Genomic DNA, 57671 nt, shown 5'->3' on the forward strand with positions numbered 1-57671 from the left:
GGTAGCTATGTTAGGAAGGGATAAACGCTGAAAGCATCTAAGCGTGAAGCCCACCTCAAGATAAGATTTCCCATAGCGTAAGCTAGTAAGACCCCTTGAAGAACACAAGGTTGATAGGTTAGAGGTGTAAGCATGGTGACATGTTCAGCTGACTAATACTAATAGGTCGAGGGCTTGACCAAATAATTTAATCTGTGCAATTTTGAGAGATCAAATGTCTAAATGACATTTGATGGGTAATTTAGCCCATGGGAATGGGCGAGTTCAAATTACCCAGTATACAAACTTTCTAATTTCTTATGTAATGTAAGAAATAGTTGGTGATGATGATGCAAAGGTTACACCCGTTCCCATACCGAACACGAAGGTTAAGCTTTGAGATGCCGATGGTACTGCTTGGGCGACTAAGTGGCAGAGTAGGTAATCGCCAATAAATGGCTCCTTGGTCAAGCGGTTAAGACACCACCCTTTCACGGTGGTAACAGGGGTTCGATTCCCCTAGGAGTCACCATATATTATGCAGGCGTGGCGGAAATGGCAGACGCACTAGACTTAGGATCTAGCGCCTACGGCGTGGGGGTTCGACTCCCTTCGCCTGCACCAAAGTTAAGAACTTCTTGAGATTATTTTTTAAGAAGTTCTTTTCTTTATTTTAAATGAATATGCTTAATTTCTCTACGGTATGACAAGAATAAAAAAATACTTGTCAAAGAAATAGTTCTATTGTATAATATAATAGTTGCGATGTTATAACAGCGATGAAGCAAGAGGTAGCCGACTTCCGGGAAATTCTTTGCTGAGTATGCTTGGTCAAGAACTAAGCGACGGAGTTTTGTAAAGTGTTTATTGCGTTTTCTTATATGAAACACCCGGAGCAGTTTACGGAACATCCGCTGTTGTGCGTAGGAAGTAAAGCGTGCGATGAAAAGGAGGGAAAATAAAATGGCAAAACAAAAAATCAGAATCAGGTTAAAGGCTTTTGATCACAATATATTGGATCAATCAGCTGAAAAAATCGTTGAAACTGCAAAATCAACAGGAGCTAAGGTGGCTGGACCAGTTCCACTACCAACTGAAAAAGATGTTATTACAATCTTAAGAGCTCCACATAAGTACAAAGATTCAAGAGAGCAGTTCGAAATTAGAACACATAAGAGATTAATAGACATAATCAGTCCATCACCAAAGACTGTTGATGCTCTAATGAGATTAGACTTGCCAGCAGGTGTTGATATTGAAATAAAACTTTAGTCGTACATAAGATTGTACGAAATTAATTTGAACTATTATGATTGCTAGGCAATCCGCTAATATGTTTAGGAGGTGCAAAGGTTATGAAAAAAGCTATACTAGGTAAAAAGCTTGGTATGACTCAAATATTTGATGAAAACGGAAAAGTAATTCCAGTTACTGTTGTTGAAGCAGGACCATGCGTTGTAATTCAGAAGAAAACTGTTGAAAATGATGGTTATGAAGCAATACAGGTAGGTTTTGGTGAAGTAAGAGAAAGTTTAAGAAACAAGCCAATGAAGGGACACTTCACAAAGGCAGGGGTTTCCTTAAAAAGATATGTAAAGGAATTAAGACTTGAAAATTCCGCAGAATATGAGGTTGGTCAGGAAATAAAGGCTGACGTATTTGCAGCAGGAGATAAAGTTGACGTTTCAGGAATATCAAAAGGAAAAGGATTTGCTGGAGTTATAAAAAGATGGAACTTCCATAGAGGACCTGAGACTCACGGATCTAAATTCCATAGAGCTGTTGGTTCAATGGGTGCATCATCTTATCCATCAAGAACATTTAAAAATAAAAAAATGCCAGGACACATGGGTAATGTTAATACTACAGTATTAAATCTAAAAGTTGCAAAGGTAATGCCAGAAAAGAATTTAATTCTTATCAAAGGTGGAATACCTGGTCCAAATAAGGGTTTAGTAGTAATCAAAAACTCTGTTAAAGCTTAAGTTTTGGTAGAAAGGAGGATACAGAATGCCTACAGTAGGATTGTTTAATAAAGAAGGACAAAAAGTTGGAGATATCCAATTATCAGAAAACATATTTGCTGCTCCAATTAACACATATGCAATGCATCAAGTTGTTGTTGCTCAGCTTGCAAATAAAAGACAGGGAACTCAATCAGCAAAGACTAGAGCTGAAGTTTCTGGAGGTGGTATAAAGCCTTGGAGACAAAAGGGAACTGGTAGAGCTAGACAAGGTTCAACAAGATCACCACAATGGATTCATGGTGGTATTGTATTTGCACCAAAGCCAAGAGATTATAGTATGTCAATACCTAAGAAAATGAGAAGAGTTGCACTAAAAGCTGCTTTATCAACAAAGGTTGTTGACAATAACCTAATTGTTTTAGAGAGCTTAGAGTTAGCTGCCCCTAAGACTAAGGAAGTTGCTGCAATGCTTAATGCTTTTGATGTAAAGAAAACATTAATAATTACTGCAGAAGTAAATGAAAATGTTTATAAGTCAGCAAGAAATATTGAAGGTGTAGAAATTATACCAGTTAATAATATTAATGTTTATGACTTATTAAAATATGAAAAATGCATAGTTACTAAAGATGCTGTATCTAAGATTGAGGAGGTGTATGCATAATGAAGCTAACTAATTATGATATTATTAGAAGACCAGTAATAACTGAAAAAAGTATGGCTTCTATGTCAGATAAAAAATACACTTTCATAGTTGACGTACATGCAAATAAAACTATGGTAAAAAGTGCAATTGAAGATGTTTTCGGTGTAAAAGTTGATGAAGTTAAAGTTATGAACATCATGGGTAAGAACAAAAGAGTTGGTGTTCATATGGGTAAGAGACCAGATTACAAGAAAGCTATTGTTAAATTAACTGCAGATAGCAAATCAATAGAGTTCTTTGAAGGAATGTAATTAATAATGCAGGTATTGGCTGAGCGCCAGAAAAGCTAAAAGAAGGAGGGAATCACGAATGGCAGTTAAAAAGTTTAATCCTACCACACCTTCTAGAAGACAAATGACTATGCCTACTTTCGAAGAGATAACAACAGACATACCAGAAAAATCTCTTCTTGTAGCAAAAAAGAAGACTGCAGGTAGAAATAATCAAGGTAAAATAACTGTTAGACATCACGGTGGTGGTGCAAAACAAAAATATAGATTAATTGATTTCAAAAGAGATAAGGATGGTATTCCAGCAAAGGTTACTACAGTAGAATACGATCCAAATAGATCAGCATATATAGCACTTGTTACTTATGCTGATGGTGAAAAGAGATACATCATTGCTCCAGTAGGACTTAAGGTTGGAGATAAAGTTGTATCTGGTGCTGATTCTGATATAGTTGTTGGTAATACATTACCATTAAAGAATATACCAGTAGGTACTATAATTCACAACATTGAATTAACAGCTGGTAAAGGAGCACAACTAGTAAGAAGTGCAGGTGCTTCAGCACAGCTTATGGCTAAGGAAGGAAATTATGCAACTCTAAGACTTCCAAGCGGCGAAATGAGATATGTTCGTATTGAATGCAGAGCTACAATCGGTACAGTTTCAAACTTAACTCATGAAATTGTTAACCTTGGTAATGCAGGAAGAAAGAGGCACTTAGGTGTTAGACCAACTGTTAGAGGATCTGTTATGAATCCTAATGACCATCCACATGGTGGTGGAGAAGGTAAATCTCCAATAGGTCATCCAGGACCACTTACTCCATGGGGCAAACCAGCTCTTGGTTATAAGACTAGAAAGCATAAGAAGTACTCTGATAGATTAATAGTTAAGAGAAGGAATACTAAATAATTTAGAAGAGAATGTTTAATTCTCTTCCTAAATTATTGTCTAATATAAGATGGTAGAATGAAGGGAGGCAATATCTGTGAGTAGATCAGTTAAGAAAGGACCTTTTGTTCATGAGGGATTATTAAAGAAAATAAATGAAATGAACAAAGTTGGAGAAAAGAAAGTTATTAAGACATGGTCTAGAAGTTCAACTATATTTCCACAAATGATTGGTCATACAATAGCTGTACATGATGGAAGAAAGCACGTTCCTGTTTACATATCAGAAGATATGGTAGGGCACAAGTTAGGAGAATTTGTACTAACTAGAACTTATAGAGGTCATGTAGATAGAACAGAAAAGAAGACTGGAATAAAATAGTCTTGGGAAGGAGGTCACAATCAATGGAAGCTAAAGCTATTGCAAAATATATAAGAATGTCTCCAATGAAGGTTGGAATTGTTCTTGATCTAGTAAGAAATAAGAATGTTAAAGAAGCTTTTGCTATATTACAATACACTCCGAAGGATGCTGCTGTAGTAGTTAATAAACTATTAAAATCTGTTGTAGCTAATGCGGAAAATAATTTAAACTTAGACGTTAATAGACTATATGTGGCTGAAGCATATGTAGGTCAAGGACCAGTATTAAAAAGGTTTAGACCACATGCACAAGGAAGAGCTTTCAGCATAAAGAAGAGAACAAGTCACATAACTCTAGTAGTTAAAGAAAGAGCGTAAGAAGGAGGGATATCTAGTGGGACAAAAAGTACATCCACACGGACTAAGAGTTGGTGTAATAAAAGATTGGGATGCTAAATGGTATGCTAATAACAAAAACTTTTCAGATTATATTATAGAAGATAATAAAATTAGAGAATTTGTAAAAGCAAAACTATTCCAATCAGGAATATCAAAAATAGAAATAGAAAGAGCTGCTAAGAGAGTTAAACTTAACATATTTACTGCAAAACCTGGTATGGTTATTGGTAAAGGTGGCCAAGGAATTGAAGCACTAAAAAAAGAGTTAATTTCTATGGTTGGAGATAAAACACTTTTAATTAACATTGTTGAAGTGAAAAATCCTGAGACTGAAGCTCAATTAATGGCTGAGAATATTGCTCAACAATTAGAAAAAAGAATAGCTTTTAGAAGAGCAATGAAACAAACTATTCAAAGAGCAATGAAGCAAGGAGTTAAGGGAGTTAAAACTGAGTGTTCTGGAAGACTTGGCGGAGCTGAAATTGCAAGGTCTGAAAGATATCATGAAGGAACAATTCCACTACAAACTTTAAGAGCTGATATAAATTATGGATTTGCAGAAGCTGACACTACCTATGGAAAAATAGGAGTTAAGGTTTGGGTTTATAAAGGAGAAGTACTTCCAACAAAGAAAGTTAATAAGGAAGTAGCTAACGCATAAGGAAGGAGGATTACGATATGTTAATGCCTAAAAGAGTTAAACATCGTAAGGTTCAACGCGGCAATATGAGAGGAAAAGCTACAAGAGGAAACTTTATAGCTTACGGAGATTTTGCCATTCAAGCTACTGAACCAGGATGGATTACAAGTAATCAAATTGAATCTGCGAGAATTGCAATAAATAGATATGTTAAAAGAGGGGGAAAACTTTGGATAAAGATTTTCCCAGATAAACCAGTTACTGAAAAGCCAGCTGAAACTCGTATGGGTTCCGGTAAAGGTTCACCAGAATTCTGGGTAGCAGTTGTTAAACCAGGAAGAGTTTTATTTGAATTATCAGGTGTGTCTGAAGAAGTTGCTAGAGAAGCAATGAGACTTGCATCACACAAACTTCCAGTTTCAACTAAGTTTGTTACTAGAAGAGATTTTGAGGAAATGGGTGGTGAGATTAATGAAGGCTAATGAGTTAAGAGATATTAGAGAAAATACTCCTCAAGATTTATCAGAAAAATTAAATAGCCTAAAAGCTGAGTTATTTAACTTAAGATTTCAACTAGCTACTGGGCAACTTGAAAATCCAATGAGAATTAGAGAAGTTAAAAAATCCATAGCCCAAATTAAGACCATCCTTAGGGAAGCTGAATTAAGGGCATTAAGACAGTAATACTGGAAGGAGGAGTGTCCAAGTGGAAAGAGGAATAAGAAAATCAAAAATCGGTAGAGTTGTTTCAGATAAAATGGATAAGACAGTAGTTGTTGCTGTTGAAACGAAAGTACGTCATCCACTATATGGTAAGACAATGAATAGAACTACTAAGTTTAAAGTTCATGATGAGAATAATGAAGCAAAATTAAATGATAGAGTTTTAATAATGGAAACAAGACCATTATCAAAGGATAAAAGATGGAGACTTGTTGAAATAGTTGAGAAAGCTAAATAGCTTTAACACTGAAAGGAGGGTATTTACATGATACAGCAACAAACAATGTTAAAGGTAGCTGATAACACTGGTGCAAAGGAAATTATGTGCATTAGAGTTTTAGGTGGATCTTGGAGAAAGTATGGAAACATTGGTGATGTAATAGTTGCTAGCGTTAAAAGTGCAACACCAGGCGGAGTTGTTAAAAAAGGTGATGTGGTAAAGGCAGTAATTGTTAGATCTGTAAAAGGATTAAGAAGAGCTGACGGATCCTATATAAAGTTTGACGAAAATGCAGCAGTTATAATAAAAGATGATAAACAGCCAAAGGGGACTCGTATCTTTGGACCTGTTGCTAGGGAGCTAAGGGATAAAGAATATACAAAGATTCTTTCATTAGCACCTGAAGTTCTATAAGACAGGGAGGTGGCTATAATGGAAAATAATAAATTACATGTTAGAAAAAAAGATACTGTAATGGTTATATCAGGTAAGGACAAAGGCAAAGTTGGCGAAGTTCTAGCAGTATTACCTAAGACAGGTAAAGTTCTAATAAAAGGTGTTAATATAATTAGCAAGCATACAAAACCAAGCAAAACAAATATGCAGGGTGGAATTGTTAAGAAAGAAGCACCAATATTTAGTTCTAAAGTTATGTTATATTGCAATCACTGCAAGAATGTAACAAGAATAAGCCATAAGATACTTGATGATGGAACTAAAGTTAGAGTATGTAAGAAGTGCGGAGAAACATTTTAATGTTTGAAAGGAGGTATAACTAATGGTTCCTAGACTACAAGAAAAATATGAAAAAGAAGTTGTTCCAGCTTTAATGGAAAAGTTTGGATATAAAAATATAATGGAAGTTCCAAAGCTTGATAAAGTTGTTGTAAATATGGGCGTTGGAGAAGCAAAAGAAAACGCAAAGGTTCTTGAATCAGCTATGGCTGATATGCAATTAATTACTGGCCAAAAGCCAATATTAACAAGAGCTAAAAAATCAGTAGCAAACTTCAAAATAAGACAAAACATGCCAATAGGCTGTAAGGTTACTCTAAGAAAGAGCAGAATGTTTGAATTTGCTGATAAGCTTATGAATGTAGCTTTGCCAAGAGTTAGAGACTTTAGAGGAATTTCAGATAAGTCTTTTGATGGAAGAGGAAATTACTCCTTAGGTATTAAGGAACAGTTAATTTTCCCAGAAGTTGAATATGATAAAATTGACAAAGTAAGAGGTATGGATATAATATTTGTTACTACTGCGAAGACTGACGAGGAAGCAAGAGAATTATTAAGATTCCTTGGAATGCCATTTGCTCAGTAATTAAGGAGGGAAAAACGTGGCACGTAAAGCTTTGATAGAAAAGTGGAATAAAGAGCCTAAGTATTCAACTAGAGCTTACACTAGATGCAGAATTTGTGGAAGACCACATGCTGTATTAAAAAAATTTGGAATATGCCGTATTTGTTTTAGAGAGCTTGCATACAAAGGTCAAATACCTGGATGTAAGAAAGCAAGCTGGTAATAGAACTTATTGAATGAAAGGAGGCACAAATCAATGGCAATGACAGATCCTATTGCAGATTTACTAACCCGTATTAGAAATGCTAATGTGGTTAGACATGAAATGGTAGAAATTCCGTCTTCAAATATAAAGAAGGCTGTTGCAAATATAATGCTACAAGAAGGATATCTTAAAAACATAGAGGAATATAATGATGGTTCCGTACCTATGTTAAGACTTACAATGAAATATGGTGCTAATAAGCAAAGAACAATAACAGGACTTAGAAGAATTTCTAAGCCAGGACTTAGAGTTTATTGTGGAAAAGATGAGACTCCAAAGGTGCTAAATGGACTAGGAGTTGCAGTAATTTCTACTTCTAAGGGAATCCTTACTGATAGAGATGCAAGAAAATTAGGACTAGGTGGAGAAGTTATCTGCTACATCTGGTAGTTTAACAGAGGAGGTGTAATCAATGTCAAGAATAGGAAAACTTCCAGTAGCTATACCAACCGGTGTTAATGTTACAATAACACCAGATAACGTTGTTACTGTAAAAGGACCTAAAGGCCAGCTTGTTAAAGCTATGAGCACAAAAGTAAATATAGCTCTTGAAAATAATTCAATAGTTGTAACTAGAAATAATGATGAAAAAGAACAAAAGGCTCTTCACGGTTTAACTAGAGCTTTAGTTAATAACATGGTTACTGGTGTTACAACAGGATACCAGAAAACTTTAGAGTTAGTTGGTGTTGGTTATAGAGCAACACTTCAAGGTAAGAAATTAGTATTAAGCCTTGGATATTCTCATCCAGTTGAAATAAATGCAGTTAATGGAATAGATTTTGAAACCCCAGCTCCTACAAAAATTATCGTTAAAGGTATTGATAAAGAATTAGTTGGAGCTATAGCAGCAGATATTAGAACTTGGAGAAAACCTGAGCCATATAAAGGTAAGGGTATTAAGTATGATAATGAAGTTATCAGACGTAAAGAAGGTAAAACTGGTAAGAAATAAATGAGGTAATCATAAGTCAATGCGTATAAAGTAATTTAGAGTATTGACAAATAGAGAAAGGAGTGTACTTCATGATTAGAAAAGATGATAGACAAGAAGCTAGAGTTAGACGTCATTTAAGAATTCGTAAAAAGGTTTCTGGAACTGCTGAAAGACCTAGATTAGCAGTATATAGAAGTGAAAGAAACATATATGCTCAAATCATTGATGATGTTGCTCAAGTAACTTTAGCCGCAGCTTCAACATTAGATAAAGATTTTAACGGTGTTGGAAGTAATAAAGCAGCAGCTAAAGAAGTTGGTAAGCTTATTGCCATGAGAGCAGCAGAAAAAGGAATTAAGTCTGTAGTATTTGATAGAGGCGGATTTATATATCACGGAAGAATACAAGAACTTGCAGAAGGCGCAAGAGAAAATGGACTAGAATTCTAAAAAAAGGAGGGAAATAAATGAGAATTGATCCTAGCACACTAGAGCTTAAAGAAAAAGTTGTTTTTATAAATAGAGTTGCTAAGGTTGTTAAAGGTGGTAGAAATTTCAGATTCAGCGCTCTTGTAGTTGTTGGAGATGAAAATGGCCACGTTGGCGTTGGCATTGGAAAATCAATAGAAATTCCTGAAGCTATAAGAAAAGGTATTGAAGATGCAAAGAAAAATCTTGTTAATGTACCTATCGTTGGAACAACAGTTCCTCATCAAATAGCTGGAGAATTTGGTAAAGGTAAAGTTCTTATAATGCCTGCTTCCGAAGGTACTGGAGTAATTGCAGGAGGTCCTGCTAGAGCAGTTCTTGAACTTGCAGGATTAAAAGATGTTAGAGCTAAGTCTCTTGGATCTAATAATCCAAGAAACATGGTTAATGCTACTATTAATGGTTTAGCAAGTCTAAGAACAGCTGAAGATATAGCTAAGCTTAGAGGCAAGACCGTTGAAGAAATTCTAGGTTAGGAGGGTTTGACTATGGCTAAGTTACAGATTACACTAAAGAAGAGTCTAATAGGAAGATTAGACAGTCATATAGCTACAGCTAACGCTCTTGGACTAAGAACAATTGGTAAGAGCGTTGAAAAAGAGGATACTCCTCAAATAAGAGGTATGATAAATAAAATAAACTATCTTTTAGAAGTAAAAGAAGTATAATTGAGGAGGTGTAGATGATGAGACTTCAAGATTTAAAACCTGCTGAGGGCGCTAAAAAAAGTCCTAAAAGAGTTGGTAGAGGAACTGGATCAGGATTAGGTAGAAATTCCGGAAAAGGTGAAAAAGGACAATGGTCTAGATCAGGCGGCGGAGTAAGACTTGGATTCGAAGGTGGTCAGATGCCTTTATTTAGAAGACTTCCAAAGAGAGGTTTTACTAACATATTTGCAAAACAATATGCCGCTATAAATATTGATAGATTAAATATTTTTGAAGATGGTACTGTTGTAACACCAGAATTATTACTTGAAAAAAGAGTAGTAAGCAAATTATATGATGGTGTAAAAGTACTTGGAAATGGGGATTTACAGAAGAGCTTGACAGTTAAAGCAGCGAAATTTACTAAAACTGCAGCTGAGAAAATACAAGCGGCTGGGGGAAAAATTGAGGTGGTATAAATGTTATCAACCCTACGTAATGCATGGAGAACTCCCGACTTAAGGAAAAAATTATTATACACTTTATTCTTCGTTGCAATATATAGAATCGGAAATCATATTTTAGTTCCAGGAGTTGACAATACTGCACTGCAGAACATTGCTAACTCAGGAACTCTACTAGGATTTTATGATTTAATTTCAGGTGGTGCTTTCAGTAAGTTTAATATCTTTGCAATGGGTGTTATTCCGTATATTAACGCATCTATTGTTCTTCAGTTATTAACTATTGCAATACCTTATTTAGAGCAGCTTTCTAAAGAGGGTGAAGATGGAAGAAAAAAGATTCAAAATTATACTAGATATGCAGCGGTTGGATTTGCTATATTACAGTCTTTTACGACTTATGTGTTAATAGCAAATCAACATGCGCTAAAAGACACTTCAGCTTTGAGTGTATTTATTATAATGTTGACTGTTACAACAGCCTCCATATTCCTAATGTGGCTAGGTGATCAGATAACAGTTAAAGGACTTGGTAATGGTATTTCTCTTTTAGTTTTTATTAATATTATATCAAGACTTCCTTTATCAATTTATCAAGTTGCGGGACTCCAAAAGGCAGAAGAAGTTAACGTAGTACAGGTTATAATGTTTATAGCAGTTATCGCAGTCTTATTATTAGCAGTTATTGTGATGAGTATGGCTGAAAGAAGAATACCTGTTCAATATGCAGGGAAAACAGTTGGGAATAAGTCTTTTAAAGGACAATCAACTCATATACCGATAAATATGAATGCTACTGGAGTTATTGCGATTATCTTCGCAACTTCAGTTATGCAATTTCCAGCTACAATTGCACAGTTTTGGCCAAATTCAACTGTGTTTCAAGTAATAACAACCGGGAAATTTAGTCCATTTAAAACTAACTCATGGATGTATTCCATTGTGTTCTTTTTATTGATATTATTCTTTTCCTGGTTTTATGCACAAGTTACATTTAAACCTGATGAAATGGCTGAAAATATGCATAAATCCTCTGGTTTTATTCCAGGAATAAGACCAGGTGATAATACAGCAAAGTATATTGAAAAAGTTTTGACTAGAGTAGCACTAATTGGCGGAGCTTTTGCTGCAATTATTGCTGTTTTTCCAGTAATTATGCAGGGGTATACTAAATTCCAAGGTATTCAATTTGGAGGAACTAGCTTATTAATTATGGTTAGTGTCGCATTGGATACTATGAGACAAATGGAATCCCATTTAGTAATGCGTCATTATCACGGATTTTTAAAATAACTTTCTGGAGATGGTGCAATTGAAAATAGTATTATTAGGGCCTCCTGGAGCTGGGAAAGGCACTCAAGCAAAATCAATAAGCAGTAAATTTTCAATATCTCACATATCTACTGGTGATATCTTCCGGAAGAATATTTCGGAAATGACACCCCTAGGTATTGTTGCAAAGAAGGACATTGATAAAGGGCAATTAGTATCTGATGAAATCACAATCGTCTTAGTTGAGGAAAGATTAGAGCAGCCGGATTGTAGAAATGGTTACTTATTAGATGGTTTTCCACGTACAATTGTGCAGGCAAAAGCTTTTGACCAGTACTTAGAAAAGAAGAATGAAGAACTAGATTATGTTTTATTAATTGATGTCCCACATGAATTTATCATCAATCGTATGAGTGGAAGAAGAGTTTGTCTCTCTTGCGGAGCAAGTTATCACAAAACATTTAATCCTCCTATTGTAGAAGGAAAATGTGATTACTGCGGCAGTAATATTGTTCAAAGAGTAGACGATATGGAAGACACTGTAAAACGAAGACTTGAGATTTATGATCTACAAACTCAGCCTTTAATTAATTATTACAAGGAGAAAAATAAGCTTGTAGTTGTTGATGGAACTCAATCAATAGATGATGTATTTAAGAATATTTGTGAGATCCTAGGGAGAGATATTTAATGATAATAATAAAAAATGATTTAGAAATAGAGTATATGAGGAATGCGGGTAGGCTTGTTGGAGAAACCTTAGCAAGACTTGAACAAGTAATAAAGCCAGGAATAACCACGGCTGAAATTGATAGAATAGCAGAAGAGTTCATTGTGAGTCATAATGCAAAGCCATCGTTCAAAGGTTATCATGGGTTTCCTGCTTCCATATGTGCTTCTGTTAATGAAGAAGTAGTACATGGATTTCCAAGTGGCAGGGTATTAGAGGAAGGTGACATAATAAGTATTGACTGTGGGGCTATATTAAATGGCTACCAAGGAGATGCGGCAAGGACTATTCCCGTAGGAAAAGTTTCTGCAGAGGCAGAGAAGCTAATTCAAGTTACTAAAGATAGCTTTTTTAAGGCTGTAGAAAAGGCCTATGTAGGTAATAGACTTACTGATATATCTGCTGCAGTACAAAATTATGTTGAAAGCTATGGATATTCAGTTGTTCGTGACTTTGTAGGTCATGGCATTGGTAGAGATATGCATGAAGATCCTGAGGTACCTAACTTTGGAAGACCAGGAAGAGGGCCCAAACTAGTACATGGCATGGTATTAGCTATTGAGCCAATGGTTAATATAGGTAATTATGATGTGAAAGTTCAGGCTAATGACTGGACTGTTGTAACAGCTGATGGCAGCCTGTCAGCACATTATGAAAATACTGTAGCCATTTTAAAGAACGGACCGGAAATTCTAACACTTGTCTAATGAGGTGGTTTATTTGACTAATTTGGATTTAATGGGAAGGCTAGCTTATTCAATATCTGGTAGAGATAAAGATAAACTTTTTATAATACTAGGTATAATAAATAAGGATTATGTCTATATTTCAGATGGGAAGCTAAGGCCTGCAGAAAGACCTAAGAAGAAAAAGATAAAGCACCTAAATATTACAAATGATACTGTTGAAGAAATTAAAGAAATTTTAGAAGCAGGAGATAAGGTTAGTAATAGTACAGTAAAAAAGGTTATAGAAAGAATGAGCTCTAAGGAGGAGGTTTGATTACCTTATGTCAAAAGATGATGTAATTGAAATGCAGGGTAAGGTATTAGAAGCACTACCTAATGCTATGTTTAGAGTTGAATTAGAAAGTGGTCACGAAATACTGGCACATTTATCAGGAAAATTAAGAATGAATTTCATAAGAATTATACCAGGTGATAAAGTTACTGTGGAGTTATCTCCATATGACTTAACTCGCGGTAGAATAACTTGGAGAGCGAAGTAATAAGGAGGGTTAGCCATGAAAGTAAGACCATCAGTAAAACCAATTTGTGAAAAGTGCAAGGTTATAAAGAGAAAAGGAAGAGTCATGGTTATTTGTGAAAATCCTAAGCACAAGCAAAAGCAAGGCTAGTAAATGTTAATACTGTTTTAGGTGCGGCTGACAATAGATGAAATCTATTGACCTAAAGCTTTAATATATATATATTCATTAATAAGTATGTACTTTTGATTAAAACCTAGGAGGTGTAAGATTTAATGGCAAGATTAGCAGGTGTTGACCTACCAAAGGAAAAAAGAGTTGAAATAGGTCTAACATATATATACGGTATAGGATTACCAAGTTCAAAAAATATACTAAAAGAAACTGGAGTTAATCCAGATACAAGAGTAAAGGACTTAACTGAAGAAGAAGTTAATGCACTTAGAGACTACATTAACAAGAACTTCAAGGTTGAAGGAGATCTTCGAAGAGACGTATCTCTTAGCATTAAGAGATTAGTTGAAATAGGATGTTATAGAGGAATAAGACATAGAAAAGGACTTCCTGTTAGAGGTCAAAGAACAAAGACTAATGCAAGAACAAGAAAAGGCCCAAAGAGAGCTATGGGGGCTAAAAAGAAGAGATAATAGGGAGGTATGAAAATGGCAGCTCAGTCTAAAGTTAAAAAGACTAGAAGAAGAAAAGAAAGAAAGAACGTTGAACACGGCGCTGCACATATTAAATCCACTTTTAATAACTCTATAGTTACACTTACTGATAAAAACGGAAACGCTTTATCATGGGCAAGTGCAGGTGGATTAGGTTTTAGAGGATCAAGAAAAAGCACTCCATATGCAGCTCAAATGGCAGCAGAAGTAGCTGCTAAGGCAGCAATGGAACATGGCTTAAGAAGTATTGAAGTATATGTTAAAGGACCAGGAGCAGGTAGAGAAGCTGCAATAAGATCTCTTCAAGCTGCAGGGTTAGAAGTAACTCTAATAAAAGACGTAACTCCAATACCACATAATGGCTGCAGACCACCTAAAAGAAGAAGAGTTTAATTTGCAGCTGCATTCACATATATATACAGGAGGTGTAGAATTTAATGGCAAGATATACTGGAGCTCACTGCAGACAATGCAGAAGAGAAGGAATGAAGCTATTCCTCAAAGGGGATAGATGTTATACAGATAAATGTGCATTTGCTAGAAGAGGCTATGCACCAGGACAGCACGGACAAGGTAAGAAAAAGTTATCTAACTATGGTGTTCAATTAAGAGAAAAACAAAAAGCTAAGAGAATCTACGAATTACTTGAAGGTCAATTCAGAAAGTACTATGAAAAGGCTGAAAGAATGAGGGGAATCACTGGTGAAAATCTTTTAAAACTTCTAGAAATGAGACTCGATAATGTAGTATTTAGACTAGGTTATGGATCTTCAAGAAGAGAAGCAAGACAGTTAGTAAATCATGGACATTTCTTAGTAAACGGAAGAAAGGTGGATATTCCATCATTTGAGGTTTCTGTAGGCGATGTTATAACTGTTTCAGAAAAGAGCAGAAGCAGCGAGAGATTCAAGGTATTTGCTGAAAATCCTAAAGCTCTTCCAAATTGGATACAAGGAAATGTAGAAAATTTAGAAGGTAAAATTGTTGCTGAACCAGCTAGAGCTGACATAGACATTCCAGTAAATGAAACATTAATAGTTGAGTTATATAGCAAGTAATAAAAAGGAATCAGTTGCCCTCATAATAGAGATAAATTAATAAATAAGGAGGGTTATAAAAATGTTAGAAATAGAAAAGCCAAAAATTGAATGTACTGAGCTTAATGAAGATGGCAGCTATGGTAAATTCGTAGTTGAACCTTTAGAACGTGGATATGGCATTACATTAGGCAATGCGCTTAGAAGAATTTTATTATCTTCACTACCTGGTGTTGCAGCAACTTCTGTGAAAATCGAAAATGTACTTCATGAATTTTCAACTGTTCAAGGGGTAAAAGAGGATGTAACAGAATTGGTGCTGAATATTAAAGGTTTAGCAATTACAATGATTGGTGAGGGTCCAAGAACAATTTACATCGATGCTAAAGGCGAAGGCGAAGTAACAGCAGCAGATATTAAAACTGATGGAGATGTTGAAATAATCAATAAAGATTTACATATAGCAACCTTAGATAATAATGGTAGGCTTTATATGGAAATTATTATTGATAGGGGTAGAGGCTATGTTTCTCAAACTAAGAATAAGAATGAGAATCTACCAATAAATACTATTCCTGTAGATTCAATTTATACACCAGTTAAAAGAGTTAATTTCACTGTTGAAAATACAAGAGTAGGTCAGATAACTGACTATGATAAATTAACTCTAGAAATATGGACTAATGGTACTATTAAGCCTGATGAAGCTATAGGATTATCTGCAAGGATCCTTATAGAGCACTTTAAATTATTTACTACATTAACTGATCATGCAAATAATGTAGAAATTATGGTTGAAAAAGAAGAAGATAAGAAGGAAAAAGTTTTAGAAATGACTATTGAGGAACTTGATCTTTCTGTTAGAAGCTATAATTGCTTAAAGAGAGCTGGAATTAATACAGTTCAAGAATTAACTCAGAGATCTATGGATGATATGATGAAGGTAAGAAACTTAGGTAAAAAGTCTTTAGAAGAAGTTGAGCAAAAGCTTGATGCTTTAGGACTAGGCTTAAGGATAAGTGAAGAGTAATAAGGCTTCTGTTTGTAATTTCAAATGAGTCTTATAAATAACTTAACTTTCTAAATTGATTCGTATTTCACGAGTTTATAAAAGGAGGTAAAGACATGGCAGGATATCGTAAGTTAGGTCGTCCTACAGACCAAAGAAGAGCAATGCTTAGAAACTTAGTTACAAGTTTTCTTAAGCATGGAAAGATAGAAACTACTGATACTAGAGCAAAGGAAACTAGAAATATTGCAGAAAAGATGATTACTCTTGCAAAAAGAGGAGATCTTCATGCAAGAAGACAAGTACTTGCTTTTGTTACTGAGGAAACAGTAGTAAATGATTTATTTGAAAAGGTTGCACCAAAGTACGCTGAAAGAAACGGTGGATATACTAGAATGTACAAAGTAGGTCCAAGAAGAGGCGACGGAGCAGAAATGGTTATACTAGAGTTAGTATAATGTAGAAAGGGATTAAGTTACTAGCTTAGTCCCTTTTTTGCAATAGAGGTGTTTTTTATGAATAACAATATGGTGGAGTGTAAGAATCTTCTGTACAAGTATACTTCTGAAGATAATACTGCTGGAAAAGTAGCGGTTAATGACATAAATTTAGAGGTTAAAAAAGGTGAATTTTTAGTTGTCCTAGGACGTAATGGTTCTGGAAAGTCAACTCTAGCTAAACATATCAATGCCTTACTTTTACCTAGTGGTGGAAAAGTTTTTGTGGATGGCCTAGATACATCAAATCTATCAGAGGTCTGGAACATTAGAAATAAAGCAGGTATGGTATTTCAAAATCCTGATAATCAATTAGTAGCAACTATTGTGGAAGAGGATGTGGCTTTTGGACCTGAAAATTTGGGTATAGAACCTAAAGAAATTAGAAAAAGAGTAAATGAGGCTTTAAAAACTGTTGATATGCTGGAATACAGCAGACATGCTCCTCATTTATTATCTGGTGGACAAAAGCAGAGAATAGCCATAGCAGGCATATTAGCAATGAGACCAGAGTGTATTGTTTTTGATGAACCAACAGCTATGCTGGATCCTATAGGCAGAAGAGAAGTTATGAAGACAATAAAGCAGGTAAATAGGGATTTTGGAATTACTATTATTCTTATAACTCATTTTATGGAAGAAGCTGCTGAGGCAGATAGAATTATAGTTATGGATGAAGGCAATATTATTATGCAGGGAAAACCTAGGGAAATTTTTAATCATGTTTCTGAAATGAAAAAGATTGGCTTGGATGTTCCGCAGGTAACTGAGCTTGCCTATGAACTTAAGAAAAGCGGAATAAATATTAATACAGATATATTAACGATAAATGAGATGGTGAGTGCATTATGCCAATTAAAATAGAGAATTTAACACATACTTATATGAAAAGATCTCCATTTGAAAAAAAAGCCTTAGATGTTGTATCAATACAAATAGGGGATGGAGAGTTTGTTGCACTTATAGGTCATACAGGCTCCGGAAAGTCTACATTAATACAACATATTAATGGACTTTTAAAACCTGACAGTGGCAAAATATATGTTAATGATGTTGACATTACTGAAAAAGGCGTAAAGCTTAGTGATATTAGAAAGAAAGTTGGCCTTGTATTTCAATATCCCGAATATCAATTGTTTGAAGAGACAATTGAAAAAGATATAGCTTTTGGACCAAAAAATTTGGGCCTTTCTGAAGCTGATATAAGTTTAAGGGTTAGAAGAGCTATGGAAATGGTTGGGCTTGACTATGAGACCTATAAAGATAAATCTCCTTTTGATTTAAGCGGAGGACAAAAAAGAAGAGTAGCTATTGCAGGAGTTGTAGCTATGGAGCCTTCTGTGCTTATTTTAGATGAGCCAACTGCAGGATTAGATCCTAAGGGCAGAGATGATATTTTAAATCAAGTTAAACTTCTTCATAATGAATACCATATGACAATAATATTGGTTTCACACAGCATGGAAGATGTTGCTAAGGTGGCAGACAGAATATTAGTAATGCATAAGGGTAAATGCATATTAGATGGACCTCCAAGTAAAATATTTAATGAAATAGACACTTTGGAAAGTGTAGGGCTAGCTGTACCACAAGTGACATATTTAATGAGAAGCCTTAATGAAAAAGGTTTTCCTGTATCTAAAGAAGCATATACTATTGATCAAGCTAAGAAAGAGATATTAAAGGTTTTAAGGGGGGCTGAAAATGATTAAAGATATTACTATTGGCCAATACATTCCTGGAGAATCTTTCGTACACAAGTTAGATCCTAGAGTTAAAATATTAATCTCTATAGTCTATGTTATATCCCTTTTCTTAGTCAATAATTTTGAAGGATATATTTTTGTTATTGCATTTACTGCTATTTCAATTGCTGTATCTAAAATTCCTTTCAGGTATATTTATAAGGGCTTAAAACCGATTTTCGTGTTATTGTTATTTACAGCCCTAATTAATATACTTATGACAAATGGAACTGGGGAACCCATATTCCATTATGGAGTTATAAGAATATATAGAGAGGGCTTAGTGCTAGCCTCATTTATGATACTGAGACTAACATTTTTAATTATAGGAACTTCTTTATTGACCTTGGCAACTTCACCTATAGAGCTTACAGATGGTATAGAAAAATTGTTAAGTCCATTTAAAAAAATAGGAGTTCCTGCTCATGAGCTTGCTATGATGATGACTATTGCATTAAGATTCATTCCCACGCTTATGGATGAAACTGATAAAATAATGAAAGCTCAGAAGGCAAGAGGAGCAGACTTTGAAAGTGGAAATTTACTAAATAGGGCAAAGAATTTAATACCTTTACTAGTACCGCTGTTTATTAGCTCTTTTAGAAGAGCAGATGAGCTCGCAATGGCAATGGAAGCAAGATGTTACAGAGGTGGGGAAGGCAGAACAAGAATGAAAGAACTGCATCTTACAAATAGAGATTTTCTTGGAGCCGTCTTTACAATTATATTTACAATATTGTGTATTGCAAGTAGGTTCTGGTGGAAGGCAGTATAGTGTAATTAATTATGAGAAATATTAAACTGACTATTGAATATGATGGAACAAATTACGCAGGCTGGCAGAAACAAAAAAAGGTTATTACAATTCAGCAGAAAATAGAAGAGGCTATTGAATTAATTATTAATAATAAGGTTAAGGTTATTGGCTCAAGTAGAACAGATGCTGGTGTACACGCACGAGGCTTTGTTGCAAACTTTATGACAGAAAGCAATATAAATACTAAAAGCTTTAAAGATGCAATAAATAGTAAGCTGCCGCGAGATATAGTAATTCTTGGTTCCGAAGAAGTTGACATGGAATTTCACTCTAGGTATTCATCAATTGGTAAGAGGTACAGTTATACTATTTTAAATAGACATGAGCCAACTGCACTGGAAAGAAATTACGTATATCATTATAAAAAACAGCTGGATTTTCAGGCAATGGAGGCAGCTTCCTCCTATTTTATTGGTGAGCATGATTTCTCTGCCTTTAAGGCAGCAGGAAGTTCTGTGAAAACTACTGTGAGAAATATTAAAAGTGCATTTTTGCAAAAAAATGAAGATAAAATTACATTTTATATTGAAGGCGACGGTTTTTTATATAATATGGTTAGAATAATGACTGGTACACTTATAGATGTTGGAATTCATAAGCTTAAACCTTATGAGATTTCAAATATAATAAAATCAAAGGATAGAACTAAGGCAGGCAAGACAGCTCCTGCATCAGGACTATGTTTAGAAGTTGTTTATTACTAGAGGAAAATTGTTGACACGCCTGGAAGAATGTATTATAATGAATAATGTTGTATTATGTTGTGTATAAGATCCACTAGCCCCGGATCTTGACATAGATAAAGTTTTTTATGTAAAGTTCAGGGAGGGAAAAAAATGAAATCATATCTAGCTAAGAAGAACGAAGTTGAAAGAAAATGGTATGTTATCGATGCAGCTGGAAAGCCACTAGGAAGAGTTGCAAGCCAAGTTGCTACAATATTAAGAGGAAAAAATAAGCCTACTTTTACACCAAATGTTGATACTGGAGATTTTGTTATAATTATTAATGCTGAAAAGGTGCTTTTAACTGGCAAAAAGCTTGATCAAAAGATGATGAGACATCACTCATTATATCCAGGTGGATTAAAAGAAACTCCTTATAGAGAAGTTTTAGCAAAGAAGCCTGAATTTGCTTTCCATGAAGCTGTAAGAAGAATGCTACCAGATGGACCTTTAGGAAGAGATATGCTTAAGAAGCTAAAGGTATTTAGAGGAGCAGAACACACTCATGAAGCTCAAAAACCAGAAGCACTTGAGTTAAAGTATTAATTGGAAGCAGGAGGGAATATAAAATGGCTAAAGTTCAATATATAGGAACTGGAAGAAGAAAAAAATCAGTTGCAAGAGTTAGACTTGTACCTGGTGAAGGAAAAATTACAATAAACAAAAGAGAAATTGAAACATATTTCGGATTAGATACTTTAAGATTCATAGTTAATCAACCATTAGTATTAACTGGAACTAAAGAAAAATTCGATGTTATAGTAAATGTTCATGGCGGCGGCTTTACAGGTCAAGCTGGAGCAATCAGACATGGTATATCAAGAGCTTTACTTAAAGCTGATGAAAATTTAAGACCAGAGCTTAAAAAAGCAGGTTTCTTAACTAGAGATCCAAGAATGAAGGAAAGAAAGAAATACGGTCTTAAAAAGGCAAGAAGAGCTCCACAATTCTCAAAGAGATAATAGGTCTATTATACAGAAGTCCTCAAACCCTTGTGGTTTGGGGATTTTTTATTTTCGGAATCCTATAGCATCGTTAGCTTTTCAATTTGTTCAATTAACGGAGTCCAATATGAATCATAAAGAAGCATGAGCTAAGGACTTGTAAATGGATTCTTCGGAAAATATAAAGCGGATGAGGATTAGCAAAAATTTTTATAAAAACCTATTTTACTTACTTTAAGAAATTAGTATAATAATAAATATAAATTATAGAAACAAAAGGAAGAAGTATATGAGTTTTTTTTGGAAACTTAGCACAAAAATATTAGTTGTTTTATTTATTTTTCGGGCTATGCTTCCCTTTAGCTTTGCACAAAACTTTTCAAAAGCTAATGTTGGAACTAATGGGGCTATAATAACTTCGGTTAAGGTTGACCAAAATTCAGTTATTATACAAAATCAAAGGAAATTTGTTCAATTTAATTATAGTTATATTGATTTCTTTTACAAAACCGTTTTTTTAGCAATAGCGTATTTTAGTATAAAATCTATCATTATATATAGAGAACCAATTATAGACTTAAGAACCAAAATATATATATTTAAATCTCCGATTTTATATGGGAGTAACTGTATTATAAAACCTTCTTTTTTTGAATAAATAATAAAGGAGAAGGTGGAAAAATGGATTCTAGCAGTATAGTAGTATTAATAGTTGTGGGATTATTTGGTATTGGTAGAGCTATAGCTATGGCTATGTCTTCACGAAAAAGCAAATAGTAATATTGTAATCAAAAAATAATTAGAATAGCAGCTGTTTTTGCTGTAATATCAATACTTCCTAGATAGTTATTAATTTCAAATAAAGCCCTGAGTAATCAGGGCTTTTTGCTTTAGTGGTTCAAGGTTTTAAAGAACTATGATAAAATTAAATTTTAATAAGGAGGGAAAGATATGAATGAATAGTTATTTCAAAATATGATATTAAAGGAATGAAATAGAAGATGATAAATAGTGCATTTAAAAAAGTAATAAAAATAATTGATATATTTTTTATTATATTTTTTATTATAATTTTTCAAAGAAATTATATAGAAAGCACTCAAAAGATTCAATTAAAATTTAATCCAAATGGTAAATTTAAACTTGTGCAATTTACAGATTTGCATGAGCTCTCGTTAAAAAATGAAAAAACAATAAAGCTTATGGAAGATATATTAAATTTAGAAAAACCAGATCTTGTTGTGTTAACTGGAGACAATATAGATGGCAAAAACTGCTCTGAAGAAGAGGTAAAAAAAGCAATCGCTAATATTGCAATGCCTATGGAAATTAGAAAAATTCCTTGGGCAGTAGTTTTAGGTAACCATGACAGTGATCTCTGTCAAGTAGATAGAAAGAGCCAGATGAAAATGTATATGGCTTATCAACATAATCTTAGTAAAGATTTTTCAAGCGTAATTGGTAGAGCAGGAGATTATAATCTTATTATAAATGACTCAAAACACACAAAACCTGTATTTAATATTTATATGCTTGATTCTGGTAGCTACTGTTTCAATGATTCTGCCTATATGAAAAGAGAACAAATAAAGTGGTACAAAAAATTATCAACCAGTCTGAAGAAAAAAACTGGTAAGACAATTCCTTCTCTTATGTTTTTTCATATTCCCTTACAGCAACAATATATGGTTTGGGAAAATAGAAAAGCTATAGGAAGCAGAAATGAACAAGAGAGTTCACAGGAAATTGATAAAGGATTATTTAATGCACTCATTGAAATGGGAGATGTCAAAGGAGTGTTTGTAGGCCATGATCATACAAACGATTATATGGGAAGTATTAATGGTATTACTTTAGGGTATGGACGCTGTACTGGTTATAATGCCTATGATAAAGAGGATTTTTTAAAAGGTGCAAGAGTATTTATATTAAACGAAAAAAGTCCAGAAAAATTCGAGACTTATATTAAATTAGAATAAATTTGTTTCATTTTGATACACAATATAAGAATTAAAAAAAATATATTAATTTTGATAACATTCTCAAGAATAAAAGATACTGTCATTGCTAATGACTATCTACTGTATTTGACAATACCTTTATTTTAACTAGTTATTTGAGCTTCTTCTTCAACTCTTTCCTTCGCACCTAAAGCTGATGTAATTATACCTATAAAGCTTAAGGTGATCCCTAATGTGGTTAATATGTTAGGTGATAATGAAGTTGTATCTCTCCCGGATGCTTGATTAATTTGCCGCTGTCTTAACCTTTCTCTTGCAGTAAATAAAGATAATGAACTGGCTATAATGACAATAAAGAAAGTAATTAGTGTTAATTGAGATGGCGTTATTTTTGTAGGGTGGTTGTTTTTTGGAATACTGTTCCCTTCAGTTTGCTGCTGGAGTAAAAGTGTCTGTGACCAGTTAGCGATAAAGATAATAAGAAAAGACGCAATTGCATATAGAACTCCCGAAGTTTTTTGTAATTCAAGCAATTCAAATTCAGAAGGCATCATTCCACTTCCTCCTAAGATATAAAATTTTTAATTTTAGATTTGCTATTTTATATCATATATTATTTAAGATGTTATAACTGTAAAATAAAATAATTGTCTAAAACACAATATTATTAAACTAGGTTATATAGTGATTTACTTTTGAATATAAAAAATGAAAAATTAACAAGAGTTTGTTTACTCATTAGGGGGAGTAAGATAGATACTCAATAATACTAACAAACTCTTGCTAGGAGTGAAAATATTGGTCAATATCATTTTATGATTAAAAGTTAATTATGTTATATATTTTAAAAGTATAATTTTTGAATAACTGGTTTAGAGTTAGAATTTGATATATAACTCTTTTTTTATTGTGGAAAAAAATAATTAAAAAATAACATTATGCACAAACTATAAGTGGATTGAGACATTAAAGAATTAAAAACTTTAATTAGATGCGTAATATAACAGAAAGCGCAGAAGACGCTTGGGAGGTTATTATTAAATATAAACTATAATAGCTCCTCAGTGTGCTCAGTGAATTATACTTATTAAGCTCAAAAAATCTTTTGATCTTTTTGTAATATTGCTATAGGAGGATGAATGATGAACTTTAGAAAGAATATTGTTATAGGCATAATGTTGTTGTGCATTCTGTTAATTCCAACATATACTGCGTTTGCTGAGGATTATGAAGAAGTGACCGCTGAGAAAAAAGTAATACTAATAGATCCTGGTCATGGGGGCTATGACGGCGGTGCAGAAGGGAAAACTGGCATTAAGGAAAAGGATATTAATTTAAGTATAAGTCTTAAATTAAAAGATATGCTAAAAGCTGAGGGCTTTCAAGTTTTCATGACTAGAGAAAAAGACGAGGCATTAATAGATCAAAGAAGCGCTAAATACAGTACTAAAAAAAGCCAGGACTTAGCTAACAGATGTAAAATCAAGAAGGAAGTAAATCCTGATCTATTTATAAGTATTCATCAAAATCATTTTCCACAAGGTCAATATTATGGCTCTCAAGTGTGGTATTCAGATTTCAAAGAGAGCAGTATACTTGCACATCTTATCCAAGGTAATCTTATAATGGATTTAGACAAAAGTAACAAACGAGTGGAAAAGCCTGCAAAGGACAATTATAAAATACTTAGAAATAATGATACTATGCCTTCTGTATTGGTGGAATGTGGTTTTTTATCCAATTATAATGAAGAATTGAAGCTAAAGAATGAGGAATATCAAGTTTTAATAGCAAAATCCTTAACAAGATCCATAAAAACCTATTTAGATGAAAATTAATATGTAAAGCGACATATTCCCTGGGAAATATGTCGCTTTAATTTTAGTTTGCCAGATTATGATGAATAATACAAATCTACGAATTAAAAGAAAATTTTATTTGTAGAATTTTCTTTTAATTTAACATATGAAGAAAATCTATCATTATTAATAAAATTTGCAATAAAAACTTTCAAAAATATATTTAATATATTGAAGTGAATGGAACAATGTGATACAATAAAGTTGACTAATGGATTAGTCCATTAGTCCATTAAGCATTAAAATTAACGCTCTAATATTGAAGTATTATTGAATTTAGAGGTGATTAAAATAAATATTGAAATTAAAAAGCAAAGTGGAGTTCCTCTATATTTACAAGTTAAAAAACAAATAATGGACCAAATAAGAGATGGTTCTCTGAAAGTTGGTCATAAAATGCAAACTGAAAGAGAGCTTTCTGAAAATTTAAAGGTAAGCAGAAATACGGTTAGCATGGCTTATAAGGAGCTTGAACAAGAAGGCGTATTGAAGTCTTATCAAGGCAAGGGAACCTTTGTGGCTGAAGAAGCCAGACCATGGAAAGCTCAAGGCTTAAAAGATAAAATCATTAAACTTGTAGACCTAGGACTTGAAGAAGCTTTAGAGGTTGGCATGGATGTGGATGAGTTCTTGGAAATGGTAGTACAAAGAGTAGAAGAAAAAAAGGAACATATGAGCAAGATGACAGCTGTTTATGTGGAATGCAATATTGAACAAGCTAGGATGTTTAGCCATCAGCTTAGTAAAGATACAAATATGAATATAATTCCACTAACTGTACCTGATTTAGCAAGAATGGAACCTGAGACAAAAGAAACTGTAGAAAAGTCTCAAGTAATAATTGCCACCTTTAATCATGTTAATGAAGTAAAAGAGCTTACAAGAAATTTTCATAGAGAAGTGCTTGGAATAGCAATTAAGCCGGATTTAGGGACAATAGTTAAAATAGCAAGATTTCCAGATGGCATAAAATTTGGTTTCCTATGTATATCTGAGGAATTTAAGTTTAAAATTCGCGGAGCTATTGAAGAATCAGGACTTGGGAATATAAATATAGTGTATTCAAATACTCAAAATGAGGAAGAACTAATAAATATAATAAATAATTCTGACGTACTAATCGTATCTCCAGGAAGATACAAGGATGTTGAAAAGTTTAATAAGGATAATAAAGAAATTATAAGATTTATATACACTTTAGATGATGGTTCAGTTAAGGCATTAAAATCAAAAATATTAGAAATAAATTATCAAAAATAAGGAAGGATGTCATTATGAAAACAATAGTTCTTGGAGTTATAGGTTCAGATTGCCACGCAGTAGGTAACAAAATATTAGATCATGCACTAACAGAAGCAGGCTACAATGTTATTAACATTGGAGTTTTATCACCACAAGAAGATTTTATAAATGCAGCTGTTGAAACAAGCGCAGACTTGATTCTTGTTTCTTCCCTTTATGGACATGGAGAAATTGACTGCAGAGGCTTAAGAGAAAAATGCGATGAGGCAGGCCTTAAAGGCATAAAACTATATGTAGGTGGAAATATAGTTGTAGGAAAACAAAATTGGGAAGATGTTTATAATAGATTTATGGCAATGGGCTTTGATCGAGTATACCCACCAGGAACTTCTACTGAGACTGCTATTAGAGATTTAAGAGAAGACCTTGGAGAATAATAATTAATAATGAAGCTTAGTAACTTATATACAATATATAATTAAGAATTTTAAGCATTAAACTTGTTTAAATCTTAATTTAGGAGTGGTAGAGTTGAAGGCATATTTGCTTATTGATTTTGGGAGTACTTATACAAAACTTACTGCAGTTGATATTGAAAATGAAGAAATTTTAGCAACAGCAAAGGATATTACAACTGTTGAAAGTGATATAATGCTTGGCTTTAATAAAGCCTATGAAAGGTTAATGGAAGAACTTAAAGGTAAGGAAATTAACTTTGTTAAAAAGCTGGCTTGCTCTTCTGCAGCAGGTGGACTTAAGATGGTAGCAGTTGGGCTTGTACCAGAACTTACAGCAGAAGCAGCTAAAAGAGCTGCATTAGGAGCTGGTGCCAGAGTATTAAAAGTTTACAGTTATGAGCTTACTACAAAGGAAATAAATGAAATAAAGAATTCGAATTTAGATATTCTTCTATTAGCAGGGGGCACAGATGGAGGCAATAAGGAATGTATAATTCACAATGCTAAAGCCATTGCAGAGGCAGGAATAAAGCTTCCTATAGTTGCAGCAGGCAACAAAGTTGCCACTGACGAAATAGAAGAAATTTTCAATAGCAATTCAGTTTTTTACAGAACTACTGAAAATGTTATGCCAAGGCTAAATGAATTAAATGTAGAACCTGCAAGAGAAGAAATACGTAAAATTTTTATGGAAAAGATTATAGAAGCAAAAGGCATGAAAAAAGCTGAGAGCTTTATAAGCGGCATTTTAATGCCTACTCCAGCAGCTGTATTGAAAGCTGCTAGGGTGCTTAGTGAAGGCAGCGATAAGGAAGAAGGTATTGGTGACTTAGTAGTTGTAGATATAGGTGGAGCCACTACAGATATTCATTCTATTGCAGATGGAGAACCTACTAAGCCGGGAGTTACCTTAAGAGGTTTAGAGGAACCCTTTGCTAAAAGAACAGTTGAAGGGGACTTAGGCATGAGATATTCAGCTCTGTCCTTATGGGAAGCCTCGGGAACGAGAAAACTTCAGCAATATCTTCAAGATAAAAGCATTAATGTAGAAGAAAACTGTAAATTTAGATCAGAGAATATAAAAATGGTTCCCAGCACGGAAGAAGAAATTAAATTTGATGAAGCTATGGCAAAGGTAGCAACTGATTTAGCTATGGAAAGACATGTAGGAGTTATTGAAAGTGTTTATACCCCTATGGGTGTTATTTATTCACAGGTTGGCAAGGATTTAATGCAAACTAAGTATTTCATTGGAACTGGAGGAGTACTTGTTCACAGCAATAATCCAGGTGAAATATTAAAGGCAGGAACCTTTAATATAAATAGTCCTACTTACTTGAAACCACAAAATCCAGGTTATTTAATAGATAAAACTTATATACTGTCTGCTATGGGACTTTTAGCAGAGGATTATCCAGATATGGCAGTTAGAATCATGAAAAAATATTTAGTCAAATTATCCTAATGTAGGGGGAAAAAAACATGGAATTAAAAAATAAGAAATGGACAGAAGAACAATTTTTTACTACAAGAGAAGAAGTCTTAAATCAATGGAAAACAGGTAAGGATGTAGATTTAAATAAGGCAGTAGATTTTTTAAAGTCAGTTCCAGAACACAAAAACTTTTCTGCTAAATTAAGAAAAGCTAAAGAAGCAGGAATAACCTTAGCGCAGCCAAGAGCTGGAGTTGCATTAATTGATGAGCATATTGAGCTTTTAACATACCTTCAGGATGTTGGAGAGGCTGATTTATTACCTTCTACAATAGACAGCTATACAAGACAAAATAGATATGATGAGTGTGAAATTGGAATAAAAGAAAGTTTAGCAGCTGGACGTTCTCTTTTAAATGGTTTTCCTGGAGTTAATCATGGAGTTGAAGGCTGCAAAAGAATATATGAGGCAGTAAACCTACCACTTCAGGCGAGACATGGTACTCCTGATGCAAGACTTTTATCTGAAATAATTCATGCAGCTGGCTGGACTTCAAATGAAGGTGGCGGTATATCCTATAATATACCTTATGCTAAAAATGTAAGTATTGAAAAGACTTTATTAGATTGGCAGTATTGCGATAGATTAGTTGGTTTTTATGAAGAGCAGGGAATTTCTATAAACAGAGAACCCTTTGGACCTTTAACAGGAACCTTAGTACCACCAAGTACTTCAAATGCAGTAGCAATAATAGAAGCACTACTTGCTGCAGAGCAGGGAGTAAAGAATGTAACTGTTGGTTATGGTATGTGTGGAAACTTGATTCAAGACGTAGCTGCAATGAGAGCTCTTGAAGAACAAACAAATGAGTATCTAAAGAAATGCGGCTACAATGATGTATTTGTTACTACAGTATTCCATCAATGGATGGGAGGCTTCCCGGTAGATGAAGCTAAGGCCTTTGGATTAATTTCCTTAGGAGCAGCAACAGCAGCACTTGCAGGAGCAACAAAGGTTATAGTAAAGACTCCTCATGAAGCAATAGGAATTCCAACTAAGGAAGCTAATGGACAGGGAATTAGAGCTACAAAAATGGCTTTAAACCTTCTTACTGGTCAAAGATTACCACTTTCAAAGGAATTAGAAACTGAAATAGCTATTATTAAAGCAGAAACTAAATGCATGCTTGACAAGGTATATGAAGTAGGTAATGGAGATTTAGCTATAGGAACTGTTAAGGCCTTTGCTAATGGAGTTATTGATATTCCATTTGCACCAAGTAAGTATAATGCAGGAAAGATGATGCCTGCAAGAGACAACAATGGTGCAGTTAGATATCTTCAATTTGGTAATATTCCATTATCAGAGGAATTAAAAGCTTACAATAAGAAGAAACTAGAAGAAAGAGCTAAGTTTGAAGGAAGAGGAATAAGCTTCCAAATGAGCATAGATGATATCTTTGCTGTTGGTAAGGGAGTACTTATTGGAAGACCTGAGAAATAATTAAAGATAAAAGTTTATTGTTAAAGATGAAAAATCAGGCTTGAAAATTCCTAGTGGAATTTTCAAGCACTATATATTAAACGAAAGAAGGTTTTTTACATGAAAATTGTTGATGTTGTTTGTTCTGGTGGAAGAACTGGATTTTATTTTGATGACCAAAGAGCAATAAAAAAGGGAGCTAAGCATGATGGCTTTACCTATGTTGGTGAACCTGTAACAGAAGGCTTTAAGGCTGTTAGAGTGGCTGGAGAATCAATTTCTGTTATGCTTATTTTAGAAGATGGTCAGGTAGCTTATGGAGACTGTGCTGCAGTACAATATTCAGGAGCAGGCGGAAGAGATCCATTATTTTTAGCAGGAGATTTTATACCAGTTATAGAAAAGGAAATAGCACCTAAGTTAATTGGAAGAGAACTAAATAGCTTCAAGGAACTAGCTGAAGAATTTGACCATATGACTATTAACGGAAAAAGACTTCATACTGCTATAAGATATGGTATAACTCAAGCAATTCTTGATGCAACTTCTAAAGCAAAGAAAGTTACAATGGCAGAAGTTGTTAGAGATGAATATAACACTGGAGTAGATATAAAGAGAATTCCAATATTTACTCAATCTGGTGATGATAGATATGATAACGCAGACAAAATGATAATTAAAAATGCAGACGTTATGCCTCATGCCTTAATCAACCATGTTGAAGATAAATTAGGCTTAAAGGGAGAAAAACTTCTTGCTTATGTAAGCTGGCTAAGAGATAGAGTATTAAAACTAAGAACTAGTGAAAGCTATCTTCCTGTATTCCATATTGATGTTTATGGAACAATAGGTGTTGCCTTTAATAACGATATTAAAGCTATGGCAGATTATTTAAAGACATTAGAAGAAGCTGCAAAGCCATTCCATTTAAGAATTGAAGGACCAATGGATGTTGAGCACAGAGAAAGACAAATGGAAGCTTTAAGAGATTTAACAGCAGAGCTAGATAATAGAGGAATAAAGGTAGAATTAGTTGCAGATGAATGGTGCAATACCTATGAAGATGTTGTATTCTTTGCTGACAATAAGGCAGGACACATGCTTCAAATAAAAACTCCAGATTTAGGCGGAGTAAATAATATCATAGAATCAATTTTATACTGCAAAAATCATGGAGTAGGTGCTTACTGCGGAGGAACTTGCAACGAAACTAACAGATCTGCAGAAGTTACAACTAATATAGCTATTGGCTGTGGTGCTGATCAATGTCTAGCAAAACCAGGAATGGGCGTTGATGAGGGGTACATGATTGTAAATAATGAGATGAATAGAGTTGTAGCTCTTGTTAATAGAAGAAAAAACAAATAACTGAATTAATAATATAGAAGATCCCTTAGGGGATTTTCTTATAATAAAATATTTATCAGGTAAAACGGAAGAATCACTGAAAACACTGAAACAGATATTAAGATAATGACTTTTCTGTGTCTTCAGTGTCTTTTGTTTATTTTGTTTCAAAATTTTATGTTAATATTTTAGAGAGGAGATTAATTATGAGAGAAATACATGTTTCAGAAATAATTAAGGCCATTAGAAAGCTTTGTATAGATGCTAATTATTATTTATCAGATGATATAAAAGAAAAATTAGAAGAGGCCCATAAACAGGAAGATTGGAATATAGCAAAAGATATTTTAGGAAAAATTTTAACAAATGCAGGTATAGCAAAAAGAGAGAATATGCCAATGTGTCAAGATACAGGAATGACCTGTGTTTTTATTGACTTAGGTCAAGAAGTTCATATAGTTGGCGGCAACCTTGAAGATGCAATAAATGAAGGTGTAAGAGAAGGTTATGATGAGGGCTTTTTAAGAAAGTCCGTAGTTAAAGACCCATTAAATAGAGTTAATACTGGAGATAACACTCCTGCAGTCATTCATTATAATATTGTGCCAGGAGATAAGCTTCATATCACAGTTTCTCCAAAGGGCTTTGGCTCAGAAAATATGAGCAAGCTTAAGATGTTAAAGCCAGCTGATGGAATTGAAGGAGTTAAAGCATTTGTACTTCAGACAGTTAAGGAAGCAGGCCCAAATCCTTGCCCGCCAATTATTGTAGGTGTAGGCATTGGAGGTACCTTTGAAAAGGCCGCTGCTATAGCTAAAAGATCATTACTTAGACCTGTAACACAGAGAAATAGTGATCCATTTTATGCTGCCCTTGAAGAAGAACTTCTTCAAAAGGTCAATGCTTTAGGAATAGGGCCTCAAGGCTTTGGTGGAAGAACAACGGCATTATGCGTAAATATAGAAACCTATCCTACTCATATAGCAGGTCTTCCTGTTGCAGTTAATATTAGCTGCCATGCTACAAGACATGCTGAAATAGAACTTTAATAACGGGGGTAAAAGCTATGGAAAAGAGAATTACAACTCCACTTACTAAGGAAAAGGTAAAAGAATTAAGGGCTGGAGATACTGTACTTATTACTGGTACTATCTATACTGCCAGAGATGCAGCTCATAAAAGACTAGTTGAGCTTATAGATAAGGGAGAAAAACTTCCAATGAATGTAGAAGATTCTATTATTTATTATGTGGGGCCAACTCCTGCAAAACCAGGGCAGGCAATAGGTTCTGCAGGACCTACAACAAGCTATAGAATGGATTCATATTCACCTAAGCTTATAGAGCTTGGCTTAAGAGGAATGATAGGCAAGGGTTTAAGAGGACCTGAAGTTATTGAAGCTATAAAAAAACATACTGGAGTCTATTTTGGTGCCATTGGTGGAGCAGCTGCACTTATAGGTAAATCAGTTAAAAAGGCTGAGGTAATAGCTTACGAAGACTTAGGAGCAGAGGCAATAAGAAAACTTGAAGTTGTGGATTTCCCTGTAGTTGTAGTTATAGACTGTGTAGGAAACAATCTTTATGAAATTGGACAGAAGAATTATTTAGATTCAGTAAATAAATAACATTTTTAAAGAATGAAGAATTTTTTATTTACAAAGGCGGTGAAGGTATGAATATAACTAGAGTAGCTAAGGCAGGTACACTAGAATCAAATGACATATTAATAATGGTTATGCCAAATGATAAGGGCGGAATTGAACTTGAGCTTGAAAGTATAGTAATTAAGCAATTTGGCGAACAAATTAAAAAGGTCATTATAGATAAAGTAAATGAGATGAAGGTTAAGGACATTTCTATAAAGGCTCAGGATAAAGGAGCTTTGGATTATACAATTGCAGCAAGGGTAGAAACTGCAATTAAAAGGGCGGTGTAATAAAATGAAAAAGTTAAGAAGAACAATGCTTTTTATGCCTGGTAATAATCCTGGAATGCTTCAAAATGCAGCAATATTAGGTGCTGATTCAATTATACTAGATTTAGAAGATGCTGTTAGTATTCCTGAAAAGGATAGTGCAAGAATCTTAGTAAGAGAGGCAATAAAAAATGTGGATTATTCTAAGGTTGAGGTAGTAGTAAGAGTAAATCCCTTAGATAATGAATTTGGAGCAGTGGATATAGACACCATAGCTAGAGTAAAACCTGAAACTATTATGGTTCCTAAGGCTGATGAGGAAGAAATAAAACTAGTCCATGAAATGCTTAATAAAATTGAAATGGAAGAAGGCTTTGAAGAAGGAAGCATTAAGTTAATTCCATTAGTTGAAACTGCCTTTGGACTTGAAAATGTATATAACATTATAAAGGCTTCAAAAAGAGTAACAGCAATTTTATTGGGTGGAGAAGATTTAACTGCTGATTTAGGAATAAAAAGAACTAAAGAGGGAGAAGAAATTTTTTACGCTAGAAACAAGGTGGCTACTGCTTGCAAGGCTTTAAAGGTGGATGCTATAGATACTCCTTTTACCGATACAAATGACTATGAGGGTTTAGAAAAAGATACTGCAAAGGCAAAGAGTCTTGGAATGACCGGGAAAGCTTCAATAAATCCAAGGCAGATTGATACAATTCATGCAGTGTTTGCACCTACTGAAATGGAAATAAAACATGCCTTAAGGATTTTAGATGCAATGGAAGAGGCAAAGAAGGAAGGCAAAGGAGTTTTCTCGGTTGATGGGAAGATGGTGGATGCACCAGTTATTAATAGAGCAGTAACAACAGTAGAATTAGCAAAAAGACTTGCATTGATTTAAAGGCGGGTGAAGATATGAAAAATATATTAGGCAGAGAAATTCCTGAATTTATTGAAGGCTATGGCAAGGTTAAGCTCTTTCAGGGAGCCTTTTCAAATATGGGAACTAAGGAAAGAAAAGCAGTAAAAGCAAATTCAGCTATTCCTAATGATAAAAAATTATTAGAGAGTATAGATGAGGTAATAGACAGGCTTAATTTAAAGGATGGAATGACAATATCCTTTCATCATCATTTAAGAAATGGTGATTATGTATTAAACATGGTACTAGAAGCCATAGCTAAAAAAGGTATTAAAGATATTACAGTTGCAGCAAGCTCAATATTCCCTATACATGCTCCAATGGTAGAATTAATTAAAAATGGTACTATAACAGGGATATATGCAAATTATATGTCAGGACCTGTGGCAGATGCGGTTTCTAAAGGCTATCTTAAGAAATGTGCTGTTATGCATACTCATGGAGGAAGGCCAAGGGCAATAGAAAGCGGAGACCTGCATATAGACGCAGCATTTATTGCTGCTCCTACTGCTGATACCTATGGAAACATTAATGGAGTTCAAGGTAAATCAGCCTGTGGTGCCCTAGGCTATGCAGTATCAGATGCGGAATTTGCAGACAAGGTAGTTGCAGTAACTGATAATTTAGTACCTTATCCAGCCTGTCCTATAGAAATAAGCCAAATTTATGTTGACTATGTAGTTTCGGTTGATTCTATAGGAAATCCTGAAGGTATTGTATCAGGAACTACAAGAATTACAAAGGACCCTGTTGGCCTTAAAATAGCTAAAATGGCCGCTGAGGTTATTAAGGCTTCTGGACTTATAAAAGACGGCTTATCCTTCCAGACAGGTGCAGGTGGAACATCACTTGCAGTGGCAGCAGAGCTTAAAAATATAATGAAAAAAGATAAGGTAGTAGGAAGCTTTGCAGCTGGAGGCTCAACTGGATATATTGTTGAAATGCTTGAGGAAGGCTTATTTAATAGCATACTAGACGTGCAGTGTTTTGATTTAAAGGCAGTAGAATCCTATAGAGATAATCCAAAACATCAGCCAATGTCTGCTTCTATGTATGCAAATCCTCATAATAAGGGAGCAGTTGTTAATAATTTAGATATTATGATACTAGGTGCTACTGAAATAGATACAGACTTTAATGTAAATGTTACTACAGGTTCAAACGGAGTTATTATGGGAGGTTCTGGCGGACATAGTGATACTGCTGCAGGGTCTAAGCTTGCAATAATAGTTACTAACTTAGTTAAAGCAAGGCTTCCTATAATTAAAGACAAGGTTACAACTATAACTACTCCAGGTGAAAGCATAGATGTAATAGTTACTGAAAGAGGTATAGCAGTTAATCCTAGAAGGCAGGATTTAATAGATAAGTTAAAGAAAACTAATCTTCCTGTTATGACTATAGAAGAACTTAAAAATTTAGCAGAAAAAATGACAGGTAAACCAAAGGACATCCAGTTTTCTGAGGATATTGTGGCAGTAGTTGAATATAGAGACGGCACTGTTATAGATGTAGTTAAAAAGGTTATTGAATAAAAAAATCCTTTTAGATTAACCTAGGCCGCTGCAGTGGACCTAGGTTAACTAACCAGTGTTTCTGATGGAGGGAAAGCTATGTATAACATGGAAGTACAAGAAGTAAATTTAAAGGATGAGAAGGAGCTAAAAGAAGTAGAGAAGTTTCTTGAAAGGTTCGATCTCATTTTAGATAAGGATGTAGATTATACCATAGTTATAAGGCAAGAAGAAATTATTAAAGCCACCTGCTCCAAGTCTCGTAATGTACTTAAATGTTTTGCAGTAGATAAGGAGCTTAGAGGAGAGGGGATAACTTCTACTCTAATTTCCAATTTAATAGATAAACTCTTTGAAGAAGGTGTTTATCACAGCTTTATATTTACAAAGCCTGAAAATATAGGAATCTTCTCTTCATTAAATTATAAGCTGCTTCATGAGGTGAAGAAGGTAGCTCTTTTAGAAAATGGAATTTATAATATAAACAGCTATTTAGACAAATTAATTAAAAACTATAATATAGATAATAGTAAAAAAGCTGCAATTGTAATGAACTGCAATCCTTTTACCTTAGGACATAAATATCTAATTGAAAAAGCGGCTTCAGAAAATGAAAGTGTTATAGTTTTTATGGTAGAAGAGGATAGATCTCTATTTCCATTTAATATTAGATATGAATTAGTTAAGAAAGGTACAGAGCATTTAAAAAATGTTACTGTAATACCTGGAGGAGAATATATTATTTCTTCAGCTACTTTTCCCTCCTATTTTCTCAGAGAAGAAAATGATAGACTTACAGCATATACAGAACTGGACGCTGGGATCTTTGGAAAGTATTTTTGCAGAAGGCTTAATATAGAAAGAAGATATGTTGGAACAGAGCCCTATGATAAGGTCACAAACAGCTATAATGAAGCATTAATAAATACTTTAAAAAATTATGAGGTTGAGGTAAGACTTACTCCACGTAAAAGCTTAGGTGGAAGTGCTATAAGCGCTTCCAGAGTAAGACAGCTTATTAAAGAAGATAATTTCACTGAGCTTAAAAATATACTTCCTGAGGTAACGCTTGAATTTTTAAGTAGTGGAAAAGGTAGAGAGATTATTGAAAAAATAAAAATAAGCAACTCACCACACTAAATTAAAAAATAATACTTAAAAAGCACCCTTACCATACAAAAGGTAAGGGTGCTTTTGTTAATGTATATAATTATAAGGGGAATCAAAAGTTTTATTTAATATATAGCTTATTATAATATTCTTCAAGCATTCTCTTAGTAGAAAAGGCATCCTTTGTAGTTCTTATGCTTTCCTTCATCATTTCTACCCACTTTGCATTATTATTGTAATAGGTAGGCACTACCTTATTTAATAAAACATCATATAGGGCTTCTTTGTCGTGCTCATTAATATCTGGAACTTCTCCTTCAGAAACGCCATCTCCAAATTGCCAGCCATTAACGCCATCAATGCATGCCTCTGGCCACCAGCCATCAAGTATGGAACAATTAAGCACGCCATTCATAGCAGCTTTCATTCCTGAGGTACCTGAAGCCTCCAAAGGTCTAATTGGATTATTAAGCCAAATATCAGAGCCTCTAGTAAGCATTCTGCCGATGTTCATATCATAGTTTTCGAGGAATACTACTGCCTTTGGATATTTTTTCATCATGGCAACTAAGTTAGCAACTATTTCCTTACCTGTATCATCTAGTGGATGAGCTTTACCGGAGAAAACTATTTGGATTTTACCTTCTTTAAGATAAGGTTCAATAATTTCTCTATTACTAAAGATTAAATCGCTTCTCTTATAAGGAGCTGCTCTTCTTGAAAAGCCTATTAGTAATTTATCTGCATCAAGCTCTATTCCTGATCTATCTTTAATAAAGGCTATTAGTTCTCTCTTAACTTCCATATGTGCAGACCAAAGATCTACATCTGATTGATAAGCCTTTGTTATTCTTTCATCTACCCAGGTAGGAGTGTGGATAGCATTTGTTATTCCTATTATTTCAGAACGGCCAGCAACATCCTTCCACATTTTATTAGCTGTTTCTGCATGAAGCTGTGCAACTGCATTAGCCTTTCTTGAAAGTCTTAGACCTGCTACTGTCATGTTAAAGGGACTACCGCCAAGTCTAATCATTTGATCTTTAGTAAGACCATTAAAGGCTCCCATGTATTCAAGCTTGTCAATTGGGTGAGATTCGTTTCCTTGAATTATTGGAGTATGTGTTGTAAATACAACCTCATCTCTAGTAGCCTTCCAAGCTTCTTCAAAGCTTAAACCAGAGCACATTTTTTCTCTTATTAGCTCTATTGCAGCTAAATCAGCATGTCCCTCATTAAAATGATAAACATCAACAGGTATCTCAAGTGCTCTTAGAGCTTTAACTCCACCTATACCAAGCACAATTTCCTGAGCTATCCTTTCTTCTCCAAACCAGCCGTAAAGCTGTCCAGTTATCCACTGCTCACTGTTTTCAGGAATATCAGTATCTAAAAGATATAATGGATTATTTCCAAACTCTTCAGTTTTCCATACCTTACATACTACATCCACATTTCTTATTTTAACAGTAACCTTAACACCGGTGTCCTCTAAGAAGTCATATTTATAGTTTTTATAAGCATCATAAGGCCTGCCATCTGCTCCAATTACTTGATCGCCGTAGCCTTGCTTCCACTTTAAACCTATTGCTACTAGAGGAAGCTCTAAATCCTTAGCACCTTTTAAATGATCCCCTGCAAGTATTCCAAGTCCACCTGCGTACATTTTAAAGTCAGAATGAAGTCCATATTCCATGCAGAAATATGCAACCCTTGGAAGTTTTTTAATATCCATAATTTCCTCCTTTTCCTTTAATCCTAATTTTATATTTATTTAATAAGATTATACACTTTAATAATTCCGTGTGCAAGCGATTGCATAAAAATATTAAGTGTTTTTTCTCTCTATAAAATAAATCGCTGTATTTAGTAAATTATGTAGTATAATTAATTTAATATCTAATTAACATTTGGAGGATTTATATGTTCAGGAAGTTTTCTATGGGGAGAAAAATAATTATATTTGCTATTGCAGCAGCAATTGGCATTGGAATAATAGTTTATAATGGTGTGAGCAATTGGAAAATTGCTCAGCTTAAAATAAAAAATAGCAGCGTCAGTGGAGAAATAACAGCTGCTAATAGTAATAAGGAGGCCTTGGATAAGGAAAAGCAGCTAAGTGAAGAAGCGGCGAATAAAAAAGAAGAAGAAGCTAAAAAGGCTGAACTAGAAAAACAGCTGGAAGAAAAATACCAAACAGCTTTTACAGACTTCCACAGTAAAAAGTACAGTACTGCTATAACATTAGCTGACGAAATTATAAATGCAGACAATAATTTTTACAAGGCCTATAGTATTAAGGGAATTGCCCTATGCTATTCAAACAAATACATAGAAGGCATGAAAAATATTGATAAAGCTTTAGAAATAAAAAGTGATTATGGCTACGGACTCTTTAATAAGGCACTGGCACTAGAGCTTTATGCTCATTATGATGATGCCCTTGTTTGGTATGATAAGGCTTTATCAGTAGAAAACAATTATATTTGGAGTTATTATGGTAAAGCTAGTATATATGGAAGAAAAGGTGATGTTCCAAACACCATTAAAAACTTACAAACAGCAATAAACATTGACAGCAGCGTAAAGGAACTTGCAAAAGAGGAACCTGACTTTAATAATGTTAGAAATAGTAAAGAATTTCAGCAGCTCCTTAAGTAGAATTAAGCAAATATAAGCATAAATAAATGCTTATATTTGTTTTTTTTATAGTCAGCATAGCAGAATTCCGCGCAGCTTCTTTATTTTGAATATTGCACTGTAGCCTTTTAAAGGGTAATTTTACTTTGCAGACTAATACCTTGACATACATGAATTTATACATTATAATTTTAACAAATAATCATAAATAATCACACATGAGCATAAATAATTAATGAAAAGAGCTGTTGTGCATGTTTTCTGAAGAAAGACAAATTAAAATATCAGAGCTGTTAAAAGAAAAAAGCAGTATTAAGGTAAATGAATTATCAAATGTTTTTAAGGTATCTGAATCAACAATTAGAAGAGATCTGCAGGAAATGGAAGCGAAAGGATTCTTGGCGAGAACTCATGGTGGAGCAGTAAGTAAGGAAAAAGCTATTTTTGAGCCTAGCTTTAAAGAAAAAGAAGATAAAAGGTATATTGAAAAATTATATATTGGTAAAATAGCTGCAGCCATGATTGAGGATGGAGATACAATAATACTGGATTCAGGAACTACAACACTGCAGCTGGCAAAGTGTATTAAAGCTAAGAATATTACTGTAATAACAAATTCCATAGATATTGCCTCAGAGCTTTCTAATAGAAACGATATAGAGATTATTGTAACTGGGGGAGCCTTTAGAATAACTACAAGAGCTTTAGTTGGACCAATTTCAGAAGGGGTATTAAAGAATTTTAAAGTGGATAAGGCCTTTATTGGGGCAAATGGCATATCTATTAAAGAAGGTATTACTACTCCTAATCTTCTGGAAGCTCATATGAAAAGGGAAATGATGAAGGCAGCCGGCAAGGTTATATTAGCCGCTGACAGCTCCAAGTTTAATCAAGTAAGCTTTGCAGTAATAGGTCCAGTTACGGCCGTCGATTTAATAATTACAAATTCTGATTTAAATGAAAATGTTGTTAAGGAATATAAAGACATAGGAGTTGAAATTATTAAGAAAGGGAATGAAGAATTATGGTAATTACAGTTACTCTTAATCCTGCATTAGATAAGACTTTAACCATTGACAATTTTAATTTAGGCATAGTAAATAGAGCAGGAAGCATCAGATATGATATTGGGGGCAAAGGTATTAATGTTTCTAAGGTATTGAAAAATTTTAATATTGATTCGGTCTGCACAGGCTTTTTAGGCGGGGTTTGGGAGAATTATTTTCAGGATGAACTTAAGAAACGAAAAATTGACACAAGCTTTGTTCATATAGAAGGAAGTACAAGGACAAACACAAAGGTAGTGGATTCAATAAACAAGGTTTATACTGATATAAATGAGGCAGGCCCAGAAATAACTAATGAAGAATTAAACTGTTTTTTAGAAAAATTTGAAGCACTTTGTAGTAAAGGTGACATTGTGGTGCTTTCTGGGGGAGTAAGCGCTTCCATTCCTATAGACATTTATGGAAAACTAATAAAGCTTGCAAAAAAGAAGGGCGCTGTTACAGTACTTGATGCAGATGGAGAGCTTTTAAAGCATGGATTAAAGGAGAAACCTGATTTAATAAAACCAAATATCCATGAACTTCAAAAGTTAATGGACTTTCAAAAGGAAGATGAGGAAACAGTAATTAATGCAGCAAAGCAGCTTATTGAAACCGGGGTGAAAAAGGTGTTGGTATCCTTAGGGGAAAAAGGAGCCATTTATGTTACTAAAGCTGGTATAAATTCCTGTGAAGGCTTAAAGGTAAATGTAAAAAGCACTGTTGGAGCAGGAGATTCCATGGTAGCTGCCCTTGTTTACAGCTTAATAAACAGCTTAAGTGATGAAGAAACACTTGCCTTTGCCAATGCCTGCGGAGCGGCATCTGTTGAAACGGAAGGGACAGAGGCTTGTTCATTAGAGGAAGTAAATAAATTAGTACAAAAGGTTAAGATTAGGCATATATAGATTAATAATTGTATATTTAAGTAATATTTATAAGGACTTGTGAACTATTTTTTAGTGTAGTTTCACAAGTCCTTTTATTATAAGAAATGGAATTAAATAAAAAGTATTTATATTTTTACTAATTTATGTTAACATATAGTTAATGCTCTAAAAGTTGACAATTTATTCAATAATTTAACAAATTAACATAGAAAATGGCAAATTTATCGAAAGATAAAGACGCAAAGCTGCGGGTCTAAAGGAGAAATCCTATGACAGCCGGGCTGCCTAAATGGAACCTATTTTTCATTTCTAATATCACGTCTTTGCCTTTGTCTATGGAATTAATCAGGGGGTTATCATGAAAAAACAAAATCGAATAAGAGGTTTAAGTATCTTGCTTACTTTCTTATTCTTTCTCAATTCAAGCAGCACTGTATTTGCAGCTGCTGCAAACACCATAGCAAGCATTCCTGTAAAGGGTGAATACTATGGAAAGGACATAAATCAAAATACAGATAAGGTTAATGTATTGCCGCAGGACACTTCTAAAGCGGTGAAAGCTCTTAGAAAACCACAGGTAAACAAAGCACAAATAAAATCGAATTACAGTAAAGACAAGGAAAAGTTAGAAAAGAGAACAGAGAATAGTAAAACCTATAAGCTTGATGCAAACCATGACGTAACAGAGGTATATCTTGATAAAATACATTACAAAGATAAAAATGGGAACCTTCAAGATATAGATAATACTCTTGTAGGAAAAGGAAAAAGTAGTACAGAATACTATGAAAATAAAGCTAATGACTTTACGACTACCCTTCCTGCCTTAATGGATAAGGATAATGGGGTAACCATGAGCAAGGACGGATATTCCCTAACCCTATACCCTTATGAGGGCGACTTTAGTAAAAGTGCAGTAAATGAAAACGCTATACTTTTTAATGATGTATTTGAAGGTATAGACTATCAATATACAGTACAGAACACGAGTTTAAAGGAAGATATAATACTAAATCACTATGTGGATAAAAATGAATTTAAATATTATATATCAGCAAAAGGTTTGACATTAAAAGAAGAGTCAAATACAATAGCGGCTTATGCAAAGGATAATGACAAGCCTCTATTCATTATAAATGCACCTATAATGACAGATGCCGCAGGAAAAGTTAATACTGATCTTCAAATTCATCTAGATAAGAAGCTCTTCGGTAAAGACATTATTACTGTAACAGCAAATAAGGAATGGCTTCAAGATAAGGAAAGAGCTTATCCAGTAAAAGTGGATCCAGATATTGAAGCAATAACTAACATACAATCAACTCACGTTGAGGAATCCAACCCTAGTGAAAGATATTTTGGGAATGGCTTCTTATATGTAGGTAATGAAACTGGGGAATTGTCTAAAGTACCGGGTGGTTTGGGACATACCCAATCATATTTAAAATTTCCAGTGAATATAACTCAAGACAAGAAAATAGTTTCAGCTACTTTAACTTTATATAGATATACAACTGGAACAGATGCTGCAAGAAATATTCAGCTTTGCAGCTTGGACCAACCAGTGGATTTAGTTGGCATGAGCTGGAGCAATAGACCAATGGAATATACTAAGGTTGATACGCAGTCTGTTTCTGGTAATGCAACAAAAAGCAGTCCTCAACCAGTAGTTTGGAACATAACAAGCTTAGTGCAAAAATGGGCATTAGGTGCTCCAAATAATGGTGTAACTATTAAAACAGAAAATGATAACGATCCACCAGAAACTTTCTCTGGTGGTGTTAGTAATAACTGGTGCCAAGCTGCACCTTATGTTGAAATCACATCTGAATATAACAATCCTGTAGATACGCAGACTCCACTTGATTCTCCAAAAGTAAACCTAAGACCCTTGAGCAGGCATACAAGTGATGGTTTATTAGCTCTAGATGGAGTATTTGCAGACGGTATAGCAAAACCTGGCTCAGCAGTAACCTACAGCTTAGAAGATGAAAGTCAATCTTATACTGGTACTGTTGATGCAGGCTACTCCTATAAGTATCCTAATAGCGACTTGCTTACAGGGACGCCTTACAGCGGCAGCATCTATAAGGATATAGTAAGTAATTGGCAGGCTTCAAATATTTTTAAAGGTTATTCCTTCAACACTTTATATAGCATTAAGGCTGTTGCAGAATTAAATGGAGTAAGCGGTGCACCAGGGTACAGCGATAGTTTTCAAATTTATCAGGTACAAGCTAAGGATACAATTCCGTATATAGCTAATTTCTATGGTGTACCTGCAGCTACTATTGAGAAGGATAACAGTGTTAGAGACAGCCTTCTTATAGAAGGAAATACATTGTTTATTAGAAATCCTATGAAAAATCAAGGCAAAGCTTACACCCCTGCACCACTTAGTGATGAAAAAAAGAGGGAAATAGATAGTGCCCTTATGGGCAGAAACAAGCACTGCGTATATGGCTTTGAGCCTATAAACCTTATTACAGGAAACTTCTACTATAATGCAGTAGATGCTTCTGCAAGTGATTATAATGGGGATTTCTCTATTATAAGAACTTATAATGCCAAGGGAGAGCCACACGATGGCTACTTTGGAGTAAAGTGGGATTTTAATTTTAATAAGTCCTTATCTCAGCTAAAAGATGGTACAATCATTTTCAATAAAGGGGATGGAAATGCTAATTACTACAGACCAAATGGTGATGGAAGCTATAATGGTCCTGTTGGTGATAATCTTAAGCTTACCTTAGTACAGGATGAAGCTATGCCTAGCATAGGTTATAAAATATCCGATGGACTAACAACTATGCTATTTAACAAAATAGGGCTATTAGCTTCAGAAGCTGATGTAAAGGGGAATGCAACTAAGCTTACCTATGATGAGAACTATAAACTAACTAGCATAACAACTCCTTCAGGTAAAGTATTTGGTATTGCTCTAGATGGACAGGGAAGAATAAGTACAATTACTCTTCCAGATACAAATACTCTTCATTACAGCTATGATGATAACGGAAACTTAATTTCCTTTGTAGATGCCAAAGGCGGGGAAACAAAATATTTTTATGATGAAAAATCCAGGATGACTTATTTTACTGATCCTAAGGGAAATAAGGTAACCTCCAATGTTTATGACAGCGAGGACAGGGTAGTCAATCAAACAGATGCGGAAGGAAAGACAATTACAATAAATTACTATGATGGCTATAACGAAGCTCTTGATGCCAACGGGAACAAAACACAATATTATTATGACTCAAGTTATAGAATAACAAAGGTCGTAAATCCTGATGGCACTGTAGAGCTTACAACCTACGATGATAATAATAACGTAAAGACTAAAACTGATGCCTTAAAACATACTACTACCTTTGAATATGACAGCAGAGGCAACAAAACAAAGGAAATACGCTTCGATGGAAAGGTCCAGTCCTACCAGTATGATGTAATGGATAATATGACCTCAATAACTGACTATTCAGGAAATACTTCTACTATGACCTATGACACAAAAGGAAATCTTTTAAAGCTACAAAAACCGGAAAATAATAGCTATAGCTTTAATTATAATGATAATAATCAAGTTTCAACCATGGTGAATCCTGAAGGAAAGGTAACAAGCTATTATTATAATGGTGCAGACCTATCTAAAATTGTGGATGCAAAGGGAAATGCCTATAAGTACTATTACAATCCAATGGGAAAGGTTATAAGCATTGAGGACCCATTAGGTAAAATAACTAGAATGTCTTACAATGAGAGCGGTCAGGAATTAAGTACCTTACTTCCAAATGGTGCTAATTTAACCTATGGCTATGATATTAATGGAAATAAAACATCAATTACAGATGGGAATAAAAAAGTCACAGCTTTTGAATACGATAAATTAAACAGGCTTTTTAAGGTTACAGATGCCTTAGGAAACCTAACTCAATATTTTTATGACGGCAATGGCAACATGATTGAAGAGCTTAATCCTAGAGGCGGCAAGAAGCAATATGAATATGACAGCTTAAATAGACTTGTAAAAGTAATTGATGAGGGTCAGGGAGTAACAACCTATGAGAGAGATGCTCTTGGGAATATTATTTCTTCAACAGACCCTACTGGGAACAAATCCACCTTCACCTATAACTATGCTGTTAATAAAATAGAAAAGGCTGTAGGTGTTTTGGGACAAACCCTTCTTCATGAATATGATGCAGAGGGTAATTTAATAAAATTAACATTACCTGATGGAAATGTGGAGCAGTATAAATATGACAGCCTTTATAGACAAACACAATTTACAGACATAAATGGGCTTATAACAAATACCACCTATGATCCAATGGGAAATGTTACTCAAATTAATGATAGTTTAAATAGAAAATATAATTATGAATATGATGAAAATGGCAATCTTATTAAAACCATTGACCCTCTAGGCTATGAGAATAATTATACCTACGACAGCAGAAATTCATTAATTTCCAGTAAGGATGCTGCAGGAAATGTAACTAACTACAGCTATACAGCCACTGGGAACTTAATGCAAACAACGGATGCCCTAGGAAACTCGAAGTCCTATGAGTACGATCTTAATGGAAATTTATTGTCGGAAACTTCACCAAATGGCTACAAGAAGCTTTACAGCTATGATGCACTAAATAGGCTGATCAGCGTAAAGGATCCATTAAACAATCTTACTCAGTACACTTATGACAAAGCAGGAAATGTTGATAAGATTATAGATTCACAAGGAAATGCCACAAGCTATGAATATACTGGGACAAACCTTCCTTCTAAGGTTACAGATGCCATAGGCAACGTACTCCAAATGAACTATGATAAGAATGGAAATGTGATTCAGCTTGTATATCCTAATGGAGATTCTTTATCAATGACCTATGATGGAGAAAATAGATTGCTTTCTTCCACAGATCCAGCTGGCTTAAAAAAGAGCTATGAATATGATATTATGGGTAAACTTACAAAGCAGGCAGACAATGCCGGCAATGAAATTCAAGACTCCTATGATAGCTTTGGAAGACTAATTCAGCAGAAGGATATAATGGGAAGAACAATTAAATATGGTTATGATTTAGCAGGTTCAATTATTTCTAAGGTTGATATTGATGGGAATACTACAGCCTATGCCTATGATAAGAAAAATAGAGTTATAAATATTACAGACCCTGAAGGCAAGATTACTTCACTTAATTATGATGGTCTTGATAGATTAACTCAAAAGCAAGAACCTGGAGATAAAAAATATACCTATGAATATGACAATATTGGCAATTTAATTAAAACTATTGATCCCTTGAACAATGCCACAGGTTACAAGTATGATAAGGACGGAAACCTTACTGAAGTTACAAATTCCAAAGGCAGCAGCAAGACATATGGATATGATGCCTTAGACAGGCTTACAAGCTTCAAGGATGAAAGAGGAAATATAAACAGCTTTACCTATGATGGAAGAGGAAGCCTTATAAAGGTACAGGATGCCATGGGAGGTATTACTCAATTCAAATATGATGCCTTAAACAGGCTTCAAATGAAGGTAGATGCCTTAGGCTTTGACACACAATATCAGTATGATAACCTTAATAATTTAACAGCTGTAGTTGACGCAAAAGGTAATAAGACAAGCTATGAATACAACAAGCATGGGCTTACTACAAATATAACAGATCCGCTTAAGGGTGAAACACAGTTCCAGTACGACTTAAACGATATGCTTATAAAACAGATTAACCCTATGGGAGAAACTTACAGCTATAGCTATGATAAGGTTCATAGAATAGCCTCCATAACAGATCCAGAAGGCTATATGAAGAGCTTTAACTACAGCAGCCTAGGAAACTTAGAAAAGGAGTATGACTCTGCAGGAAATACTACTACCTATACCTATGATAAGATGCACAGGCTTTTATCAGAGCAAAACACTGCAGGATATGTTACCAGCTACAGCTATGATTCAATTGGAAACCTTAATTCTGTTAAGGAGCCAAACGGAAACATAAGCTTATATGAATACGATGCCTTAGACAGAGTTAACAAAACCGTAGATCCAGAAGGAAAGGCAACAACCTTCGAATATGATTCTTTGGGCAATATAGTAAAGGTTGTTAAACCTGGAAGCCAGGAATACAAATTCACCTACGATGAGGCAAACAATCTTTCAAGTATGGTAAACCCACTAGGGGAAACTACAAGTTATACCTATAACAAAAATAATATGCTGACAACTGAAACTAATCCAATGGGAAGCAAAACTACCTACAGCTATAATGCCTTAAATATGCTTACTCAAGTTAGTAATCCATTGGGGTATGTCACAAAGTACAGCTATGACAAGAATAAAAATTTAGCCTCTGTAACAGATGAAAATAACAACAAAACTTCTTATGATTATGATGAGCTAAATAGGCTGATAAAGGTAACGGATCCTTTAAATCAGGAAACAAAATATGGCTATGATAAATCAAGTAACCTTATATCCGTAATAAACGGCAATGGAAATGAGACTAAATATTCCTATGATAAGGTTGGAAGAGTTACATCAGTTACAAACCCACTGGGAGAAAGTGAAAGCTACAGCTACAACCCAATAGGTACAGTAGCAAGCTACATGAAGCCTGATGGCAGTAAAATAAGCTATAACTACGATATATTAAATAGGCTTGTAGCTAAGAAATACAGTGATAACAGTGGACAGCAGCTTGATAATAAAACTGTAAGCTACAAGTATGACATAATGGGAAATCCTATAGAGATGAAGGGAGAAGAAGGCACTACAAGCTATCAGTATGATAAGCTGAATAGACTTCAAAATGTGAGCTTTGCCACAGGAGAAAACGTTAAATACTTGTATGATGAGCTTGGAAGAAAGTCAGAGATTATTTACCCTGATGGAAAATATGTAAAATATAACTACGATGGTATAAACAGATTGAATTATGTGGAAAACTGGAAGGGTGAAAAGACCTATTATAGCTATGATGGAGCAGGTAGAAGAGTTGCAGCAATTCTTCCAAATGGCACAAAGGTAAGCTATATATATGATGCAGCAAACAGACTCACTAAGCTTGTTAACTCAGACAAGAATGGAAGCCCAATATCTACCTACGAATATACCTACGATAATGCAGGAAACATAGTAGGCGAGAAGCTTACCTGTAAGGAAAATAGCTATACAAGAACCTACAGCTATGATGCTTCCAATGAAATTATTGGCTTTACAGAACAAGAAGTAGATGAAGACGGTACAGCCCAAGTAAAGAGCTACAATTACAGCTATGACAAGGATGGAAACAGAATAGCTGTAAGTGTAAAGGATGGGGATTCACAAAATACTACAAGCTATAAATACAATGAAGCAGATGAGTTAGTTAGTGAAACCAAAGACGGCGATGGAAGCATAAAGTATGAGTATGATAAAAACGGAAACAGACTCCGAAAGATTATGCCAGGTCAGAAAATTGAGTATTATGAATATGACCTTGAAAACAGACTGCTTCAAATAACAAATCCAAGCGGAGAAGTATTAACCTTCGGTTATGACAGTGATGGAAATAGGCTATTCTCAACTTATGGTATATACTTCAAGCCTCAGAAGGGTGTAGAAGAAGATAAACCAAAGGATGTGGACACTAGCAATGGATCGGAAGCTGGAACAGCAGGAACTGGAACAGAAGTAAATATGCCATCATCCACATCAAAGAATAATAAAGCAGAGGCACCTTCATCAAAAAATAATACACCTGCTTCAACTACTAAGTCTAATACTGCACTAGCTGCTAATACTAATGCTAACTCTTCAAACAGTGAAGCAAAGGGCAGCCCAATTGCTTCAGCAAATGGTGCAGCAAATAATACAGCTGCCTCAGAAAATGAACAGCAGAAGCAAAGTGTTAATACAAAGGCTCCAGATAAGAAGGCTTCACCAGAAGTTAAAACTGAAAATAAATCCTTCATACAAAAGTTTGTGCAAACAGTAAAGGAAGGTTTCATCAAATTTACTTCCATGGTTTCACAAGGGATAAAGAAAGCAGCAGAAGCCATAGCTAACTTCTTCAAGCAATTATTTGGAGTAAGCAAGGTAAAGGCAAAGGAAATGTCCTTTGTTTATGCAGAAAAGCTTGAAAGCAGCAATGGAAATGGAAATAGCAGAAGTAATGGTAGTGATAAAGATAAAAGCAATAATGGAAATGGCAATGGTAATGGCAGCAGTGGGAGCAATGGTAATGGAAATGGCAACGGAAACGGCAACAGCAATAACAATGGCAATAATGGCAATGGAAATGGCAATAGTGGTAATAATGGTAATGGTAATGGAAACGGCAATCACGGCAGCAATAATGGCAACAATGGTCTTCACCTAGGCTGGTACAAGAGGCCAGATCATCCACAAAACCCAGGGAACCAAGATCCGCTGGACAATACAAGTAATTATGAGATAATTAATTATGTAAATGACATATCTCTAGCAAATCCGCAGGTACTAATGACCTCCGATAAGAACGGAAACTACACAGAGGCATACACCTATGGATTAGACAGAATATCCGCTGATAATCTTACAGCTGATGATTCAGGAAAAAATAATCCTCTATACTACTTATATGATGGCCGGGGAAGTGTGGGACAGGTTATTAACAGTAGTGGTGAAGTAAAAAACAGCTACAGCTATGATCCCTTTGGAGTTACAGACCATGATGGACCTTTAGGAAACAGCAAGGCCCATTATCAGGACTACTTTGGCTTCAATGGAGAAGAGTATAATAATATTAGTGGTCTGCAGTACTTAAGAGCAAGATACTATGAAGCAGACAGCGGCAGGTTTTTAACTAGAGACAGCTATATGGGTAATATAATGAACCCTCTTAGCTTAAATAGGTATGATTATGCATTGAACAATCCAGTTATGAACATAGATCCAAGCGGAAACATGGCATTAGCCATTAATGATGATGGCGTTGCAGCAGCAAGCAGCTATGGAATGCTAAGAAATGGGTCCAGCGGCAAAGATGTAGCACTGCTTCAGACAATGTTAAGTGCAGCAGGCTTTAACCCAGGTACAATAGACGGTATGTTTGGAAACAATACAGAAAAAGCTGTACGTGCATATCAAGCAAGTAAAGGCCTCTCCGTAGATGGTATAGTAGGAAACCAGACTTGGGGAGCACTACGAGGAGTAGGAACAGCCTCATCAACAGCTTCAAATAGTGCTGCACTACCAATGCTGAAAAAAGGCTCAACTGACACAGACACCATAAAAAAGCTTCAGAAGGCTCTTATAGCACAACATTATGATTTAGGTCCCTCAGGTGCTGATGGGATATTTGGAAATAAGACAGAGCAAGCAGTATTGAACTTCCAGTGGAGTAAAAACTTAAGTGTAGACGGTATAGTTGGCAGCCAGACCTGGGGAGCATTACTAGGACAGAGTAAAGCCTGTGATGGTAAGGATTATATAGGTAGCCAGGGGACGGGTAATTCTGGTCATATCACACAAAGCACGTATAATAATACAGCTTCCGCTGATGAAATAATTACTATTATGTCTAACCGTGGGTATCCAATAACCTACACAAGAGGACAGTGGGAGATTGCTGGAGAAATAATAACAGCAGGTGCTGTGTTAGGAACGATAGCTAGTATTACTGATCTTTATGTAGCAGGTGGTTTGACAGCTTTAAAAGATAAGATACTATCAATATTCAATAAGGGGGCGGGTGAAGCTGTTGCTGAGGATACTGTTATACCTTATAATGAGTATGAAAATATTTATAATAGTTCCCTTCATAATGGTTTTAACAGCAATGATATTATGCTTGGGAAGTATGATGGAGGCAGTCCAACAAATTATATAAATCAAGCAAAGAATTTAGGATATAAATATTTTGATTTAGGTGAAGACTGGGGGGCCGTCCAACAAAAATATAATTTAACTGATTCTGATATGTTTAAGTTATTTAATGAATCATTTTTGGATGACGGTATTAACTCAGGTAGTACATTTCATTTTTCCCAGAATCCTATTGGCGATACGGGAGCTTTAGGAGAAGAATTAAATTATCTTATGCAAAATGGGTATAAATATGACCCGAGCACTATGATAGCAAATCTAATAAATTAATAAAGGAGTTTCTAAATGATTACTAAAATAAATTTGGATGAATTATACGCTTTAGTTAAAGAATTTTATGGAAATAAGGTAAAAATGCTTTATCAGAATTCAGAAAAAAGAGAAATTGCTTGTATATTATACAATGCTTTTGAAGTGCATTTTTCGTTAGATGAAAGAACAAATTGCTTTGGAGCCGGAATAGTTATTGGTGAGAGCAAGATAAGTCATGAAGTGCTACCTAATGAAAAAATTAGTCTTAATTCTGATAAAAATTCAATCACTAATAGCTTACAAATTATTGACAAATATTGTAGGCTTAGGCTGCCAGATAAATTTCTTAAATATCACGGATGGTAATTTAAGTATAAAGTTTGTAGGGAAAACTTAAATGCTTTTAAATTCATCTACAGAGCCGAAATCTGCGCCGGTATTAAATGGCTAATTTATCGTATTACTTGGCATTTTTTTATGGTTGCAGCACCCTAAACATCACCGTAACCCAGATTACATCACCGTTTTTAAAACGCCTTCAAAGCCCCGCACTGCCAGACATTGTTAATGCACAGGTACGTTTATAGTGCCTGTGTATTAACTCGCTTTTTAAAATTAAATTAAAACTGATATGGAAGTCTGAGATTTGAAACTGGTATTTTTTTAATCCTCATCAATGGAAAAACAGTTGGCTCTAACACTAATAGATAATATGATAAATTCTGCCACAATGATGGGTGAAGCTGGGGTTGAATTAGGAATATCATTCGGTAAAACGGACACTCTTGTTGAAAATCCTTCAATTAAAGTGAATTGGGATGCTTATGCAGAGCATGGTTCGGATAGAATGGCTCGAAGAGGAGTAACTAAAGAAATGGTTGATTCCAGGGTTTCTAATATAAAAGCATTGCAACAGGGGGCTAATAAATATCTTTTTATTACAAAGGATGGTGCTGTTGTTACTACAGATTGAAAGTTAGTAACCACCTATTCGGTTCAAGATTTTGATGAAAATATGAAAAATATTGTTAATCGGCTTTATGGAAAATAAGTGAGGGTAGAACGATGAAACAAAAGGTCACTGAGATAATAAATAGTTGGGATCCAATAGATTTGTTTCCATATTCTCCAAAGGATGAATACGAAGTAGAAATGAATGTCATAGTAAATCTAAATAGAGCGATTGCCAGATGTACAGTCGCTAGTTGATGGGATAAAAAATATTTTTACTAGAAGATTTGGTGGAGATTTTTTTACAAAAGATATTGAAGAGTGTAAACAGATAGCGAACAAGATATATGAGGAATGCTCAATTCAGCTATAAAAATTATTAGCTTGATTTAGGCAGTCATCTTAATAGAGTAGCAGCCTTTCTGTTGGGGTGAGAGCGAAAATCGTGACGCCAAGCGTCAATAGCTAACTGCAAAGCGTAGCTGGACTGGCTGCAGAATAACGGCTGGGATGTGACTGAAAAGCGAAAGTCATCATTCGCGAGGTTGTATGCAAAGGTGGCCAGCACAAAACTACTTGCATAATCTCAATTCTGCAGTAAGCTAATGTACAAAATAAAATTCAATGTTAAATTGGTAGTAACAGGAAAAGTATGTTGCTACCATTTTACTTTGTAACTACAGTTTCAGCCCCAAGGGTGTGGGTAATGCTGCTGAGATTGGTACAAATTTTGGCAAGCAAGGAACTTTAGTTGAGAATCCAGGAATAAAAGTAGATTGTGGCCAATTTTCAAAGCATGGTTTAGGGCGTATATTAGAACGTAATGTTACTACTGACCAAGTTAACGAATGGGTAAGAACTGGGAAAGTTCTTCAACAAGGAGTGAACAAATATTTGTTTATTACAAAAGATGGCGCTGCAGTAGTGGCAGAAGGTAAATTAGTTACAGTAATGTCAAAGTATGATTATGATGAAGCTATGGAAGTTGTTGTAAAAGCGCTATTTGGCGACTAGAAAAGGAGACTTTATGAAATTGTATGATAAAATTGAAAAGATAATAAATGAATGGGATCCAATAGACTTATTACCTATTTTTCCGCCTGATGAATACAGAGATGAAATACTTGAAATAATAGAACTGTTAAAAGATGCTAGAGATAAAGATGAGATTTCTAAGGGAATAAAAAAATATTTTCTGATAACTTTGGGGAATATGTGTTTAAAAAGACATGTGAAGAATGCCTAATTATAGCAAAACAATTAATTTCGCTAGAAATTAATTAGTCTTGAGCATTAGTGAATAATATTCATGATTAGGATGAATTATCACTTCATAATAACTAATAAGCTATAATGAAGAGATTTAGGATTAATCGCAATGTCTAGAGGTGGCTTTTTGTTATTCCCATAAAAATAATGAAAATTATGTCTAATTGCTTCTTCATCTACTTTTTTCAACATCATTGAATGAGGCTATGAAAGACCTTGCAGTAAAAGAACCAGGAAGATACTTTGAAACATATGGGAAATTGGTAGTTAGGTATAAATACAGAAACAGGTGTTGTATGGACAGCTTATAAATAGCAGTGGTGACGTAAAGAACAGAATCTTCATTGAAGATATAAAGTCAAATAAAAGCTCCATTATAATGAATGAAGGTGAAAGTGTGAACAAAATAGTGGAATATGGAAATAGTGTTTATGGCTGTATTTCAACATATGATTCTTTATCATCTAAAGGCTCAGTTATAATTTATGTTATAGAGGAATTTGTAGAGAAGATAGTGAAACCAATAGATAAGGAATTAAATTATAGAATTAATGGGAATAAAAAGAAATATAAGTATGTGATTTCAAATTGGGAAAAAACTAAGGTTTTAATTAATGAAGGCAAGGTAGAAAAAATTAATTTTGTTCATTTCGATGAAAGAACAATTGATGCTAGAGTGAAAGGAATAGAGTGTCCAGAGGCTTATATATTTCCAGAACTTATTAATTTTAATATTTTATCTAACATTGAAAATCCTAAAAGAGCAAGTCTTATAGAGTTTTCAGTAAATAAATGGACTTGTGCGAAGAATAATTCTCAATATGTGTGTTTGGAATTTCAGAAATTAATTGAGATGGTGATATCAAATGTTGAGTGTGTAGGAGGGTTTATTACAATAGATACTATGGCTGCATACTGCTCTTTCAGTGCACATGAAAGATATGTGGGACTTGGATATATGAATGCCTCAGAGAATTTTGATAAATATTTCAGAGGATATAGTTGGGGCAATTATTTAAGCAAGAAACATGTAGAGTTATTAGGAGGAATAGAAAAAATTAAGAAGGAAGCACCTGTATACTTGGTTAAAACGTTAAGTGATGATGGAGCATATTTACAATTAACAGAGAAAGCTGAAGAAGTTTCAGATGAAGATTTAAGAAAATTAAAAAGATACTTTCAAAAAATATTACCCAAAGCTTCATTAATGTTTTTTTCATCTGAAGCTTCACTTAGAAGAATGATAATTGATGAGGATGATGAGTTGGTTTATTTAGAAAATATGAAGAAATAAAACTCAAATACACATCGTTGTTATGAAAGGTTAATGCTTTTATAGAAGAGGTGTTAGCCTTTTTCTAATTCTAAAAATATTGAAAGCGGTAAAGAGACGCTGATAAATAAATTGCATAGAAATTCAAAATACATTTAGAGGAATACGGAAAGAGTTCAAAAACAGTTCAAAGCTATATAGGAGATACTTCTGCCTTATCGGTAAACCACCATTTAAGTATTCAAGGGGTGAAATATCTTCAAATTATAACCCGAGAACTGGTTCAAGTATGAGAACCATAAATTATGCTATATAAGAATATCACTGCAAAAATTAGAATAAACTGGATACAAAAATTATTTGTTTGATTATATTGTATTTATGTAATACTAATAAAAAAATTAGCTGCATAATAATTGATGAGGATGATGAATTAGTTTATTTAGATTAAGTTACCTTCGAGTAAGGGGAAAAAGGTCAATATTGGAATCTATGGTGAACACAAGAAAATATTCATAACATTTTGGTATAAAAATTATTTAGAGGTCTTGAATCTTCTTATTACGAATTGTATAAATAGTAAAGCTACTTATATTGATCCAAATGTGCTTAAGCTTTTAAATATAAGATGAAGCCTTCTAATATAGATAAGAATAAGTCTATATTAGAAGGCTCTCAGGTAACATTCCATATTGTAATTTTTATTTATTTTTCATCTAAGCTTATACCATACTTCTCGCACTTAAGAGATACAGTCCTATGGGTAAGGCCAAGGGCCTTTCCAGCCTTGTTAAAGCTTTTGTATTTTTTCATGGCAAGCTTTATAAGTTCTTTCTCATACTCTTCTAAAGGGAGGATATCTCCATCTACTAAGTTTACTAGGCTAGTACTACTTGGCTTAATATTTGTTATATAAATAGGTAAATCCTTTAAAGTTATTGAGCTGTTATCACATAGATTTATGGCTCTTTCAATTATATTCTGAAGTTCTCTTATGTTACCCGGCCAGTCATAGCTTTGCAAATATTGTATAGCTTCCTTATCAATATGAGTGATTTTCTTATTTAATGTATTACTTAATTTATTAATAAAGTGCTCGATTAAAAGGTTTATATCTTCTTTTCTCTCTCGAAGGGGCGGAAGGGATATAGAGATAACATTTAATCTATAGTAAAGGTCCTCTCTAAAATCACCGCTCTTTAGCATTTCCTCTAAGTTTCTATTGGTAGCTGCTAGGACTCGCACATCTACCTTATGGGTTTCATTGCTGCCGATGCTTTCAAATTCTTTTTCCTGAAGCACTCTTAAGAGTTTAACCTGCATAGTCCTTGGCATGTCGCCAATTTCATCTAAGAAAATTGTGCCGCCGTCTGCTAGAAGGAATTTGCCTGGCTTATTTTTAACAGCACCTGTAAAGGCTCCCTTTTCATAGCCAAAGAGCTCGCTTTCTAAAAGATTTTCTGGGATAGCGGCGCAATTTACACGTACAAAAGGTTTATCCTTCCTTTTGCTGTGATTGTGTATAGCCTTTGCGATTAGTTCCTTTCCTGTTCCACTTTCACCCCGAATTAATACAGTGGAGGTGGAGTGTGATGCTTTTTCAGCAATTAATAGGGCTTCCTTTAAGCTGCCGCTTGAGCCAATTATATTAGCAAAGTGATTATTTTTTAAGGTGTGTTTTTGGAGCTCTTCTTTGTAGTAGCTAAGTTCTTCCTGATAGTGTTCCAGTTTTTTAGCAAGCTCAGATATATCTTGAAACACACCAATAGCCCCAATTGCCTTATTATTTGAAATAATAGGGGAACGGTTTGTAATTACAATATGCTCGTTTATCTGCATAGTTTCACCAGTGCTCTTTTCTTTGGTTTTTATAACCTTTGGAAGACAGGAATATGGAATAACTTCGTTTACGTTTCTTCCAAGCACCTCACTAATATTTTTATTTACTAGTTTTAAGGTATATTCATTTGCAGAGGTTACGTTGGAATTGGCATCTATAACTATTACGCCTAGAGGCAGATTTTCTAAGATCTGTTCATTGGCAATTGTATTTTCTTCTATTAAGGCATCTATATTGGTTAATATTTTCCCTTGAGGCTCGATTTGTGTTGTTATAAAATTACATAACTCAAGAACAGAATTCCTTCCGGCTGTTGTTTCCTCAATTGAAGATATTTCTACTATTTCATTTTCTCTGATTTTTAAGGATAAAAGAGCAAGCATACTAATAGCTATAGGATCTTTACTATCTAGCTTTCTTATATAAAGATTTATATTATATTTGCCCTTAAGCTCAGCTGCCTTATGAACTATCATAGCAGCAATTCTTGTATGCACTCCGTTTTGAACATTTACAACTATACTATTCTTATACATGATCTTCTCCCTTTGATAAAAAATATCAAATACGCTATAATATTGATAAAAAGTATCAATATCATGATACACTAAGTATTTTATTATGTCTAGATAAATATCAGGACAAAAACTAAAGTATAATTATTGTGCCTTTGATAGAAAATATCAAGAGAAATATTAAGAATGCTTGATTTTAGGCATTTTTTAATTTGGCATAAAACTTGCTATTAATATAATAGTATAGATATTATTATATTTTTATAAGGGAGTGTATACGTATATGAAGAAAGGAATTGCAGCTTCAAGAGGCTATGCTATAGGAAAGGTAGCTCTAAAAGTTAGAAAAGAGCAAACTATAATTGAAAGAAAAATTGAGAATATAGAAGAAGAGAAAATCAGATTTGACGAAGCAGTTGAAAAATCCAGACAACAGCTTATAAAGATTAAGGAAAAGACAAAAGTAGAAATGGGAGATGATAAGGCGGAGGTTTTTGAAAGCCATTTAATGCTTTTAGATGATCCTGAATTTACAGGCTCTGTAGTAAGTAGTATTGAAAGTAATCTGATAAATTCAGAAAAGGCTTTGAAGGATGTTGTAGATATGTTTCTTACCATGTTTGAAGCTATGGATGATGAATACATGAGAGAAAGAGCAGCAGATGTTAAAGACGTAGGAAATAGAATACTCAATAACCTTCTTGGAATAGCTATGGAGGGCATGGGCAGCTTAGATAACAACACTGTTGTTGTTGCACATGACTTAACACCATCAGATACAGCAGAGCTTGATAAGAGCAAGGTTATAGCTTTTTTAACTAACATTGGTGGAAGAACCTCTCATAGTGCTATTATGGCTAGAACCTTAGAAATCCCAGCTGTTGTTGGATTAGGTGATATAACTGAGGCAGTTAAAGATGGAGATACGGTTATTGTTGATGGAATAGAAGGCAAAGCAATAATAAATCCTACTGAGGCTGAAATAAAAGAATACACAGCAAAGAAGGAAAAATTAGAAG

The 57671-nt window shown here is 34.3% G+C and carries 66 protein-coding genes, 2 tRNA genes, 2 rRNA genes and 1 riboswitch (1 of these 71 running past the window's edge); of the genes, 67 read left to right on the top strand and 3 right to left on the bottom strand.

The genetic code is table 11. The features are described from left to right. The 44 genes from ACJDUH_RS00005 to ACJDUH_RS00220 all read left to right on the top strand — a co-directional run. Positions 1 to 182 (top strand): 23S ribosomal RNA (locus ACJDUH_RS00005); the annotation flags it as partial. Positions 183 to 316: 134 nt separating this feature from the next. Beyond that, positions 317 to 433 (top strand): 5S ribosomal RNA (gene rrf / locus ACJDUH_RS00010). Positions 434 to 436: 3 nt separating this feature from the next. Beyond that, positions 437 to 511: transfer RNA gene (locus tag ACJDUH_RS00015), tRNA-Glu, on the top strand. Positions 512 to 519: 8 nt separating this feature from the next. Then, a tRNA-Leu gene (locus tag ACJDUH_RS00020) sits at positions 520 to 603 on the top strand. 339 nt (positions 604 to 942) lie between these two features. Then, positions 943 to 1251, top strand: coding sequence for a 30S ribosomal protein S10 (rpsJ, locus tag ACJDUH_RS00025; RefSeq protein ID WP_252131656.1), 309 nt, complete (start codon positions 943 to 945; stop codon positions 1249 to 1251). An 83-nt stretch (positions 1252 to 1334) separates the two neighbouring features. Then, positions 1335 to 1964 carry a 50S ribosomal protein L3 gene (gene rplC, locus ACJDUH_RS00030; RefSeq protein WP_406763098.1) on the top strand — a complete coding sequence of 210 codons (630 nt, stop codon included), beginning with the start codon at positions 1335 to 1337 and terminating at the stop codon, positions 1962 to 1964. A gap of 25 nt (positions 1965 to 1989) precedes the next feature. After that, a complete protein-coding gene (gene rplD, locus ACJDUH_RS00035) occupies positions 1990 to 2610 on the top strand; it encodes a 50S ribosomal protein L4 (protein WP_406763099.1) in 621 nt (206 codons plus the stop codon). Further along, positions 2610 to 2903 (top strand): 50S ribosomal protein L23, encoded by a 294-nt coding sequence (rplW, locus tag ACJDUH_RS00040; RefSeq protein WP_406763100.1) that lies wholly within the window; start codon positions 2610 to 2612, stop codon positions 2901 to 2903. Before rplD ends, rplW begins: the two co-directional genes overlap by 1 nt. A 58-nt stretch (positions 2904 to 2961) precedes the next feature. Then, positions 2962 to 3795, top strand: coding sequence for a 50S ribosomal protein L2 (gene rplB / locus ACJDUH_RS00045; RefSeq protein WP_406763101.1), 834 nt, complete (start codon positions 2962 to 2964; stop codon positions 3793 to 3795). A gap of 76 nt (positions 3796 to 3871) precedes the next feature. Further along, entirely contained in the window at positions 3872 to 4156 is a 285-nt protein-coding gene (gene rpsS, locus ACJDUH_RS00050) for a 30S ribosomal protein S19 (RefSeq protein WP_406763102.1), read from the top strand. Between the two features lie 23 nt (positions 4157 to 4179). Next, entirely contained in the window at positions 4180 to 4515 is a 336-nt protein-coding gene (gene rplV, locus ACJDUH_RS00055; RefSeq protein ID WP_406763103.1) for a 50S ribosomal protein L22, read from the top strand. Between the two features lie 16 nt (positions 4516 to 4531). After that, positions 4532 to 5197, top strand: coding sequence for a 30S ribosomal protein S3 (rpsC, locus tag ACJDUH_RS00060; RefSeq protein ID WP_406763104.1), 666 nt, complete (start codon positions 4532 to 4534; stop codon positions 5195 to 5197). 17 nt (positions 5198 to 5214) lie between these two features. Beyond that, on the top strand, positions 5215 to 5658 hold the full coding sequence (gene rplP / locus ACJDUH_RS00065; protein WP_406763105.1) for a 50S ribosomal protein L16: 444 nt from the start codon (positions 5215 to 5217) through the stop codon (positions 5656 to 5658). After that, positions 5648 to 5860, top strand: coding sequence for a 50S ribosomal protein L29 (gene rpmC, locus ACJDUH_RS00070; protein ID WP_406763106.1), 213 nt, complete (start codon positions 5648 to 5650; stop codon positions 5858 to 5860). Before rplP ends, rpmC begins: the two co-directional genes overlap by 11 nt. Before the next feature lie 22 nt (positions 5861 to 5882). Beyond that, complete coding sequence (rpsQ, locus tag ACJDUH_RS00075) at positions 5883 to 6137, top strand: 30S ribosomal protein S17 (protein WP_406763107.1); 255 nt, start codon at positions 5883 to 5885, stop codon at positions 6135 to 6137. Positions 6138 to 6164: 27 nt separating this feature from the next. Then, a complete protein-coding gene (rplN, locus tag ACJDUH_RS00080) occupies positions 6165 to 6533 on the top strand; it encodes a 50S ribosomal protein L14 (RefSeq protein WP_406763108.1) in 369 nt (122 codons plus the stop codon). An 18-nt stretch (positions 6534 to 6551) separates the two neighbouring features. Further along, complete coding sequence (rplX, locus tag ACJDUH_RS00085) at positions 6552 to 6875, top strand: 50S ribosomal protein L24 (RefSeq protein ID WP_406763109.1); 324 nt, start codon at positions 6552 to 6554, stop codon at positions 6873 to 6875. Positions 6876 to 6897: 22 nt separating this feature from the next. Then, the gene (gene rplE / locus ACJDUH_RS00090; protein ID WP_406763110.1) at positions 6898 to 7440 is read left to right on the top strand and encodes a 50S ribosomal protein L5; all 543 of its coding nucleotides are present in this window, start codon (positions 6898 to 6900) and stop codon (positions 7438 to 7440) included. A 16-nt stretch (positions 7441 to 7456) separates the two neighbouring features. Further along, entirely contained in the window at positions 7457 to 7642 is a 186-nt protein-coding gene (locus tag ACJDUH_RS00095; protein ID WP_406763111.1) for a type Z 30S ribosomal protein S14, read from the top strand. A gap of 33 nt (positions 7643 to 7675) precedes the next feature. After that, positions 7676 to 8074, top strand: a complete 399-nt coding sequence (gene rpsH / locus ACJDUH_RS00100; protein ID WP_406763112.1) for a 30S ribosomal protein S8 — start codon at positions 7676 to 7678, stop codon at positions 8072 to 8074. A 22-nt stretch (positions 8075 to 8096) separates the two neighbouring features. Beyond that, positions 8097 to 8639 carry a 50S ribosomal protein L6 gene (rplF, locus tag ACJDUH_RS00105; RefSeq protein WP_406763113.1) on the top strand — a complete coding sequence of 181 codons (543 nt, stop codon included), beginning with the start codon at positions 8097 to 8099 and terminating at the stop codon, positions 8637 to 8639. Positions 8640 to 8710: 71 nt separating this feature from the next. Continuing rightward, on the top strand, positions 8711 to 9070 hold the full coding sequence (gene rplR / locus ACJDUH_RS00110; RefSeq protein WP_406763114.1) for a 50S ribosomal protein L18: 360 nt from the start codon (positions 8711 to 8713) through the stop codon (positions 9068 to 9070). A gap of 17 nt (positions 9071 to 9087) precedes the next feature. Next, complete coding sequence (rpsE, locus tag ACJDUH_RS00115; RefSeq protein ID WP_406763115.1) at positions 9088 to 9585, top strand: 30S ribosomal protein S5; 498 nt, start codon at positions 9088 to 9090, stop codon at positions 9583 to 9585. 12 nt (positions 9586 to 9597) lie between these two features. Further along, complete coding sequence (rpmD, locus tag ACJDUH_RS00120; protein ID WP_406763116.1) at positions 9598 to 9777, top strand: 50S ribosomal protein L30; 180 nt, start codon at positions 9598 to 9600, stop codon at positions 9775 to 9777. A gap of 17 nt (positions 9778 to 9794) precedes the next feature. After that, positions 9795 to 10235, top strand: coding sequence for a 50S ribosomal protein L15 (gene rplO / locus ACJDUH_RS00125; RefSeq protein WP_406764983.1), 441 nt, complete (start codon positions 9795 to 9797; stop codon positions 10233 to 10235). Beyond that, complete coding sequence (gene secY / locus ACJDUH_RS00130) at positions 10236 to 11513, top strand: preprotein translocase subunit SecY (protein WP_406763117.1); 1278 nt, start codon at positions 10236 to 10238, stop codon at positions 11511 to 11513. It abuts the gene before it with no gap. Between the two features lie 19 nt (positions 11514 to 11532). Beyond that, positions 11533 to 12183 carry an adenylate kinase gene (locus ACJDUH_RS00135; RefSeq protein WP_406763118.1) on the top strand — a complete coding sequence of 217 codons (651 nt, stop codon included), beginning with the start codon at positions 11533 to 11535 and terminating at the stop codon, positions 12181 to 12183. Then, positions 12183 to 12929 (top strand): type I methionyl aminopeptidase, encoded by a 747-nt coding sequence (gene map, locus ACJDUH_RS00140; protein WP_406763119.1) that lies wholly within the window; start codon positions 12183 to 12185, stop codon positions 12927 to 12929. Before ACJDUH_RS00135 ends, map begins: the two co-directional genes overlap by 1 nt. A gap of 13 nt (positions 12930 to 12942) precedes the next feature. Next, a complete protein-coding gene (locus tag ACJDUH_RS00145) occupies positions 12943 to 13224 on the top strand; it encodes an RNA-binding protein (protein WP_406763120.1) in 282 nt (93 codons plus the stop codon). Between the two features lie 7 nt (positions 13225 to 13231). Further along, positions 13232 to 13450: a translation initiation factor IF-1 gene (gene infA / locus ACJDUH_RS00150; RefSeq protein ID WP_406763121.1), complete on the top strand. Its 219-nt coding sequence runs from the start codon at positions 13232 to 13234 to the stop codon at positions 13448 to 13450. Between the two features lie 15 nt (positions 13451 to 13465). Further along, positions 13466 to 13579 (top strand): 50S ribosomal protein L36, encoded by a 114-nt coding sequence (gene rpmJ / locus ACJDUH_RS00155; RefSeq protein ID WP_003373491.1) that lies wholly within the window; start codon positions 13466 to 13468, stop codon positions 13577 to 13579. Between the two features lie 125 nt (positions 13580 to 13704). Further along, positions 13705 to 14076, top strand: coding sequence for a 30S ribosomal protein S13 (gene rpsM / locus ACJDUH_RS00160; protein WP_406763122.1), 372 nt, complete (start codon positions 13705 to 13707; stop codon positions 14074 to 14076). 15 nt (positions 14077 to 14091) lie between these two features. Then, positions 14092 to 14490 (top strand): 30S ribosomal protein S11, encoded by a 399-nt coding sequence (gene rpsK / locus ACJDUH_RS00165; RefSeq protein WP_406763123.1) that lies wholly within the window; start codon positions 14092 to 14094, stop codon positions 14488 to 14490. Between the two features lie 44 nt (positions 14491 to 14534). Continuing rightward, positions 14535 to 15155: a 30S ribosomal protein S4 gene (gene rpsD, locus ACJDUH_RS00170; protein WP_406763124.1), complete on the top strand. Its 621-nt coding sequence runs from the start codon at positions 14535 to 14537 to the stop codon at positions 15153 to 15155. 61 nt (positions 15156 to 15216) lie between these two features. Continuing rightward, positions 15217 to 16164, top strand: a complete 948-nt coding sequence (locus ACJDUH_RS00175) for a DNA-directed RNA polymerase subunit alpha (protein WP_406763125.1) — start codon at positions 15217 to 15219, stop codon at positions 16162 to 16164. 95 nt (positions 16165 to 16259) lie between these two features. Then, positions 16260 to 16601, top strand: coding sequence for a 50S ribosomal protein L17 (gene rplQ / locus ACJDUH_RS00180; protein WP_406763126.1), 342 nt, complete (start codon positions 16260 to 16262; stop codon positions 16599 to 16601). Positions 16602 to 16658: 57 nt separating this feature from the next. Beyond that, positions 16659 to 17504 carry an energy-coupling factor transporter ATPase gene (locus tag ACJDUH_RS00185; RefSeq protein WP_406763127.1) on the top strand — a complete coding sequence of 282 codons (846 nt, stop codon included), beginning with the start codon at positions 16659 to 16661 and terminating at the stop codon, positions 17502 to 17504. Continuing rightward, positions 17489 to 18352 (top strand): energy-coupling factor transporter ATPase, encoded by an 864-nt coding sequence (locus ACJDUH_RS00190; RefSeq protein ID WP_406763128.1) that lies wholly within the window; start codon positions 17489 to 17491, stop codon positions 18350 to 18352. Before ACJDUH_RS00185 ends, ACJDUH_RS00190 begins: the two co-directional genes overlap by 16 nt. After that, positions 18345 to 19160 (top strand): energy-coupling factor transporter transmembrane component T family protein, encoded by an 816-nt coding sequence (locus tag ACJDUH_RS00195; protein ID WP_406763129.1) that lies wholly within the window; start codon positions 18345 to 18347, stop codon positions 19158 to 19160. Before ACJDUH_RS00190 ends, ACJDUH_RS00195 begins: the two co-directional genes overlap by 8 nt. Positions 19161 to 19171: 11 nt before the next feature. Then, positions 19172 to 19906, top strand: a complete 735-nt coding sequence (gene truA, locus ACJDUH_RS00200; RefSeq protein WP_406763130.1) for a tRNA pseudouridine(38-40) synthase TruA — start codon at positions 19172 to 19174, stop codon at positions 19904 to 19906. Positions 19907 to 20038: 132 nt separating this feature from the next. Continuing rightward, the gene (gene rplM, locus ACJDUH_RS00205) at positions 20039 to 20473 is read left to right on the top strand and encodes a 50S ribosomal protein L13 (RefSeq protein ID WP_406763131.1); all 435 of its coding nucleotides are present in this window, start codon (positions 20039 to 20041) and stop codon (positions 20471 to 20473) included. A 23-nt stretch (positions 20474 to 20496) separates the two neighbouring features. Beyond that, complete coding sequence (gene rpsI, locus ACJDUH_RS00210; RefSeq protein ID WP_406763132.1) at positions 20497 to 20889, top strand: 30S ribosomal protein S9; 393 nt, start codon at positions 20497 to 20499, stop codon at positions 20887 to 20889. 271 nt (positions 20890 to 21160) lie between these two features. Beyond that, a complete protein-coding gene (locus tag ACJDUH_RS00215) occupies positions 21161 to 21529 on the top strand; it encodes a hypothetical protein (RefSeq protein ID WP_406763133.1) in 369 nt (122 codons plus the stop codon). Positions 21530 to 21872: 343 nt separating this feature from the next. Beyond that, entirely contained in the window at positions 21873 to 22850 is a 978-nt protein-coding gene (locus ACJDUH_RS00220) for a metallophosphoesterase family protein (RefSeq protein WP_406763134.1), read from the top strand. A gap of 125 nt (positions 22851 to 22975) precedes the next feature. On the opposite strand, the gene ACJDUH_RS00225 is transcribed toward ACJDUH_RS00220, so the two are convergent. Next, complete coding sequence (locus ACJDUH_RS00225) at positions 22976 to 23386, bottom strand: hypothetical protein (RefSeq protein WP_406763135.1); 411 nt, start codon at positions 23384 to 23386, stop codon at positions 22976 to 22978. A 585-nt stretch (positions 23387 to 23971) separates the two neighbouring features. On the opposite strand from ACJDUH_RS00225, the gene cwlD reads away from it, so the two are divergent. The 12 genes from cwlD (at position 23972) to citC (ending at position 36144) form a co-directional block, all read left to right on the top strand. Further along, positions 23972 to 24670, top strand: coding sequence for an N-acetylmuramoyl-L-alanine amidase CwlD (cwlD, locus tag ACJDUH_RS00230; protein ID WP_406763136.1), 699 nt, complete (start codon positions 23972 to 23974; stop codon positions 24668 to 24670). Between the two features lie 303 nt (positions 24671 to 24973). Further along, complete coding sequence (locus ACJDUH_RS00235; protein WP_406764984.1) at positions 24974 to 25951, top strand: GntR family transcriptional regulator; 978 nt, start codon at positions 24974 to 24976, stop codon at positions 25949 to 25951. Between the two features lie 14 nt (positions 25952 to 25965). Beyond that, on the top strand, positions 25966 to 26370 hold the full coding sequence (gene glmS, locus ACJDUH_RS00240; protein ID WP_406763137.1) for a methylaspartate mutase subunit S: 405 nt from the start codon (positions 25966 to 25968) through the stop codon (positions 26368 to 26370). A gap of 94 nt (positions 26371 to 26464) precedes the next feature. After that, positions 26465 to 27856, top strand: a complete 1392-nt coding sequence (gene glmL / locus ACJDUH_RS00245; protein WP_406763138.1) for a methylaspartate mutase accessory protein GlmL — start codon at positions 26465 to 26467, stop codon at positions 27854 to 27856. Positions 27857 to 27873: 17 nt separating this feature from the next. Then, on the top strand, positions 27874 to 29328 hold the full coding sequence (locus ACJDUH_RS00250) for a methylaspartate mutase subunit E (RefSeq protein WP_406763139.1): 1455 nt from the start codon (positions 27874 to 27876) through the stop codon (positions 29326 to 29328). A gap of 99 nt (positions 29329 to 29427) precedes the next feature. Further along, positions 29428 to 30675 (top strand): methylaspartate ammonia-lyase, encoded by a 1248-nt coding sequence (locus ACJDUH_RS00255; protein WP_406763140.1) that lies wholly within the window; start codon positions 29428 to 29430, stop codon positions 30673 to 30675. A 185-nt stretch (positions 30676 to 30860) separates the two neighbouring features. Next, positions 30861 to 31703, top strand: coding sequence for a fumarate hydratase (locus ACJDUH_RS00260; protein WP_406763141.1), 843 nt, complete (start codon positions 30861 to 30863; stop codon positions 31701 to 31703). Between the two features lie 17 nt (positions 31704 to 31720). After that, a complete protein-coding gene (locus tag ACJDUH_RS00265) occupies positions 31721 to 32281 on the top strand; it encodes a Fe-S-containing hydro-lyase (protein ID WP_406763142.1) in 561 nt (186 codons plus the stop codon). A gap of 47 nt (positions 32282 to 32328) precedes the next feature. Beyond that, positions 32329 to 32592 (top strand): citrate lyase acyl carrier protein, encoded by a 264-nt coding sequence (citD, locus tag ACJDUH_RS00270; RefSeq protein ID WP_406763143.1) that lies wholly within the window; start codon positions 32329 to 32331, stop codon positions 32590 to 32592. Between the two features lie 4 nt (positions 32593 to 32596). After that, positions 32597 to 33469, top strand: a complete 873-nt coding sequence (locus ACJDUH_RS00275; RefSeq protein WP_406763144.1) for an HpcH/HpaI aldolase/citrate lyase family protein — start codon at positions 32597 to 32599, stop codon at positions 33467 to 33469. A gap of 14 nt (positions 33470 to 33483) precedes the next feature. Next, on the top strand, positions 33484 to 35025 hold the full coding sequence (gene citF / locus ACJDUH_RS00280; RefSeq protein WP_406763145.1) for a citrate lyase subunit alpha: 1542 nt from the start codon (positions 33484 to 33486) through the stop codon (positions 35023 to 35025). A 78-nt stretch (positions 35026 to 35103) separates the two neighbouring features. Then, entirely contained in the window at positions 35104 to 36144 is a 1041-nt protein-coding gene (citC, locus tag ACJDUH_RS00285; protein ID WP_406763146.1) for a [citrate (pro-3S)-lyase] ligase, read from the top strand. Between the two features lie 91 nt (positions 36145 to 36235). Here citC and glgP read toward each other — a convergent pair whose 3' ends face one another. Then, on the bottom strand, positions 36236 to 37849 hold the full coding sequence (gene glgP / locus ACJDUH_RS00290) for an alpha-glucan family phosphorylase (protein WP_406763147.1): 1614 nt from the start codon (positions 37847 to 37849) through the stop codon (positions 36236 to 36238). A gap of 188 nt (positions 37850 to 38037) precedes the next feature. Here glgP and ACJDUH_RS00295 point away from each other — a divergent pair, with 188 nt between their 5' ends. From ACJDUH_RS00295 to ACJDUH_RS00340, 10 genes are all read left to right on the top strand, one after another. Further along, complete coding sequence (locus ACJDUH_RS00295; RefSeq protein WP_406763148.1) at positions 38038 to 38775, top strand: tetratricopeptide repeat protein; 738 nt, start codon at positions 38038 to 38040, stop codon at positions 38773 to 38775. 233 nt (positions 38776 to 39008) lie between these two features. After that, positions 39009 to 39785 carry a DeoR/GlpR family DNA-binding transcription regulator gene (locus ACJDUH_RS00300; protein ID WP_406763149.1) on the top strand — a complete coding sequence of 259 codons (777 nt, stop codon included), beginning with the start codon at positions 39009 to 39011 and terminating at the stop codon, positions 39783 to 39785. Beyond that, positions 39779 to 40708: a 1-phosphofructokinase gene (gene pfkB / locus ACJDUH_RS00305; protein WP_406763150.1), complete on the top strand. Its 930-nt coding sequence runs from the start codon at positions 39779 to 39781 to the stop codon at positions 40706 to 40708. Before ACJDUH_RS00300 ends, pfkB begins: the two co-directional genes overlap by 7 nt. Before the next feature lie 186 nt (positions 40709 to 40894). Then, positions 40895 to 40979: riboswitch (cyclic di-GMP riboswitch) on the top strand. A gap of 69 nt (positions 40980 to 41048) precedes the next feature. Next, positions 41049 to 50822: a peptidoglycan-binding protein gene (locus ACJDUH_RS00310; RefSeq protein ID WP_406763151.1), complete on the top strand. Its 9774-nt coding sequence runs from the start codon at positions 41049 to 41051 to the stop codon at positions 50820 to 50822. Positions 50823 to 50837: 15 nt separating this feature from the next. Next, on the top strand, positions 50838 to 51170 hold the full coding sequence (locus tag ACJDUH_RS00315) for a hypothetical protein (protein ID WP_406763152.1): 333 nt from the start codon (positions 50838 to 50840) through the stop codon (positions 51168 to 51170). A 310-nt stretch (positions 51171 to 51480) separates the two neighbouring features. After that, on the top strand, positions 51481 to 51777 hold the full coding sequence (locus ACJDUH_RS00320) for a hypothetical protein (RefSeq protein WP_406763153.1): 297 nt from the start codon (positions 51481 to 51483) through the stop codon (positions 51775 to 51777). Between the two features lie 92 nt (positions 51778 to 51869). Then, complete coding sequence (locus tag ACJDUH_RS00325; protein ID WP_406763154.1) at positions 51870 to 52013, top strand: hypothetical protein; 144 nt, start codon at positions 51870 to 51872, stop codon at positions 52011 to 52013. A gap of 441 nt (positions 52014 to 52454) precedes the next feature. Beyond that, positions 52455 to 52769, top strand: coding sequence for a hypothetical protein (locus tag ACJDUH_RS00330; RefSeq protein WP_406763155.1), 315 nt, complete (start codon positions 52455 to 52457; stop codon positions 52767 to 52769). A gap of 13 nt (positions 52770 to 52782) precedes the next feature. Continuing rightward, complete coding sequence (locus tag ACJDUH_RS00335) at positions 52783 to 53001, top strand: hypothetical protein (RefSeq protein WP_406763156.1); 219 nt, start codon at positions 52783 to 52785, stop codon at positions 52999 to 53001. A gap of 315 nt (positions 53002 to 53316) precedes the next feature. Then, positions 53317 to 54318, top strand: a complete 1002-nt coding sequence (locus ACJDUH_RS00340; RefSeq protein WP_406763157.1) for a hypothetical protein — start codon at positions 53317 to 53319, stop codon at positions 54316 to 54318. 684 nt (positions 54319 to 55002) lie between these two features. Here the strand turns inward: ACJDUH_RS00340 and ACJDUH_RS00345 are convergent. Beyond that, positions 55003 to 56673, bottom strand: a complete 1671-nt coding sequence (locus ACJDUH_RS00345) for a sigma 54-interacting transcriptional regulator (RefSeq protein WP_406763158.1) — start codon at positions 56671 to 56673, stop codon at positions 55003 to 55005. Between the two features lie 262 nt (positions 56674 to 56935). On the opposite strand from ACJDUH_RS00345, the gene ptsP reads away from it, so the two are divergent. After that, positions 56936 to 57671 carry the start of a phosphoenolpyruvate--protein phosphotransferase gene (gene ptsP / locus ACJDUH_RS00350; protein WP_406763159.1) on the top strand. It continues 881 nt past the right edge of the window, so the window shows 736 of its 1617 coding nt (coding positions 1-736); it begins with the start codon at positions 56936 to 56938; its stop codon lies beyond the right edge, outside the window.

It is taken from the genome of Candidatus Clostridium radicumherbarum, from assembly GCF_045310525.1.
GTDB lineage: Bacteria > Bacillota > Clostridia > Clostridiales > Clostridiaceae > Clostridium_AT > Clostridium_AT radicumherbarum.

What these genes read in the sequence shown, in the direction of transcription:
- rplM (WP_406763131.1), top strand. Translation starts at nt 20,039, where the DNA reads ATGAAATCATATCTAGCTAAGAAGAACGAAGTTGAAAGAAAATGGTAT.
- ACJDUH_RS00310 (WP_406763151.1), top strand. Translation starts at nt 41,049, where the DNA reads ATGAAAAAACAAAATCGAATAAGAGGTTTAAGTATCTTGCTTACTTTC.
- ACJDUH_RS00190 (WP_406763128.1), top strand. Translation starts at nt 17,489, where the DNA reads ATGCCAATTAAAATAGAGAATTTAACACATACTTATATGAAAAGATCT.
- rplQ (WP_406763126.1), top strand. Translation starts at nt 16,260, where the DNA reads ATGGCAGGATATCGTAAGTTAGGTCGTCCTACAGACCAAAGAAGAGCA.
- rplN (WP_406763108.1), top strand. Translation starts at nt 6,165, where the DNA reads ATGATACAGCAACAAACAATGTTAAAGGTAGCTGATAACACTGGTGCA.
- ACJDUH_RS00185 (WP_406763127.1), top strand. Translation starts at nt 16,659, where the DNA reads ATGAATAACAATATGGTGGAGTGTAAGAATCTTCTGTACAAGTATACT.
- citF (WP_406763145.1), top strand. Translation starts at nt 33,484, where the DNA reads ATGAAAAATATATTAGGCAGAGAAATTCCTGAATTTATTGAAGGCTAT.
- rplD (WP_406763099.1), top strand. Translation starts at nt 1,990, where the DNA reads ATGCCTACAGTAGGATTGTTTAATAAAGAAGGACAAAAAGTTGGAGAT.
- ACJDUH_RS00255 (WP_406763140.1), top strand. Translation starts at nt 29,428, where the DNA reads ATGAAAATTGTTGATGTTGTTTGTTCTGGTGGAAGAACTGGATTTTAT.
- ACJDUH_RS00195 (WP_406763129.1), top strand. Translation starts at nt 18,345, where the DNA reads ATGATTAAAGATATTACTATTGGCCAATACATTCCTGGAGAATCTTTC.
- rplR (WP_406763114.1), top strand. Translation starts at nt 8,711, where the DNA reads ATGATTAGAAAAGATGATAGACAAGAAGCTAGAGTTAGACGTCATTTA.
- glgP (WP_406763147.1), bottom strand. Translation starts at nt 37,849, where the DNA reads ATGGATATTAAAAAACTTCCAAGGGTTGCATATTTCTGCATGGAATAT.
- rpsI (WP_406763132.1), top strand. Translation starts at nt 20,497, where the DNA reads ATGGCTAAAGTTCAATATATAGGAACTGGAAGAAGAAAAAAATCAGTT.
- rpsD (WP_406763124.1), top strand. Translation starts at nt 14,535, where the DNA reads ATGGCAAGATATACTGGAGCTCACTGCAGACAATGCAGAAGAGAAGGA.
- rplE (WP_406763110.1), top strand. Translation starts at nt 6,898, where the DNA reads ATGGTTCCTAGACTACAAGAAAAATATGAAAAAGAAGTTGTTCCAGCT.
- rpsJ (WP_252131656.1), top strand. Translation starts at nt 943, where the DNA reads ATGGCAAAACAAAAAATCAGAATCAGGTTAAAGGCTTTTGATCACAAT.
- rplV (WP_406763103.1), top strand. Translation starts at nt 4,180, where the DNA reads ATGGAAGCTAAAGCTATTGCAAAATATATAAGAATGTCTCCAATGAAG.
- ACJDUH_RS00225 (WP_406763135.1), bottom strand. Translation starts at nt 23,386, where the DNA reads ATGATGCCTTCTGAATTTGAATTGCTTGAATTACAAAAAACTTCGGGA.
- rpsK (WP_406763123.1), top strand. Translation starts at nt 14,092, where the DNA reads ATGGCAGCTCAGTCTAAAGTTAAAAAGACTAGAAGAAGAAAAGAAAGA.
- rplC (WP_406763098.1), top strand. Translation starts at nt 1,335, where the DNA reads ATGAAAAAAGCTATACTAGGTAAAAAGCTTGGTATGACTCAAATATTT.
- map (WP_406763119.1), top strand. Translation starts at nt 12,183, where the DNA reads ATGATAATAATAAAAAATGATTTAGAAATAGAGTATATGAGGAATGCG.
- pfkB (WP_406763150.1), top strand. Translation starts at nt 39,779, where the DNA reads ATGGTAATTACAGTTACTCTTAATCCTGCATTAGATAAGACTTTAACC.
- rpsM (WP_406763122.1), top strand. Translation starts at nt 13,705, where the DNA reads ATGGCAAGATTAGCAGGTGTTGACCTACCAAAGGAAAAAAGAGTTGAA.
- rplO (WP_406764983.1), top strand. Translation starts at nt 9,795, where the DNA reads ATGAGACTTCAAGATTTAAAACCTGCTGAGGGCGCTAAAAAAAGTCCT.
- rpmJ (WP_003373491.1), top strand. Translation starts at nt 13,466, where the DNA reads ATGAAAGTAAGACCATCAGTAAAACCAATTTGTGAAAAGTGCAAGGTT.
- rpmC (WP_406763106.1), top strand. Translation starts at nt 5,648, where the DNA reads ATGAAGGCTAATGAGTTAAGAGATATTAGAGAAAATACTCCTCAAGAT.
- citD (WP_406763143.1), top strand. Translation starts at nt 32,329, where the DNA reads ATGAATATAACTAGAGTAGCTAAGGCAGGTACACTAGAATCAAATGAC.
- ACJDUH_RS00315 (WP_406763152.1), top strand. Translation starts at nt 50,838, where the DNA reads ATGATTACTAAAATAAATTTGGATGAATTATACGCTTTAGTTAAAGAA.
- truA (WP_406763130.1), top strand. Translation starts at nt 19,172, where the DNA reads ATGAGAAATATTAAACTGACTATTGAATATGATGGAACAAATTACGCA.
- ACJDUH_RS00300 (WP_406763149.1), top strand. Translation starts at nt 39,009, where the DNA reads ATGTTTTCTGAAGAAAGACAAATTAAAATATCAGAGCTGTTAAAAGAA.
- rplB (WP_406763101.1), top strand. Translation starts at nt 2,962, where the DNA reads ATGGCAGTTAAAAAGTTTAATCCTACCACACCTTCTAGAAGACAAATG.
- rpmD (WP_406763116.1), top strand. Translation starts at nt 9,598, where the DNA reads ATGGCTAAGTTACAGATTACACTAAAGAAGAGTCTAATAGGAAGATTA.
- rplX (WP_406763109.1), top strand. Translation starts at nt 6,552, where the DNA reads ATGGAAAATAATAAATTACATGTTAGAAAAAAAGATACTGTAATGGTT.
- ACJDUH_RS00295 (WP_406763148.1), top strand. Translation starts at nt 38,038, where the DNA reads ATGTTCAGGAAGTTTTCTATGGGGAGAAAAATAATTATATTTGCTATT.
- ACJDUH_RS00325 (WP_406763154.1), top strand. Translation starts at nt 51,870, where the DNA reads ATGAAACAAAAGGTCACTGAGATAATAAATAGTTGGGATCCAATAGAT.
- ACJDUH_RS00260 (WP_406763141.1), top strand. Translation starts at nt 30,861, where the DNA reads ATGAGAGAAATACATGTTTCAGAAATAATTAAGGCCATTAGAAAGCTT.
- secY (WP_406763117.1), top strand. Translation starts at nt 10,236, where the DNA reads ATGTTATCAACCCTACGTAATGCATGGAGAACTCCCGACTTAAGGAAA.
- ACJDUH_RS00250 (WP_406763139.1), top strand. Translation starts at nt 27,874, where the DNA reads ATGGAATTAAAAAATAAGAAATGGACAGAAGAACAATTTTTTACTACA.
- rplP (WP_406763105.1), top strand. Translation starts at nt 5,215, where the DNA reads ATGTTAATGCCTAAAAGAGTTAAACATCGTAAGGTTCAACGCGGCAAT.
- ACJDUH_RS00345 (WP_406763158.1), bottom strand. Translation starts at nt 56,673, where the DNA reads ATGTATAAGAATAGTATAGTTGTAAATGTTCAAAACGGAGTGCATACA.
- citC (WP_406763146.1), top strand. Translation starts at nt 35,104, where the DNA reads ATGTATAACATGGAAGTACAAGAAGTAAATTTAAAGGATGAGAAGGAG.
- rplF (WP_406763113.1), top strand. Translation starts at nt 8,097, where the DNA reads ATGTCAAGAATAGGAAAACTTCCAGTAGCTATACCAACCGGTGTTAAT.
- ACJDUH_RS00175 (WP_406763125.1), top strand. Translation starts at nt 15,217, where the DNA reads ATGTTAGAAATAGAAAAGCCAAAAATTGAATGTACTGAGCTTAATGAA.
- glmS (WP_406763137.1), top strand. Translation starts at nt 25,966, where the DNA reads ATGAAAACAATAGTTCTTGGAGTTATAGGTTCAGATTGCCACGCAGTA.
- ACJDUH_RS00265 (WP_406763142.1), top strand. Translation starts at nt 31,721, where the DNA reads ATGGAAAAGAGAATTACAACTCCACTTACTAAGGAAAAGGTAAAAGAA.
- rplW (WP_406763100.1), top strand. Translation starts at nt 2,610, where the DNA reads ATGAAGCTAACTAATTATGATATTATTAGAAGACCAGTAATAACTGAA.
- ACJDUH_RS00335 (WP_406763156.1), top strand. Translation starts at nt 52,783, where the DNA reads ATGAAATTGTATGATAAAATTGAAAAGATAATAAATGAATGGGATCCA.
- rpsE (WP_406763115.1), top strand. Translation starts at nt 9,088, where the DNA reads ATGAGAATTGATCCTAGCACACTAGAGCTTAAAGAAAAAGTTGTTTTT.
- ACJDUH_RS00220 (WP_406763134.1), top strand. Translation starts at nt 21,873, where the DNA reads ATGATAAATAGTGCATTTAAAAAAGTAATAAAAATAATTGATATATTT.
- rpsH (WP_406763112.1), top strand. Translation starts at nt 7,676, where the DNA reads ATGGCAATGACAGATCCTATTGCAGATTTACTAACCCGTATTAGAAAT.
- infA (WP_406763121.1), top strand. Translation starts at nt 13,232, where the DNA reads ATGTCAAAAGATGATGTAATTGAAATGCAGGGTAAGGTATTAGAAGCA.
- ACJDUH_RS00275 (WP_406763144.1), top strand. Translation starts at nt 32,597, where the DNA reads ATGAAAAAGTTAAGAAGAACAATGCTTTTTATGCCTGGTAATAATCCT.
- ACJDUH_RS00215 (WP_406763133.1), top strand. Translation starts at nt 21,161, where the DNA reads ATGAGTTTTTTTTGGAAACTTAGCACAAAAATATTAGTTGTTTTATTT.
- cwlD (WP_406763136.1), top strand. Translation starts at nt 23,972, where the DNA reads ATGATGAACTTTAGAAAGAATATTGTTATAGGCATAATGTTGTTGTGC.
- ACJDUH_RS00320 (WP_406763153.1), top strand. Translation starts at nt 51,481, where the DNA reads ATGGAAAAACAGTTGGCTCTAACACTAATAGATAATATGATAAATTCT.